The 51,611-nt window shown below is 68.6% G+C and carries 53 protein-coding genes (1 of these 53 only partly in view); 19 read left to right on the top strand and 34 right to left on the bottom strand.

The genetic code is table 11. The features are described from left to right. The 6 genes in view from QM693_RS12265 to QM693_RS12290 are tightly spaced (at most 2 nt apart) and all read right to left on the bottom strand, a layout consistent with a single transcriptional unit that may run on beyond the window. Positions 1-201, bottom strand: partial view of a MaoC/PaaZ C-terminal domain-containing protein gene (locus tag QM693_RS12265; RefSeq protein ID WP_280781515.1) — the beginning only. The gene continues 612 nt to the left of window position 1, outside the view; the window shows 201 of its 813 coding nt (coding positions 1-201); the start codon lies at positions 199-201; its stop codon lies off the left edge, out of view. Between the two features lie 2 nt (positions 202-203). Next, the gene (locus tag QM693_RS12270; protein WP_283352457.1) at positions 204-1,382 is read right to left on the bottom strand and encodes a lipid-transfer protein; all 1,179 of its coding nucleotides are present in this window, start codon (positions 1,380-1,382) and stop codon (positions 204-206) included. Further along, positions 1,379-1,810, bottom strand: a complete 432-nt coding sequence (locus QM693_RS12275) for a MaoC family dehydratase (RefSeq protein WP_283352458.1) — start codon at positions 1,808-1,810, stop codon at positions 1,379-1,381. The genes QM693_RS12270 and QM693_RS12275 overlap by 4 nt, the downstream gene beginning before the upstream one ends. Next, on the bottom strand, positions 1,807-2,919 hold the full coding sequence (locus tag QM693_RS12280; RefSeq protein ID WP_283352459.1) for an acyl-CoA dehydrogenase family protein: 1,113 nt from the start codon (positions 2,917-2,919) through the stop codon (positions 1,807-1,809). Before QM693_RS12280 ends, QM693_RS12275 begins: the two co-directional genes overlap by 4 nt. Next, a complete protein-coding gene (locus QM693_RS12285) occupies positions 2,919-3,857 on the bottom strand; it encodes a bifunctional MaoC family dehydratase N-terminal/OB-fold nucleic acid binding domain-containing protein (RefSeq protein WP_283352460.1) in 939 nt (312 codons plus the stop codon). Before QM693_RS12285 ends, QM693_RS12280 begins: the two co-directional genes overlap by 1 nt. Next, on the bottom strand, positions 3,854-5,020 hold the full coding sequence (locus QM693_RS12290; protein WP_283352461.1) for an acyl-CoA dehydrogenase family protein: 1,167 nt from the start codon (positions 5,018-5,020) through the stop codon (positions 3,854-3,856). The genes QM693_RS12285 and QM693_RS12290 overlap by 4 nt, the downstream gene beginning before the upstream one ends. Positions 5,021-5,159: 139 nt before the next feature. On the opposite strand from QM693_RS12290, the gene QM693_RS12295 reads away from it, so the two are divergent. Beyond that, positions 5,160-5,600, top strand: a complete 441-nt coding sequence (locus QM693_RS12295) for a nuclear transport factor 2 family protein (protein ID WP_283331375.1) — start codon at positions 5,160-5,162, stop codon at positions 5,598-5,600. Here QM693_RS12295 and QM693_RS12300 read toward each other — a convergent pair. From QM693_RS12300 to QM693_RS12310, 3 genes are read right to left on the bottom strand one after another with little or no spacing between them, the layout of a single operon-like run. Then, entirely contained in the window at positions 5,584-6,471 is an 888-nt protein-coding gene (locus QM693_RS12300; protein ID WP_283352462.1) for an LLM class F420-dependent oxidoreductase, read from the bottom strand. The genes QM693_RS12295 and QM693_RS12300 overlap by 17 nt on opposite strands. 13 nt (positions 6,472-6,484) lie before the next feature. Continuing rightward, positions 6,485-8,152, bottom strand: coding sequence for a steroid-22-oyl-CoA synthetase (gene casI, locus QM693_RS12305; protein ID WP_283352500.1), 1,668 nt, complete (start codon positions 8,150-8,152; stop codon positions 6,485-6,487). Positions 8,153-8,178: 26 nt separating this feature from the next. Further along, positions 8,179-9,372, bottom strand: a complete 1,194-nt coding sequence (locus tag QM693_RS12310) for an NADH:flavin oxidoreductase (protein WP_283352463.1) — start codon at positions 9,370-9,372, stop codon at positions 8,179-8,181. A 154-nt stretch (positions 9,373-9,526) separates the two neighbouring features. Between QM693_RS12310 and casG the strand changes: the two genes are divergently transcribed. After that, the gene (casG, locus tag QM693_RS12315; protein WP_283352464.1) at positions 9,527-11,188 is read left to right on the top strand and encodes a steroid-24-oyl-CoA synthetase; all 1,662 of its coding nucleotides are present in this window, start codon (positions 9,527-9,529) and stop codon (positions 11,186-11,188) included. Positions 11,189-11,270: 82 nt separating this feature from the next. Here casG and QM693_RS12320 read toward each other — a convergent pair whose 3' ends face one another. From QM693_RS12320 to QM693_RS12345, 6 genes are all read right to left on the bottom strand, one after another. Then, positions 11,271-12,086: a mycofactocin-coupled SDR family oxidoreductase gene (locus QM693_RS12320; protein WP_283331379.1), complete on the bottom strand. Its 816-nt coding sequence runs from the start codon at positions 12,084-12,086 to the stop codon at positions 11,271-11,273. A 19-nt stretch (positions 12,087-12,105) separates the two neighbouring features. Then, positions 12,106-12,756 (bottom strand): PaaI family thioesterase, encoded by a 651-nt coding sequence (locus QM693_RS12325; RefSeq protein WP_283352465.1) that lies wholly within the window; start codon positions 12,754-12,756, stop codon positions 12,106-12,108. Further along, entirely contained in the window at positions 12,753-13,625 is an 873-nt protein-coding gene (locus QM693_RS12330) for a MaoC/PaaZ C-terminal domain-containing protein (protein WP_283352466.1), read from the bottom strand. The genes QM693_RS12325 and QM693_RS12330 overlap by 4 nt, the downstream gene beginning before the upstream one ends. A gap of 6 nt (positions 13,626-13,631) precedes the next feature. Further along, positions 13,632-15,860 carry an acyl-CoA dehydrogenase family protein gene (locus QM693_RS12335; protein ID WP_283352467.1) on the bottom strand — a complete coding sequence of 743 codons (2,229 nt, stop codon included), beginning with the start codon at positions 15,858-15,860 and terminating at the stop codon, positions 13,632-13,634. Between the two features lie 24 nt (positions 15,861-15,884). Then, positions 15,885-17,048 carry a steroid 3-ketoacyl-CoA thiolase gene (locus QM693_RS12340; RefSeq protein WP_283331383.1) on the bottom strand — a complete coding sequence of 388 codons (1,164 nt, stop codon included), beginning with the start codon at positions 17,046-17,048 and terminating at the stop codon, positions 15,885-15,887. A gap of 182 nt (positions 17,049-17,230) precedes the next feature. After that, positions 17,231-17,842 (bottom strand): TetR/AcrR family transcriptional regulator, encoded by a 612-nt coding sequence (locus tag QM693_RS12345; protein WP_011597920.1) that lies wholly within the window; start codon positions 17,840-17,842, stop codon positions 17,231-17,233. A 184-nt stretch (positions 17,843-18,026) separates the two neighbouring features. On the opposite strand from QM693_RS12345, the gene QM693_RS12350 reads away from it, so the two are divergent. Beyond that, positions 18,027-19,565: an FAD-dependent oxidoreductase gene (locus tag QM693_RS12350; RefSeq protein WP_283352468.1), complete on the top strand. Its 1,539-nt coding sequence runs from the start codon at positions 18,027-18,029 to the stop codon at positions 19,563-19,565. On the opposite strand, the gene hsaA is transcribed toward QM693_RS12350, so the two are convergent. Continuing rightward, positions 19,566-20,732, bottom strand: coding sequence for a 3-hydroxy-9,10-secoandrosta-1,3,5(10)-triene-9,17-dione monooxygenase oxygenase subunit (gene hsaA, locus QM693_RS12355; protein WP_283352469.1), 1,167 nt, complete (start codon positions 20,730-20,732; stop codon positions 19,566-19,568). A 167-nt stretch (positions 20,733-20,899) separates the two neighbouring features. On the opposite strand from hsaA, the gene QM693_RS12360 reads away from it, so the two are divergent. From QM693_RS12360 to QM693_RS12370, 3 genes are read left to right on the top strand one after another with little or no spacing between them, the layout of a single operon-like run. Further along, complete coding sequence (locus tag QM693_RS12360) at positions 20,900-22,063, top strand: 3-ketosteroid-9-alpha-monooxygenase, oxygenase component (RefSeq protein WP_283352470.1); 1,164 nt, start codon at positions 20,900-20,902, stop codon at positions 22,061-22,063. After that, complete coding sequence (locus QM693_RS12365; protein ID WP_283352471.1) at positions 22,041-22,295, top strand: hypothetical protein; 255 nt, start codon at positions 22,041-22,043, stop codon at positions 22,293-22,295. Before QM693_RS12360 ends, QM693_RS12365 begins: the two co-directional genes overlap by 23 nt. Positions 22,296-22,317: 22 nt before the next feature. Further along, complete coding sequence (locus QM693_RS12370; protein WP_283352472.1) at positions 22,318-23,109, top strand: SDR family NAD(P)-dependent oxidoreductase; 792 nt, start codon at positions 22,318-22,320, stop codon at positions 23,107-23,109. Positions 23,110-23,118: 9 nt separating this feature from the next. On the opposite strand, the gene QM693_RS12375 is transcribed toward QM693_RS12370, so the two are convergent. Continuing rightward, positions 23,119-23,904, bottom strand: a complete 786-nt coding sequence (locus QM693_RS12375; RefSeq protein WP_283352473.1) for an SDR family NAD(P)-dependent oxidoreductase — start codon at positions 23,902-23,904, stop codon at positions 23,119-23,121. A gap of 230 nt (positions 23,905-24,134) precedes the next feature. On the opposite strand from QM693_RS12375, the gene QM693_RS12380 reads away from it, so the two are divergent. Then, a complete protein-coding gene (locus QM693_RS12380) occupies positions 24,135-24,950 on the top strand; it encodes an alpha/beta hydrolase (RefSeq protein WP_283352474.1) in 816 nt (271 codons plus the stop codon). A gap of 69 nt (positions 24,951-25,019) precedes the next feature. Then, complete coding sequence (locus QM693_RS12385) at positions 25,020-26,255, top strand: low temperature requirement protein A (RefSeq protein ID WP_283352501.1); 1,236 nt, start codon at positions 25,020-25,022, stop codon at positions 26,253-26,255. Here QM693_RS12385 and QM693_RS12390 read toward each other — a convergent pair. The 12 genes from QM693_RS12390 to QM693_RS12445 all read right to left on the bottom strand — a co-directional run bounded on the left by QM693_RS12390 (position 26,252) and on the right by QM693_RS12445 (position 38,003). Beyond that, positions 26,252-27,094, bottom strand: coding sequence for a DUF427 domain-containing protein (locus QM693_RS12390; RefSeq protein ID WP_283352475.1), 843 nt, complete (start codon positions 27,092-27,094; stop codon positions 26,252-26,254). The two genes, QM693_RS12385 and QM693_RS12390, sit on opposite strands and share 4 nt — an antisense overlap. Before the next feature lie 18 nt (positions 27,095-27,112). Then, positions 27,113-27,712 carry a hypothetical protein gene (locus QM693_RS12395; RefSeq protein WP_283352476.1) on the bottom strand — a complete coding sequence of 200 codons (600 nt, stop codon included), beginning with the start codon at positions 27,710-27,712 and terminating at the stop codon, positions 27,113-27,115. Then, positions 27,712-28,788 carry a PEP/pyruvate-binding domain-containing protein gene (locus QM693_RS12400; RefSeq protein WP_283331392.1) on the bottom strand — a complete coding sequence of 359 codons (1,077 nt, stop codon included), beginning with the start codon at positions 28,786-28,788 and terminating at the stop codon, positions 27,712-27,714. The genes QM693_RS12395 and QM693_RS12400 overlap by 1 nt, the downstream gene beginning before the upstream one ends. 2 nt (positions 28,789-28,790) lie before the next feature. Beyond that, positions 28,791-29,177, bottom strand: a complete 387-nt coding sequence (locus QM693_RS12405; RefSeq protein ID WP_283352477.1) for a hypothetical protein — start codon at positions 29,175-29,177, stop codon at positions 28,791-28,793. A 78-nt stretch (positions 29,178-29,255) separates the two neighbouring features. Next, the gene (locus tag QM693_RS12410; RefSeq protein WP_283352478.1) at positions 29,256-30,410 is read right to left on the bottom strand and encodes an alpha/beta hydrolase family protein; all 1,155 of its coding nucleotides are present in this window, start codon (positions 30,408-30,410) and stop codon (positions 29,256-29,258) included. After that, positions 30,407-31,318 (bottom strand): biphenyl-2,3-diol 1,2-dioxygenase, encoded by a 912-nt coding sequence (bphC, locus tag QM693_RS12415; protein ID WP_283352479.1) that lies wholly within the window; start codon positions 31,316-31,318, stop codon positions 30,407-30,409. The genes QM693_RS12410 and bphC overlap by 4 nt, the downstream gene beginning before the upstream one ends. Positions 31,319-31,406: 88 nt before the next feature. Further along, positions 31,407-32,585: an acyl-CoA dehydrogenase family protein gene (locus QM693_RS12420; RefSeq protein WP_283352480.1), complete on the bottom strand. Its 1,179-nt coding sequence runs from the start codon at positions 32,583-32,585 to the stop codon at positions 31,407-31,409. Between the two features lie 40 nt (positions 32,586-32,625). Further along, on the bottom strand, positions 32,626-33,684 hold the full coding sequence (gene dmpG / locus QM693_RS12425; protein ID WP_280781487.1) for a 4-hydroxy-2-oxovalerate aldolase: 1,059 nt from the start codon (positions 33,682-33,684) through the stop codon (positions 32,626-32,628). Positions 33,685-33,719: 35 nt separating this feature from the next. Continuing rightward, positions 33,720-34,622 (bottom strand): acetaldehyde dehydrogenase (acetylating), encoded by a 903-nt coding sequence (locus tag QM693_RS12430; RefSeq protein WP_283331397.1) that lies wholly within the window; start codon positions 34,620-34,622, stop codon positions 33,720-33,722. Positions 34,623-34,633: 11 nt separating this feature from the next. Beyond that, a complete protein-coding gene (locus QM693_RS12435) occupies positions 34,634-35,419 on the bottom strand; it encodes a 2-keto-4-pentenoate hydratase (protein WP_283352481.1) in 786 nt (261 codons plus the stop codon). Further along, positions 35,419-37,131, bottom strand: coding sequence for an FAD-binding protein (locus tag QM693_RS12440; RefSeq protein ID WP_283352482.1), 1,713 nt, complete (start codon positions 37,129-37,131; stop codon positions 35,419-35,421). Before QM693_RS12440 ends, QM693_RS12435 begins: the two co-directional genes overlap by 1 nt. After that, on the bottom strand, positions 37,128-38,003 hold the full coding sequence (locus QM693_RS12445; RefSeq protein ID WP_283331399.1) for an alpha/beta fold hydrolase: 876 nt from the start codon (positions 38,001-38,003) through the stop codon (positions 37,128-37,130). The genes QM693_RS12440 and QM693_RS12445 overlap by 4 nt, the downstream gene beginning before the upstream one ends. Before the next feature lie 197 nt (positions 38,004-38,200). On the opposite strand from QM693_RS12445, the gene QM693_RS12450 reads away from it, so the two are divergent. After that, a complete protein-coding gene (locus QM693_RS12450) occupies positions 38,201-38,737 on the top strand; it encodes a flavin reductase family protein (protein ID WP_283352483.1) in 537 nt (178 codons plus the stop codon). A gap of 33 nt (positions 38,738-38,770) precedes the next feature. Here QM693_RS12450 and QM693_RS12455 read toward each other — a convergent pair whose 3' ends face one another. After that, the gene (locus QM693_RS12455; protein WP_280781481.1) at positions 38,771-39,664 is read right to left on the bottom strand and encodes an IclR family transcriptional regulator; all 894 of its coding nucleotides are present in this window, start codon (positions 39,662-39,664) and stop codon (positions 38,771-38,773) included. Positions 39,665-39,866: 202 nt separating this feature from the next. On the opposite strand from QM693_RS12455, the gene QM693_RS12460 reads away from it, so the two are divergent. Together QM693_RS12460 and QM693_RS12465 are read left to right on the top strand one after the other, a co-directional pair. Then, entirely contained in the window at positions 39,867-40,763 is an 897-nt protein-coding gene (locus QM693_RS12460; protein ID WP_283352484.1) for a TIGR03619 family F420-dependent LLM class oxidoreductase, read from the top strand. Next, positions 40,760-41,242 carry a nuclear transport factor 2 family protein gene (locus QM693_RS12465; RefSeq protein ID WP_283352485.1) on the top strand — a complete coding sequence of 161 codons (483 nt, stop codon included), beginning with the start codon at positions 40,760-40,762 and terminating at the stop codon, positions 41,240-41,242. The genes QM693_RS12460 and QM693_RS12465 overlap by 4 nt, the downstream gene beginning before the upstream one ends. A gap of 69 nt (positions 41,243-41,311) precedes the next feature. Here QM693_RS12465 and QM693_RS12470 read toward each other — a convergent pair whose 3' ends face one another. Further along, a complete protein-coding gene (locus QM693_RS12470) occupies positions 41,312-42,775 on the bottom strand; it encodes an MFS transporter (protein WP_283352486.1) in 1,464 nt (487 codons plus the stop codon). 244 nt (positions 42,776-43,019) lie between these two features. Here QM693_RS12470 and QM693_RS12475 point away from each other — a divergent pair, with 244 nt between their 5' ends. The 5 genes from QM693_RS12475 to QM693_RS12495 all read left to right on the top strand — a co-directional run bounded on the left by QM693_RS12475 (position 43,020) and on the right by QM693_RS12495 (position 47,206). Further along, entirely contained in the window at positions 43,020-43,955 is a 936-nt protein-coding gene (locus QM693_RS12475) for a 3-oxoacyl-ACP reductase (protein ID WP_283352487.1), read from the top strand. Between the two features lie 25 nt (positions 43,956-43,980). Next, on the top strand, positions 43,981-44,724 hold the full coding sequence (locus tag QM693_RS12480; protein ID WP_280781478.1) for an SDR family NAD(P)-dependent oxidoreductase: 744 nt from the start codon (positions 43,981-43,983) through the stop codon (positions 44,722-44,724). Between the two features lie 23 nt (positions 44,725-44,747). After that, the gene (locus QM693_RS12485; RefSeq protein ID WP_283352488.1) at positions 44,748-45,581 is read left to right on the top strand and encodes a mycofactocin-coupled SDR family oxidoreductase; all 834 of its coding nucleotides are present in this window, start codon (positions 44,748-44,750) and stop codon (positions 45,579-45,581) included. Positions 45,582-45,671: 90 nt separating this feature from the next. Then, positions 45,672-46,211 (top strand): MarR family winged helix-turn-helix transcriptional regulator, encoded by a 540-nt coding sequence (locus tag QM693_RS12490; RefSeq protein WP_283352489.1) that lies wholly within the window; start codon positions 45,672-45,674, stop codon positions 46,209-46,211. 8 nt (positions 46,212-46,219) lie between these two features. After that, on the top strand, positions 46,220-47,206 hold the full coding sequence (locus tag QM693_RS12495; protein WP_283352490.1) for an AraC-like ligand-binding domain-containing protein: 987 nt from the start codon (positions 46,220-46,222) through the stop codon (positions 47,204-47,206). On the opposite strand, the gene QM693_RS12500 is transcribed toward QM693_RS12495, so the two are convergent. Both QM693_RS12500 and QM693_RS12505 read right to left on the bottom strand, forming a co-directional pair. Continuing rightward, positions 47,178-47,780 carry a metallophosphoesterase gene (locus QM693_RS12500; RefSeq protein WP_283352491.1) on the bottom strand — a complete coding sequence of 201 codons (603 nt, stop codon included), beginning with the start codon at positions 47,778-47,780 and terminating at the stop codon, positions 47,178-47,180. The two genes, QM693_RS12495 and QM693_RS12500, sit on opposite strands and share 29 nt — an antisense overlap. Further along, a complete protein-coding gene (locus tag QM693_RS12505; RefSeq protein ID WP_283352492.1) occupies positions 47,777-48,211 on the bottom strand; it encodes a hypothetical protein in 435 nt (144 codons plus the stop codon). Before QM693_RS12505 ends, QM693_RS12500 begins: the two co-directional genes overlap by 4 nt. A gap of 167 nt (positions 48,212-48,378) precedes the next feature. Here QM693_RS12505 and QM693_RS12510 point away from each other — a divergent pair, with 167 nt between their 5' ends. The 3 genes from QM693_RS12510 (at position 48,379) to QM693_RS12520 (ending at position 50,146) form a co-directional block, all read left to right on the top strand. Beyond that, positions 48,379-48,822 carry a hypothetical protein gene (locus tag QM693_RS12510; protein WP_280781471.1) on the top strand — a complete coding sequence of 148 codons (444 nt, stop codon included), beginning with the start codon at positions 48,379-48,381 and terminating at the stop codon, positions 48,820-48,822. A gap of 154 nt (positions 48,823-48,976) precedes the next feature. Next, positions 48,977-49,348 (top strand): hypothetical protein, encoded by a 372-nt coding sequence (locus QM693_RS12515; protein ID WP_280781470.1) that lies wholly within the window; start codon positions 48,977-48,979, stop codon positions 49,346-49,348. Positions 49,349-49,369: 21 nt separating this feature from the next. Beyond that, positions 49,370-50,146: a class I SAM-dependent methyltransferase gene (locus tag QM693_RS12520; protein WP_283352493.1), complete on the top strand. Its 777-nt coding sequence runs from the start codon at positions 49,370-49,372 to the stop codon at positions 50,144-50,146. A gap of 286 nt (positions 50,147-50,432) precedes the next feature. On the opposite strand, the gene QM693_RS12525 is transcribed toward QM693_RS12520, so the two are convergent. After that, positions 50,433-51,266 carry a pentapeptide repeat-containing protein gene (locus tag QM693_RS12525; RefSeq protein WP_283352494.1) on the bottom strand — a complete coding sequence of 278 codons (834 nt, stop codon included), beginning with the start codon at positions 51,264-51,266 and terminating at the stop codon, positions 50,433-50,435. Positions 51,267-51,611: the final 345 nt, after the last annotated feature.

Consider the following 51,611-nt stretch of genomic DNA (forward strand, 5'->3'; position numbering starts at 1 on the left):
GTCCGGCGCCCACTGTGCCAGGGTGAGAGCGAACGTCGGCAGCACCCGCAGACGCTCCTCGAAGACGAGGTCCAGTTCGGTGGCCCGCGCACCCACCGACAGTGCGTACAGGATGGCGTCGCGCTCGTCGTACCTCACGGTGCGGGTGCCGAGGTCGGTCCCTCGCCACGCTCCTGCCGTCGTGCGCTCGGTTGTCGTCATGATCAGTCCTCTCTGCCCAGGATCAGGCCGCTGGTGGGCACGGCGGTGCCCGCGGTCACCAGCACGTTGCCGATGCCGTCCGGTTGGGTGGTCGACGTTCCGCGGATCAGGCGAACCGCCTCGGCGATCCCGTTGACGCCGTGCAGATAGGCCTCGCCGATCTGGCCGCCGTGGGTGTTCGCCGGGAGTCGGCCGCCGACCTCGAGGTTGCCGTCCCGGATGAAGTCCTTCGCCTCGCCCGGGTCGCAGAACCCGAGTTCCTCGAGTTGCGGGAGGACGAGCGGAGTGAAGTGGTCGTAGAGGATCGCCGCCGAGACGTCGTCGGGCGTGAGACCGCTCTGCCGGTAGAGTTGCCTGCCCACGAGGCCCATTTCGGGTATTCCGGTGATGTCGGGCCGGTAGTAACTGGCCATCATGTGCTGGTCCTTGCCCGAGCCCTGCGCGGCGGCCTTGACGATCGCCGGGATGGTGCGGAGGTCCTTCGCGCGTTCGGCAGAGACGACGACGAGGGCCTGACCGCCGTCGGTTTCCTGGCAGCAGTCCAGTAGGTGCAGCGGTTCGGCGATCCACCGCGAATTCTGGTGGTCGTCGAGGGTGATGGGCCGCCCGCGGAACCAGGCGGCGGGGTTGTCGGCGGCGTGCTTGCGTGCGACGACCGCGACCCGGCCGAAGTCCTCACTCGTGGCGCCGTACCGATGCATGTACCGGCGGGCGAACATCGCCACCCACTGGGCGGGCGTCGACAGTCCCTGCGGGGTCAGCCAGGCGTACGCGGCCCGGTCCGCGGTGCTGTCCATCGGGCGGTCGTGCTGCCCGAGTCCGTAACGCACACCGGACCGTTCGTTGAACGCCCGATAGCAGACGACGACGTCCGCGATGCCGGTGGCGACGGCCATCGCCGCCTGCTGAACGGTGGCGCACGCGGCGCCGCCGCCGTAACCGATGCGGGAGAAGAACTTCAGCTCACCGATGCCCGTGTTGCGGGCGACGAGCACCTCCCCGTTCGTCTCCGCGGTGTACGTGGACAGTCCGTCGACCTCGGACGGGTCGATACCCGCGTCGGCGAGTGCGGCGACGATCGCCTCGCACGCCAGTTGCAGTTCGCTTCGTCCCGAGTGCTTGGAGAATTCGGTGGCGCCGATGCCGACGATGGCGGCGGCGCCCGACAGGGGGCTGGTCACAGGTCTCCTCGTGCAGGCCAGGCGACGACGACGGTGCCGGTGGCGTGATCACCGAGGCTGTTCGCGCCGCGGATCTTCACGGTCACGAGGCCGTCGTCCTTCGCGACCACCTCACCGGTCAGGGTCATCGCGTCGCCGGGGTAGTTGGGGGCACCGAGCCGCACCGCGATCCGGCGCAGCGACGCGTGCGGTCCGGCCCAGTCGGTGACGAACCGCCCCACCAGCCCGTTGGTGGTGAGGATGTTCATGAACACGTCCTTCGACCCCCTCTCCACCGCCAGCGCCGGGTCGTGGTGAACGTCCTGGAAGTCGCGGGTGGCGAGGGCGGTGGCGACGATCAGGGTGCGGGTCAGCGGAATCACCAGCTCCGGTAGCCGGTCGCCGATCGTGACGGCGTCGTAGGTCGTGGCGCCGACGGTCGCGGTCATGCGACCACCTCGACCCCGGCCGCCAGCTGCGCGCCCAGACGTGCCAGGTCAGAGCCGGCTCCGCCGAGGGTGGCGGCGAGCTGTTTGCCCCACAGCAGGTGCCGGTGCACCGGGTAGTCGGTGTCGACGCCGATTCCGCCGTGCACGTGCTGGGTGCGGTGGACGACCCGCTGCCCGCCGTCGGTCGCCCACCATTTCGCGACCAGCACAGCGGTTCCCGGATCTTCCCCGCTCGCGAGGAGCCACACGGCCTGCCACAGCGTCACCCGCATGGCCTCGAGGTCGATGTAGCAGTCCGCGAGCTGATGGGTGACGGCCTGAAACGTCGCGAGCGGGCGGCCGAACTGGGTGCGTCCGTTGAGGTAGGTGACGGCCTGACGTACCGCGCCCTCCCCGACGCCCAGTTGCAGGGCGGCGACCGCCAGTTCCGCCCGTTCGATCAGCCACCGCACCGCGCTACCGTCCGCCGGGCCGACCGGTTCCGCGGGCGCCGCGTCGAACGTGACGTTCGCGCAGATCTCGTGGGTGGTCGACTCCGCCTGCTGCGCCGTCACGCCCGCGGCCCCCGGGCGCACCAGGAACAGCGCCGGACCGCTGTCGGTGGCCGCGGAGACGAGGAGGCGTTCGGCCAGGTGCGCCACGGGCACCGCGGCCTTGGCGCCGTGCACCTGCCACCGGCCGTCCACCTCGCGTGCCGTCGTCGCCGGTTCGCCCGCGACGTACGGTCCGAACTCCTCGAGCCCGACCGTGAGGATCAGGCCGCCGTCGGCCGCCGCGGGGACCAGCGCGGCGCATTGGTCCGGCGTCCCGAACTCGGCGATCGCGAGCGCGCCCAGCGCGTGTGGCCACAACGGAACCGGCGCCACGGTCCGGCCCTGCTCCTCGAGCAGGACGTACAGTTCGGCGAGTCCCATGCCGCCGCCGCCGAGGTTCTCGGGCAGGGCGATGCCGAGCAGCCCGGTGGTGGCCAGTTCGCGCCACAGTTCCCGGTCGATCCGGTCGGCGCTCGATTCGACGTCCTTGATCCGCTCGGGTCGCGACGTGGCAGCGAACACGTCCGCGGCCAGTCCGCGCACCGCTTCCTGCTCCTCGCCGAATGTGAAATCCATCAGTGGTCCTCCGATGCAGCGGGCCGGAACGCGGGAAGTGTGAGTTCCGGGTCGGCGTCGATCCAGTCCAGTTCCACGGGCATTCCGATGTGCACGTGACCGGGTTCGACGCCTGTCATGTTGGCGATCAGGCGGGTGCCTTCCTCGAGTTCGATCACCGCGACGATCAGTGGGTAGTCGAAGGCATCGATCTTCGGGTGGTGATTGACGACGAACGTGTAGACGGTGCCCCGCCCCGACGCGTCGACGGTGTCCCACTCGGTGGAGCGGCACTCCCCGCACATCGGCCCGGTCGGGTGCCGCAGCACACCGCAGCTCGTGCACCGCTGAATGACGAGGCGGTGCTCGCGTGCGGCCGCGAACCAGAAGGCGTTGTCGTCGTTGAGAGCGGGCCGCGGGCGAAGCGGGCGCGGGGCCGGACGTTCGGCAGGCCGGAATCGGAGTGTCCGCCACCGCTGGGTGCCGACGATCTCGCCGTCGCCGTTGCGGTACGTCTTGAGGGTGGTGAGGAAATGTCCGGCGCCGATACCGGTCTGCTTCTCCGCGGAGACGGACTCGACCACCTCGGTCGTGCTCACCCGGTCGCCGGGGCGCAGTTCGGCGACGAATTCCTGGTCGGAATCGGTGGCGACGACGGATGTGAATCCCGCCTCGTCGAGTGTGGCGATCAGTTCCGTCCAGACCGGTGACGGGTCGGCGCCGGACATCTTGTCGGCGAATGTGCGCATCGTCCACACCTGCAGCATCTGGGCGGGTGCGACGGCGCCGCCGCGGCCGGTGGCGCGCGCGGCGTCGTCGTCGAGGTAGACCGGGCTCGTGTCGCCCATCGCCTCGGCCCAGTGCCGGATCATGGGCGTGTTCACCGGGTCGGGACCCCAGGTGGCCGGGACGATCGTCCGTCCATCGAAGGCGCGGAGCCGGGTGAGGAGTTCGCTCATTTCACCCTCTTCTCGCGGGCGAGTCCGAGGCCGAGGGTGCCGACCATGTCGCGGAGCACCTCGTTGACGCCGCCGCCGAACGTGTTCACCACGCTTTGACGTGAGATCTGTTCGATCTGGCCGGCGAGGATCGCGCCCGGCGAACCCGGACGCAGCCGTCCGGCGGCACCGAGGATCCCGAGCAGCGTGCGATAGACGTCGACGTGGGTTTCGGTGCCGTACGTCTTGGTGGCGCCGGCGTCGGCCCCCGACAACGCATCCCGCGCGACCGCGGCGGTCATCTTCCAGTTCAGTAGACGCATCGCCTCGAGCTTCGCGTGCGTGCGCGCGAAGTCCATCTGCACCCACGGAGTGTCGAGTGCCCCGTTCTGCCCGGCCCAGTCGAGGACCTGGTGCCACAGGCCGAGCGTGCTGCCGCCGAGCGCGGCGAGCCCGATGCGTTCGTGATTGAGCTGCGCGGTGATCAGCTGCCACCCGCCGTCGACGTCGCCCACGACGTCCTGATCGCCGACCCGGATCCCGCTGTAGTAGGTCGACGTGACCGTCAGCCCGCCCACGGTGTGGATCGGTGACCAGCTGAAGCCTGGATCGTCGGTGGGAACGATGAGGATCGAGATGCCCTTGTGCTTGGGGGCATTCGCATCGGTGCGGCACGCCAGCCACACGTAGTCGGCCGTGTTGGCGCCACTGGTGAAGATCTTGTTGCCGTCGACCACCCACGTGTCCCCGTCGCGCACGGCCCGGGTCTGCAGCGAGGCGAGGTCGGTGCCGGCCTCCGGTTCGGTGTACCCGATGGCGAAGACGATGTCGCCGGCCAGGATGCCGGGAAGGAACCGCGCCTTCTGCTCCTCGGTGCCGTACTTCATCAGGGTGGGGCCGACCGTGTTGACGGTGACGAACGGGAACGGCAACCCGGCGCGTTGCACCTCGTCGAAGAACACGAACTGGTCTTCGATCGACCGTCCCTGCCCGCCGTACTCCACCGGCCAGCCGACACCCAGCCAGCCGTCCTTGCCCAGCAGCCGCACGATGTCGCGGAAATGCTCTCCGCCCACACCCTCCTCACCCGCGGTCCGCCGCGTCTCCTCCGGCAGCAGCGCCGCGAAATAGGCGCGCAACTCCCGCCGGAGTTCCCGCTGCCCGGGCGATTCCCTCACATCCATCGGCGTTCTCCTCAAACCTGTGCGTGGCTGTCGCCACGGGTGTTCTGGACGCTAACCAGCACTCCCACGCCTCGGTGCCGATGTCTCGGTCAGCGGGAGGCGGCTGTCGCCGATGCCGCACGTCCGCTGGAATGGTGGAATGGCCACCGGATTCGCTCTCACCGAACTCACCGCCCGCTATGCGCGGGCCGTCGACCGGCGCGAGGCGGCGACGCTCGCGGCGTTGTTCGACCCCGACGCGACGTTCGTCCTCCCGCCCGCGTTGACGGGCACCGGCGCGGCAACGGAACTCCGCGGCAGCGGCGTGCTCGCGTCCGCCGTCGTGGACGCGGTCTCGCATCTGCAGTCCACCCGGCACGTCGTGCACCAGCAGGTGATCGACGTGGACGGGTCGACGGCGTCGGGCGAGACGTACTGCACGGCACACCACGTCTATGCCGGACGAAACGGATTCCGCGACAACCGGATCGCGTTGCGCTACCACGACCGGTACGTGCTCGGCGACACCGGCTGGCAGTTCTCCCGGCGCGAACTGATCGTCGACTTCAGCGAGGACCTGCCGGTCACCGTGCCGGACTGAGCCCCAACCGCGCCGAGCAGGCGGCCATCTCGTCGATGACCTGGCCGAGGGACTGCGCGTGCCGGGACGCCGACAGCACGAGCCGATTCGCGCCCAGGTCCCGGGACCGGTCGAGTGTGGCCTCGTCCAGCCGCGGCAGCGTGGCACCCAGCACGAGGTCGACGTCGGCGGGATCGCGGCCGGCGTCCGCTGCCGCCGCCCGCATCCGGGAAATCGCCCGGTCCAGGTCGTCGCCGGCCAGGCCGAGCGGCTGGAACCCGTCGCCGAGCCGCCCGGCCCGCCGTGCGGCCGCCGGGCTGTGTCCGCCGATGAAGAGCGGCACTCCCGAATTCCGGTGGGGTTTGGGCCAGCTCTGGGCGCCGCGGAAGGAGAAGTGTTCACCCGCGAAGTCGACCGCGCCGGTACCCGACCACAGCGCCCGCATCACCGCGATCGCCTCGTCGGCGACCGCGCCGCGCCGGTCGAAGTCGCCGCCGCAGGCCTCGATCTCCTCGCGCATCCAGCCGAGACCGAGGCAGATGCGGAGACGCCCCGCGGACAGCCGGTCCAGGGTGGCGAGACGCTTCGCCAGCACCACCGGGTGGTGGTTGGGCAGCACCAGCACTCCCGTCGCGAGTCCCAGGGTCGTCGTGGCGCCGGCGACGAACGACAGCAGTTCCAGCGGGTCCGGCAGGCTGCAGTCGTCAGGCAGGTGCGACTTGCCGGTGGGCGAGTACGGATATTCGCTCGCCGTGTCCGCGATGACGACCGAATGCTCGACGGCGGAGATCTCGTCGAATCCGAGTGATTCGGCGGCCCTCGCGAATTCGAGTATCCATTCGGGCTCGCCCGCCCGTCCCAGCTCGACGGGAACCACCACACCCAGTTTCATGTCACCCTCACCGTCACACGTGCAGGAATCGTTGCCGGCCGTGCGTGTGGAACTCCTGCTCCAGCGCGGCCTTCTCACTGTCGGTCATCTCGTGGTACTCGGGAACACCGCGTCCCACCCACCGGAAGACCGGATCGTCGCAACGCCAGCGCTGTTCCTGCAGCGTTCGTTTGAGCACCTTGTTCGATCCCGTCACCGGCAGGTCCGTCGACACCCGGACGAAGCGCGGTGCGGCCTTCGTGCCCAGGTCGTCCTGGCTACCGAGGAACGCGGCGAACTCCGCCGGATCGAAATCGGTCGGATCCGACACCTCGACGGCCGCCATCACCTGATCGCCCGACCGCGGGTCGGGGACGGCGAACACGCCGGTGGCGACCACTTTCGGGTGGCGGCGCAGAATCCGCTCCACCATCAACGCCGAGGTGTTCTCCCCGTCCACGCGGATCCAGTCGCCCTTCCGGCCGGCGAAGTAGATGAAGCCGGCCTCATCGACGTACCCGAGGTCGCCCGTCCAGTACCAGCCGTGCCGGATGCGGTCCGCGATCGCGCCCTCGTTCTTGTAGTAGCCCTCGAATCGCGACGCGCCGGCCTTGTCGACCATTTCGCCGATCGCCTCGTCCGGGTTGAGCACGCGACCGTGCTGGTCGAGTCGCGCCCGGGCCTTTTCCGCGCGGGTGTCGGGGTCGACGATGACGATGTTCTCGTTCGCGGGTCTGCCGAGCGCGCCCTCGGGGGCGTCGGGGTCGAGCGTCACCGAACCGGCGCCTTCGCTCGAGCCGTACCCTTCGTACAGTTCGGCACCGAACCGGCGGACGAATTCGGTCTTGTCCTCCGGGGACGCCTCGGTCCCGAAACCGCGGACGAGCGTGTTGTCCCGGTCGTCGGGTAGCTCCGGTGTGGCCATCAGGTACGCCAGCGCCTTGCCGACGTAGGTGAAGAACGTGGCGCCGAAGAACCGGACGTCGGGCAGGAATCCGGACGCGGAGAACTTGCGCGGCAGGCAGACGGTGGCGCCGTTGGCGAGTGCGGGCGCCCACAGCGCCATCAGCGCGTTGCCGTGGAACAGCGGCATGCAGCAGTAGTCGACGTCCTCGCGCACGTGCCCGTACTTGACGGTGTTGGCGTACGCCAGCCGGGCGAGCCGGCCCTGGCTGCACCGCACCGCTTTCGACGTGCCGGTGGTGCCGGACGTGAACAGCAGAAGGAACAGCGTCGACGCGTCGATCCCGGGATCCCAGGCCGGACTCTCGACGGCGTGGGACGCGACGCGTTCGGTGTAGGCCGGATCGTCGACCAGCAGAAACCGGTCCTCGGACAGCCCGAGGTCGAGACCGGCGAGCTGTGCCTTCCCCGCGGTGTCCGTGACGATCAGCTGGCAGTCGACGTACCGGATCTCGGCCTCGAGTTCCGCGCCGCGGCGGGTCGGATTGATGCCGACGACGGTGGCGCCGGAGAGCGCGGCGCCGCCCAGCCAGAACAGGAACTCGGGGGTGTTCTCGAGCAGGACTCCGACGTGGAACGGTCCGTCGCGCCGCAGCGAGGACGCGACAGCCCCGCGGGCGGCACTCTCGCGCACCACCTCGTCCCAGGTCCAATCCTGTTCCCTGGTTCGGACTCCCAGCCTGTCGTCGCCCAGCCGGTCGAGCAGCATCCGGGCGATCGTGGTGCGTTCCAACTCCATCTCTCCTGTCGACACGGTATGCACGCTCACGGCATGCGGAGCACGCAGTGGGTGCCACCGTAGATCGCCGTCATGCACTTGTTGCAGTGAACGCACAGACCGGGGTTGTGGGTTTCGTCCGTGATCCGGTTGACGAGGTCGGGTTCCCGCAGGAGTGCCCGTGCGACGGCCACGAACTGAAAGCCTTCCGCCATCGCCAGGTCCATGGTCGCCTTGCCGGTGATGCCGCCGAGCAGGACGAGCGGCATCGTCACGGCGGCCCTGATCTGGCGGGCGTCCTCGAGGAGGTAGGCGTCGCGGTAGGGGTATTCCTTCAGGAAGTGCTTGCCGACCAACCGGATTCCCAGTTTCGTCGGCTGCGGCATGACGGCGGCGAACTCACGGAGCGGCGCGTCGCCCTTGAACAGGTACATCGGATTCAGCAGCGAACTGCCCGCGGTGAGCTCGAGCGCGTCCAGCGAACCGTCCCGTTCGAGCCACCGCGCCACCTGGATGGCCTCGTCCACCCAGAAGCCCCCGGGCACACCGTCGTCCATGTTCAGCTTGGCGAGGATCGCGATCCTGTCCCCCACCGCGTCGCGGACGGCGCGGGCGGTCTCGAGCGCGAACCGGGCGCGGTTCGCCAGGGATCCGCCGTACTCGTCCGTGCGCTTGTTGACCTTCGGGCTGAGAAACGAGCTGATCAGGTAGTTGTGGCCGAAATGGATCTCCACGGCGTCGAACCCCGCCTCCACCGCGCGGCGAGCCGCGTGGGCGTGTGCCTCGACGATCCGGGCGATGTCTGCCGTAGAGGCCGGCTTGGAGAAGTTCTGGGTCGTCATCCGGAACGCGCGGGACGGGCCCAACGCCGGGGATCCGATGTACTTCGCGGCCGCGACCGGTCCCGCGTGGCCGATCTGCGCCGACACTGCGGCACCCTCCGCGTGGATGGCGTCGGTCAGCTTTCGCAGACCCGGCATCGTCTCGTCGGTCCATTGGATCTGGCCGGGCGACGTGCGACCGTCCGCGGCGACCGCGCAGTACGCGACGGTCGTCATGCCCACGCCTCCGGCGGCGGGCTGCCGATGGAATTCGATGAGCTCGTCGGTGACCAGCCCCTTCGGGGTCAGGCCCTCGTACGTCGCTGCCTTGATCACACGATTGCGCAGGGTGATCGGCCCGAGTGTGGCCGGGGCGAGCGGATCGACCTTCACTGTGGGCGGGTCGAGATCTATCGTCATATGAGTTCCTCCAGCTGCGATTCGCTGTCGAACGTAACGGCGCTGGGATGTCGCGGATCGCGGCAGTCTCGCTGAGTGGTAACCACGTCCGGGCGCCCGTCACGGCGTGCCATCTTGTGTCGGTACGAGTGCCCGAGGACGAAAGGTCGCCCCGATGACTGCCCCTACAGATCCACAGTTGCACCTGGATCAGGTGATGTCCCGTCTCACCGGACCCGGTGGCCGGTTCGAACTCGTCGAGGAGCCGGTGCTCGGTACCCGGATGCCGGTGATGAAGAACCGTGGGCGGTCGGTGGGCGAACTCCTCACCACGTCGCTCCGGTGGGGCGACCGCGACTACCTCGTGACCGCCGACTGCCGCATGTCCTACACCGAGCACGCCGCCGCGGTCGCGGCCCTCGCCACGGCGCTGCGCGAGGACTACGGCGTCCGGAAGGGTGACCGGGTGGCGATCCTGGCCGCGAACACCCCCGAGTGGGTGGTCGCGTTCTGGGCCACGCAGGTGCTCGGCGCCATCACCGTCGGGTTGAACGGCTGGTGGGTTCCGCGGGAGGTCGAGTACGGACTGACGCACAGTCGCCCCACTGTGGTGGTCGCCGACGCGAAGCGCGCCGAGACGCTCGCGGCGGTCGGCACCGACCTTCCGGTCCTCACGATGGAGGAGGATCTGCCCGCGCTCTTCGCGCGGTACGCAGGGTTCCCGATGCCGCACACCGACGTCGACGAGGACGATCCCGCCGCCATCCTCTACACCAGCGGCACGAGCGGCAGACCCAAGGGAGCGTTGCACTCTCAGCGCAACATTCTGGCCGTCGTCGACTACCACCGGTTCAGCGATGCCGTGGTCGGCGAGTTCAGTGGACGCCCTGTCGATCCGGCGGTGCCGAGTCCGCTTCGCTACCTCCTGACCTCTCCCCTGTTCCACATCGCGAGCCTGCACAATCTGGTGGTTCCGCGGCTCGCGACGGGCGGTGCGGTCGTCATGCACCAGGGTGGATTCGACGTGGACGCCGTGCTCCGACTCGTCGAGCGGGAACGGGTCACCAATTGGGGAGCGGTGCCCACGATGGCGTCCCGCCTGGTCGAGCACGACGACCTCGACAAGTACGACCTGTCGTCGCTCACGTCGTTCTCGCTGGCGTCCGCACCGTCGTCGGTCGCGTTCAAGGAACGCCTGCGCGAGAAGGTGCCGTTCGCGCGGAACGCCCTCGTGGACAGTTACGGACTCACCGAGTGCAGTACCGCGATCGCCGTCGCCACCGCCCCCGAACTCGAGCAGTTCCCGGGGACTCTGGGACGTCCGATCATCACGGTGAGCATGGAGATCCGCGACCCGTACGGGGAGTGGCTGCCCGACGGCGTGGAGGGTGAAGTGTGTGTGCGCAGCCCGTTCGTGATGCTCGGCTACTGGGAGGACGAGGCCGCCACCGCTGCGGCGATCGCCCCGGGCCGATGGCTCCGGACCGGCGACTACGGACTCGTCGAGAACGGTCGCCTGCGGCTGACCGGACGTCGCTCGGATCTGATACTGCGCGGCGGGGAGAACGTGTATCCCACCGAGATCGAGCAGTGCCTCGACGAACACCCCGATGTGCTCGAGTGCGCGGTGATCGGGTCGCCCCACGAGGATCTGGGTCAGGAGGTGGCGGCTGTCGTGGTGTTGCGACCGGGGGCCGCGGCCACCGAGTCGGAACTGCGCGAGTACGCCGCGGATCGCCTGTCGTATTTCAAGGTCCCGACCCGCTGGCGGATCACCACGGACCTGTTGCCCCGCAACGCGACCGGCAAGATGGTCCGCCGGGACATCACCGTCTGACACCGGCAGCTGAGCGCCGAATGTCACAGTGGTGCAGGCGAACTGCACCACTGTGACTTTCGGCGAACACAGACGGCGAACCTCAGCGAATGAGGTTGCCGAGGTCGACGGGAATCTGCGCCCCGGTGATGTATTTCGCCTCGTCGGAACACACCCAGGCGACGACGGCGGCGACGTCCTCCGGCTGGGTGATGCGGTAGGGCAGTGAGTTCTGGTAGATGGAGCCGAGCGTCGACGCGTACCGGGCGATGAGCGGGTGCAGGTCGCGCACCTTCATGCCGGTGTCCACGCCCGCCGGGTGCACCGTGTTGACGCGGATGCGGTGCTCCCCGAGTTCGTTCGCCATCGTCTTGGCGAGCCCGGTGATGCCGTGCTTGGTGGCGACGTAGTGCCCGGTGAACGGCGTGCCCTTCAGTCCGGACACCGAACTCGTGAAGACGACGGCGCCGCCCTCACCCTGTTCGATCAGATACGGAACCGCCGCCTTCGCGGTGTGGAACGTTCCCGTGAGGTTGACGTCGACCGTCTCCTGCCACTGCTCGGCGGTGATCTCCCACGACAACGCCCCCGAACAGATGCCCGCGTTCGCGATCACGACGTCGAGGCGGCCCAACTGCTCGATGCCGTCGGCGAGGGCGCGCGAGAGTCCGTCGAAGTCGCGCACGTCCGCGGTGGCGGAGACGATCCGCCGGCCGGTGGATTCGACGAGCCGGACCGTCTCGGCCAGGTCGTCCCGGGTGGCGCCGGGATAGGCGGTGGACGCGAATTCGGTGCAGGCATCGATCGCGATGACGTCGGCGCCCTCGGACGCGAACCGGACGGCCTCGGCGCGGCCCTGCCCGCGCGCCGCGCCGGTGACGAAGACGACCTTGTTCTCGAAACGGCCGGGTGACGTCATTGTCTGCTCCTGATCGGGGTCATCGTGGGCGGGGCACGGTCTTGTCGACGAACAGTCCCTCGACCGAGACGCACACCTGGCCGTCCGCGGTCCGGATGTCACCGACGGTGGTGATCTTGCGGCCGTCGACCGACATCAGCTTCCCGGTCAGGGTGAGTGGTTCGAACAGCGGCGTCGGGCGGTGGTAGCGGGTGCTCAACTGTGCTGTCATGCCGGCTTTTCCACCCCAGGCGTTGGCGACGCCGAGGACGTGGTCGAGCAGGAGCGCGGACACGCCGCCGTGGACGTGCCCGGGCGGCCCCTGGTACGGGATGGTCAGTGTGACGGTGCCCCGGACCGATCCGTCGGACAGCCCCTCGAGGACCACGGGCGGTGCAAGCGCGTTCTCGGGTCCGGTGACGGGATCGTGCCGGGTGACGCCCTCCCCGTTCCACATGTCGATCAGCCGCTCGGCGACGGCGGGCGCGTGTTCCTCGAGGTGCCCGGCGATGCTGTTCAGCTCTTCCGCGACGCGGTCGAGGTTGGCGTTGCCGCGATCGGTCCGCAGCAGCGCGTCGACCACGCGCCGGGCGGCCTCGGTCGCCCGGTCGACGGCGGAACCGTCGGGCGGTGACGTCAGCACCGTTCCCGACGGGCTGTTCTCGAACGTGGGGTGCGTACCGACGCTCATCCGCTCACCTCCATCGTCGCCTGGGTCAGCACCGGTTGCCCGTCACGGTCGGGGCACGTCGCGCGCAGGGTCAGCCGGTCGCCGTCGTGCCAGACCGCGGTCTCGACGGTCTCGCCCGGGTACAGCGAGCCCGCGAACCGCACCGCGTAGTGGCGCAGTCGCGTGGGATCGCCGTCCAGCATTCCGTCGACGACGGCCTTGCACACCACACCGTACGACGCGAGCCCGTGCAGGATCGGCCTTTCGAACCCGGCCGCGGCCGCGAATTCGGGGTCCGCGTGCAGCGGGTTGAGGTCGCCGCTGAGCCGGTAGAGCAGGGCCTGCGCCGTCCCGGTGCGCGACACCAGCACCTTGTCGGGTTCGCGGTCCGGCACCGTGGCCACCGACTCGGGTCCCGGGGAGCCGCCGAACCCGCCCTCATCGCGGGCCCAGATCTGCATCCCCGTGGTCCACAGCGGGTTCCCGCCCGAGTCGGTGGCCGTCTGTTGGAGCACGATGACGGCAGCCTTGCCCTTGTCCCACACGTCGGTCACCCGTGAGGACACCCGGGCCTCACCCGACGGAGGAATCGGCGCGTGCACGGTGAGCGACTGTCCGCCGTGAAGGATCTTGCGCAGGTCGATGTCGATGCCGGGCAGGCTCAGCCCGGCAGCCGGTGCGTCGCCGGCCGAGATCCCCTGCCCCGCGACGAGCGCGAACGTCGGCAGCACCTGCAAGTCCTTTTCGTACACCCAGCGCAGTTCCCCGGGGTCCTGTGCGTTCTCGCCGGCACCGAGGCCGAGGTGGTAGAGAATCACGTCGCGCTCGGTCCACGACACGTCGCGTATGGACGGTTCCACGGTCAGCGCGGCCTCCACGTCGATCGCCATGCCAGGTCACGCTTCCTTTCCGGGTTCGGGGTCGCGGGGCAGACCCAGCAGTCGTTCGCCGATGATGTTGAGCTGGACGTTGGTGGTGCCGCCCGCGATCGACATGCACTGCGAGTTCAGGAACATCTGCGTGCCGGACGTGCGGGGCTGGTCGCCGAGCAGGGCGCGCGGTCCGGCCCAGTCCATCGCCACCTCCCACACCTGCTGGATGTGTTCGACACCGAGCAGTTTCGCGACCGACGACTCGGCGCCCGGTTGGCCGCCCGCGATCGATCGCAGGGTGGTGCGCAGCCCCATCAGGCCGCCTGACTGTGCGTCGCAGAGGACCTTGCCGAGTACGGTCAGCTGTTCGTCGTCGATGCCGCCGGGCAGTTCGCCTGCCAGGGTCAGCAGAGCCTCGCCGCCGGAGCCCAGGGAGGAGTCGTGCGACAGCGACACCCGCTCGTTGGCGAGGGTCGTCCGGGCGAGCTTCCAGCCGTCGCCCGGTTCGCCCACCAGGAGTTCGTCCGGGACGAACACGTTGTCGAAGAACACCTCGTTGAACAGGGCCTCGCCGGTGATCTCGCGCAGCGGCCGGATGTCGAGACCGTTGCTGCCCGACATGTCGATCAGGAAGTACGACAGTCCCTTGTGTTTGGGCACCGAGCCGTCCGTGCGGGCGAGGCAGATGCCCCAGTCCGCGTCCCGGGCCATCGACGTCCACACCTTCTGCCCCTGCAGCATCCAGCCGCCGTCCACCTTGGTGGCCCTGGTGGTCAGGCCGGCGAGGTCCGATCCGGCGCCGGGTTCGGAGAACAGCTGGCACCAGACGAGGTCGCCGCGCAATGAGGGGGGCACGAAGCGCTGCAACAGTTCTTCGCTGCCGTGCGCGATGAGCGTGGGCACCACCCAGTTGCCGATGATCATGTCGTGGGGCTTCAGCGCGGCCGCGCGCAGTTCCTCCGCGATCACGAGTTGTTCCACGGCGCCTGCTCCCCTGCCCCACGGTGCGGGCAGGTGCGGTGCGGTGTAGCCCTTCTCGGCCAGGTACGTCCTGCGTTCCGCCTCGCCCATCGCGGCGGCGGGCGCGAGTTCCGCGAGAACGTCGGCGCGGATGCTCTCGGCGTCCGGAGGTAGGTCGATGCCGAGCACCCGGCGGGCGCCGCCCAGGGTCGCGCGGGCAACGCGCCGCCGCCACGATGCGGTGGACCCGAGCAGGATCCGCAGCGATTGCGCTCGGCGCAGGTACAGGTGGGCGTCGTGTTCCCAGGTGTAGCCGATGCCGCCGAGCACCTGGATGCAGTCCTTGGTGACGGAGAACGCAGCGTCGAGTGCGGTGGCCCCGGCGACCGCGGCCGCGAGTGACGCCTCCGCCCCACTGCAGCGGGGCGCAGCCGTCGCGGCCCTGGCACTGCTTCCGGGATTCATCGCACGGGCCGCGTCCCACGCGCACACGCGGGCCTGCTCCGCGACGCTGAGCATGCGGGCCACCCGGTGCTTCACCCCCTGGAACTGGCCGATCGGGCGGCCGAACTGGTGGCGCACCTTGGCGTAGTCGGCGGCGGTGGCCACGGCCCAGTCGGCGACACCCGACGCCTCGGCGGCGAACAAGGTGGCCGCCAGATCGAGGACGCGTTGCGAATCGATCTGTAGCACATCGGCTTCGGCGATCGACAATCCGTTCGCCGCCGCGGTCGCGTTGCGACGCACCACGTCGTGGCTGGGTAGGTCGGTGACGTCGAGCCGGTCGCGGGCGACCACCACGAAGACGGTCTCGTCGCCATCCGTTGCCGCGAGCAGGAACAGGTCGCCCACCTGCCCGCCGAGGACGTACCCGGACTCACCTTCCAGCGTCACCACTCCGCCGTCCCGGACGAGACGCAGCGAACCCGGCTGCAGGGCCACCGCGCCGAGGGTCGAACCGTCGGCCAGCCCGGAGAGCTCACCCGTGCGCCCGGACTCGTGCAGGACGGCACCGAGCAGCACGGTCGGGAGGAAGGGACCGGGCAGCAGGACCCGGCCCAGTTCCTCGGTGACCACTGCCAGTTCCACCAGCCCGCACCCCGCCCCGCCCACGTCCTCGGGCAGGTGGAGTCCCAGTACACCCAGGTCCGCCAACGACTTCCAGAACAGCGGTCGTTGCTCGGTCTTGGCCTCGACGGCCTCCCGGAGCACGGCCGGGGTCACGGTCCGCGTGGCCCAGCCCCGCACCGAGTCGCGCAAGTCGCGCTCTTCTTCGGTCAATCCCATTGTCATGTCGGCCTCGTCGATCGTTCGGGGTCAGATGCGTTCGATGATGGTTGCGGTGGACAGCGCGCCACCGGCGCACATCGTGACCAGCGCGGTGGAGGTGTCGGAGCGCTCCAGTTCGTGCAGGGCGGTCGTGATCAGCCGGGCCCCGGTGGAGCCCACCGGATGTCCGAGTGCGATGGCGCCGCCGTTGACGTTCACCTTCGACATGTCGGCCCCGTGCACCTGCGCCCACGACAGCACGACGGACGCGAACGCCTCGTTGATCTCGACGAGATCGATGTCGCCCAAGGACATTCCGGCGCGTTCGAGGACCATGCGCGTCGACTCGATCGGACCGTCGAGGTGGTAGTACGGGTCGGAGCCGACCATGCCGGACGCGACGATCCTCGCGCGCGGCCGCAATCCGAGTTCGCGGGCACGGCCGCCGTCCATGAGCAGGACGGCGGCGGCGCCGTCGCTGATCTGGGACGAGTTGCCCGCGGTGTGGACGTGGCCGTCGATCACGGGCTTCAGGGCCGACAGGGCCTCCGCCGTCGTCTCGCGCAGTCCCCCGTCCCGGGTGACCACCGCGAGTTCACCGGTGGGTGTGCCGGACTTGTCCACGACGGGAGCGGTGACGGGAACGATCTCGCGGTCGAACCGTCCGTCCGCCCAGGCCTGGGCGGCGCGTCGTTGCGACTCGAGGCCGAACGCGTCGACGTCGCCGCGCCCGAGTCCGCGCAGTTCGGCGATGCGCTGGGCGGACGTGAACTGGTCGCCCATGTCGATCGACCAGTCGTCGGGGTACGGGTTGCCGGTCTCCGGTGTGACGGCCTGGCCGAGGAACACCCGGCTCATCGCCTCGACACCGCATCCGATTCCGGCGGAGATCTGGCCGGACGCGATGAGACCCGCCACGACGTGCACGGCCTGCTGGGACGATCCGCAGGCGCAGTCGAGCGACGTGGCCGCCGTCGCGTACGGCAGTCCCGCGTGCAGCCATGCCTGCCGGGTCACGTTGTTGGACTGCTCACCGGCCTGGGTGACGCATCCGCCGACGATCTGCCCGATGTCCGCCGGGGCGACACCGGCACGTTCGAGGACACCCCGCTGTGCGGCGCCGAGCAGTGCGGCGGGGTGTAGTCCGGACAGTGCCCCGCGCCGGCGCCCGATCGGTGTCCGTGCCGCGTCGACGATGACGGCGTTGCCCATGTTCCGCTCCTTGGGTTCTTCTGGCTCGCGGACGCGTCCGCGGCTCATTTTTGAAATGTATTCTATTTTTGAGGAGACATCAATGCCCTTTGCCGTGCGAAATAGTTCTCCGCGCAGCTCAGAGGCCAGGAATGAATTTCACTTCGATCTCTTCGGCGAGGCCGCCCCACGCCGGCGGGCTGTCAGCGATGCGACAGGTTGACCAGCAGCAGGTCACACGCCCTACGGATGTCGGACTCGGCATCGGGAATCGAGACCCGGCCGTTGAGGCAGGACTGGATGACGCCGAACCACAACTGCACCAGCAGGCGCAGCGCCGTGAGGTCTTCCTCCGTCGGATGTTCGATCCCGGCGGCGTCCAGCATGATCTGCCGGAATGCCCGGTCGACCTTCCCCGCGTCCGGCACGGACGCGACGTTGGCGGTGCTCGTGGACTGGATCATCGCGGTGGACAGTGCGGGCCGCCGCAGCAGGCCGCGGGTGGCGCGGACGAGAACGTTGTACACCGCATCCTGCGGCGATTCGCCGGGGGGCGCGCTCTTCTTGAACCCGACACCCATCCGGTCGATCTGGTCGACCATCACCGCGACGAACAGATGCGTCTTCGACGGAAAATACCGGTACAGCGTCCCGATCGCGACGCCGGCGCGTTTGGCCACCTCGTGCATCTGGACTCGGGCGAGTTCCTTCTCGGTGGCCAGTTCGATCGCGGCTTCGAGCATGCGGACGTGGCGTGCCCGCTGTTCCTCCGAACTCGGTTCGGCAGCGTCCCGCACTTCGGCGATTCTCGGCACCCTCGATCCCCCTTCACTCCGCACACAGCCCCGGATCCGGTGTCGATTCTCGCATTGGATCGGGAAAGCATCGAATTCCGTCCGGTGAGTGGGACCGCACGTGCCGCAGGTCGCCCGGATGCGATTGCGTGAACCCCACGACTGGACCGCCAGTCTCCACAGACCATCAACGGAGGAAACGACGATGCAGGACTGGACAACCGAGTGCGACGTGCTGGTGGTCGGTTCGGGGGGCGGCGCGCTGACCGGCGCCTACACGGCCGCTTCGCAGGGTTTGCACACCCTCGTCCTCGAGAAGACCCCACTGTTCGGCGGCACGTCCGCGTACTCCGGCGCCGCGGTGTGGCTGCCGGGCACCGCCGTGCAGGAGCGCGCCGGCATCGGCGACTCCACGGACAAGGCGCGCACGTACTTGCGCGAAGTGGTGGGCGACGAGGAGATCGACCGTCAGGAGGCGTACGTCGCCACCGCGCCCGAGGTCGTCGACCTTCTCGAACGCGATCCCCACATCGAGTTCGAGTGGCGCGCGTTCCCCGACTACTACAAGGCCCCCGGCCGGATGGACTACGGTCGCGCGATCAACCCGCTCGACCTGCCGGGCGACGAGGTCGGGGACCTGCGCGAGGTCATCCGGCCCGAGGCCGACGTCGACCGGGCCGGGAAACCGCATCCGGAGGGAACGCTGAACGGTGGCCGCGCCCTGATCGGCCGCCTTCTCATGGCTCTGCACGGCACCGGGCACGCGGAAATGCGCACCGAGACCGCCGCGCGCTCGCTGATCGTCGAGGACGGCCGGGTCGTCGGCGTCGAGGCGACGAACGCCGCCGGTGAGACCGTCCGGATCCGGGCGGCCCGCGGCGTGCTGCTCGCGGCAGGCGGGATCGAGGGCAACGCGGCCCTGCGCACCGAGAACCGAACGCCGGGCAAGGCGGACTGGAGCATGGGCCCGCGCGGCGCGAACACCGGCGACCTCCTGCGGGCGGCGGTGGAGATCGGTGCCGACACCGCACTCCTCGACGAGGCGTGGTGGTGCCCCGGGGTCGAACTTCCGGACGGCTCCGGCGCTTTCATGGTGGGCGTGCGCGGCGGCATTCTCGTCGACGCGTCCGGAGAGCGGTACCTCAACGAGTCGCTGCCGTACGACCAGTTCGGTCGAGCGATGATCGAGCACGGAAGCCGCAGTTCGTATCTCGTGTTCGACTCGAAGGAGGGCGGGCCCGTGTTGCCTGCCATCTCCATTCCGAACATCTCCGCAGAGAAGCATCACGCGGCCGGAACCTGGGTCTCGGCCGACACGATCGAGGAACTCGCGGAGAAGATCGGCGTCCCCGCAGACGCTCTGCGCCGCACCGTCGAACAGTTCAACGACTTCGCCAAGCACGGCGTCGACGAGGCCTTCCACCGGGGAGAGGACCCGTACGACAACTTCTTCTGCCCTCCGGGCACGGGTGCGGACGCGCCCCCGAACCCGGCACTGAGCCCGGTGTCGCAGGGCCCGTTCCACGCGGCCCGCATCGTGCTCAGCGATCTCGGCACCAAGGGCGGGGTCCGGACCGACGCCGACGCCCGCGTCCTGCGCGCCGACGGCACGCCCATCGACGGACTGTATGCGGCGGGCAACACCAGCGCATCGCTCAGCGGCCGGTTCTATCCCGGTCCCGGAGTGCCGCTCGGCACCGCGATGGTCTTCTCCTACCGGGCAGTTCAGCACATGCGGAGCTGACTACACGAGGTTATCCTCCACCGGGAGCCCGAACGCGCCCCTGCCGAACAGGGCGAGGGCGCGTTCGGGCTCGTTGGCCACGTGCACGCTGCCCGCGTGGGCGTCGCGCCACGACCGTTCGATCGCGTTGCCGCGCGACAGCGAACTCCCGCCGGCCGTCTTGAACAGCAGGTCGATCGCGTCGAGGGCTCGCTCGGTCGCGCGAACCTGATCGCGGCGCACCCGCAGGCGCAGACCCATGGGGAGTTCCTCCCCGGCCTCGGCCAGTTCCCACAGTTCACGCACGTTGCGATCCATCTGCAGTATCGCGGCGTCGATCTCGGACGACGCCCGGGCCACCGCGACCTGGGCGAACTGGTCGTCGACGAATCTTCCGCCACCGAGGCTGAGCCGCACGCGTTCCCGCATGAACGTCAGATAGCGTTCGTAGCACCCCGCGACGATGCCGACCCCGGGCGCCGCGACGGCGGTCGTGAAGAGCGTGGCGAACGGCAGCCGGTACAGCGGTCCCCGGTTCACCTTCTGTCCGGGTCCGCGCAGTTGCGCCGTCTCGTAGTTCCTCTTGATCCGGTAGTCGGGAACGAACACGTCCTCGGCACTGATCTCGTTGCTGGCCGTGCCGCGCATCCCCACCACGTCCCACACGTCGTGGATGCGGTAGTCCGACCGCGGCACCAGCGCGGTCATGAAATCGACCGGGCGGCCCGCAGTCCCGACCACCATCGCGCCGAGCAGCGCCCACGACGCGTGCTCGCAGCCCGAGGAGAAATGCCAGTCCCCCGTCAGCCGGTAACCGCCCTCGACCGGAACGAGCCGCCCGACGGGTGCGTAGGCGGACGACACGAGCACCGAATCGTCGTGGCCCCACACGTCCCGCTGCGCCCGGTCGTCGAACAGCGCCAGGTGCCACGGGTGCACCCCGAGCACGGACGCCAGCCAGCCCGTCGAACCGCACACACCGGACACTGCGCGCACCACTTCGTAGAAGTGCACCGGATCGCCTTCCGTGCCGCCGTACCGCTTGGGCTGCAGCATCTTGAACAATCCGGCGTCGCCGAGCTCACGGATCACCTGTTCGGACACCCGCCGCGACTCGTCGACCTTGTCCGCGCGTTCCGCGATCATCGGCAGCAGGCCGCGGACCGATCTCAGGACCTCGTTCGTCATCTGTCGGAGGGTAGGGCGATCACACCCACGCGTGGATGTGCGTCTCGCTCAACGGGAAACACCTCCCCACAGCCCGGTCCCGTCCAGTGAGACCACGCGATGCGCGCCGTCCACGCTGACTTAGCGTGCAGGGCACCGCACAAGCCCAGGAGAGGACGGGACGCATCGTGACCACCCAACAGTCCGAGACAGTCGAGGTACGCGAAATCGACGCGGGCGCAGCGCCCACCCGATTCGCCCGTGGATGGCACTGCATCGGATTGTCCGAGGCATTCCGGGACGGCAAGCCCCATTCCGTCGAAGCGTTCGGGACCAAGCTCGTCGTCTTCACCGACGGTGCGGGTGATCTCGCCGTGCTCGACGGCTACTGCCGGCACATGGGCGGCGACCTCAGCCAGGGCACGGTCAAGGGCGACGAGGTGGCGTGCCCGTTCCACGACTGGCGGTGGGGAAGCGACGGCCGGTGCAAGAAGATTCCGTACGCGCGCCGGGTTCCGCCGCTCGCCCGGACCCGGTCGTGGCACGCACTCGACCAGGACGGGATGCTGTTCGTGTGGAACGATCCGGAGGGCAATCCGCCGCCCGCGGACGTCGCGATTCCCCGCATCGACGGCGCGCTCGACGACGAGTGGACGGACTGGGTCTGGTACCGGACCACGGTCGACACCCACTGCCGCGAGGTGGTCGACAACATCGTCGACATGGCGCACTTCTTCTACGTGCACTACTCGTTCCCCACCTACTTCAAGAACGTCTTCGAGGGCCACGTCGCCAGCCAGTTCATGCGCGGCCAGGCCCGCGACGACATGCGCCCGCACGCGTCGGGTCAGCCCCGCATGCTCGGAAGCCGCTCGGATGCGACGTATTTCGGTCCGTCGTTCATGGTCGACGACCTGACGTACCGCTACGAGACACACGACGTCGACTCCGTGCTGATCAACTGCCACTACCCCGTCAGTGCCGACAAGTTCGTGCTGCAGTACGGCATCATCGTCAAGAAGTCGAAGGAACTCGAAGGTGACGCGGCCACCGAGATGGCGAAGAATTTCGGCACGTTCATCGCGAAGGGTTTCGAGCAGGACATCGAGATCTGGAAGAACAAGACCCGCATCGAGAATCCGCTCCTGTGCGAGGAGGACGGCCCGGTCTACCAGCTGCGACGCTGGTACGAGCAGTTCTACGTCGACGTCGACGCGGTGACCCCGCAGATGACCGAGCGGTTCGAGTTCGAACTCGACACCACCAGCCCCGTGGAGTCGTGGAAGCGGGAAGTCGAAGAGAACCTCGCACGAAAGGCGCGTGAAGCCGATGCAACCGCTGCAGTGCACTGAGTGCGGCGCGAGCGTCCTGGTCCGGAAGAACAGCTGGGAACACACTTCCGTTCAGTGGGACGACGCGGCCCGCGCCCGGTGCCGCGAGATCGGCAGCGCCGGACCGGGGCGCCCCGGCGCTCCCCGGAAAGGATGCGCGGCGCTGACCGCGTCGATCACCCGAGCCGCGGAGGCGGGCGTCGTCCCGGTGCGCGACCCCGACCCCGTCCCGACCCCCACCGTCGCCCACTGAACGATTTTCGGAAGGACACAACATGATCGACACCGAGCACTACGGTCCGTGGGCCGTGATCGCGGGCGGCTCCGAGGGTGTGGGCGCGAGTTTCGCCGAGGAACTGGGCCGCGCGGGGATCAACCTCGCGCTGATCGCCCGTAAGCCCGGGCCACTCGAGGAGACCGCGGCCAAGGTCCGCGCCCACGGCGTCCTGGTGCGCACACTCGCGCTCGATCTCCTTGATCCGGACGCCCTCGACCGGATCCGCACGGCCACCGACGACGTCGAGGTCGGGTTGCTGATCTTCAACGCCGGAGCCAACAGTTACGGACACGAGTTCGTCAGCGGAGACCTCACCGGCTTCCAGCGCGTCATCGACCTAACCATCACCTCGCAGCTGCACCTTTCGCAGCATTTCGCCGCGAGGATGAAGGACCGCGGCCACGGTGGCATCGTGCTGGTCGGTTCGCTGGCCGGGTACCTGGGTTCGGAAGACCAGAGCATCTACGCCGCATCCAAGGCGTTCGGCCGGATCTTCGCGGAAAGCCTCTGGCTCGAACTCGCGCCGTTCAGCGTCCACGTGGTCGAACTGGTCCTCGGCGTCACTCGCACGCCGGCGATGGTCCGGGCGGGCCTGAACTTCGATCTTCCCGGAATGAACGTCGCCGAACCCGAAGACGTTGCCTGTGAGGGGCTCGCGCACATCGCCGACGGGCCGGTCTGGGTGGCGGGCGGCAACTACGACGCGGCGCGCAAACGCAGTGGTTTCCCCCGCGACGCACTCGTGCGCGGGGCAGCCGAGGGTATGCGGAACCTTCTGGGCCGCCGGTAGCCGCGGACGTCAGAGGGTGGTGACGAGTCCGCCGTCGATCACGAAATCGGAGCCCGTCACATTGCCCGCCCGGTCGCTCGCGAGGAAGACGACGAGATCCGCCACCTCGTCCGGGCGGGTGAACCGGCCCGTGACCGCCTGCTCCGCGACACGCTCCGCCACTGCCTCCGGGTCACCGCCTGCGGCGCGCGCCACCGTGGCGGCGACCCCGTCGTCGCCGAGCCAGAGGGCGGTCGACACCGGGCCGGGGCTGACGGTGTTCATCCGAATACCCAACGGTCCCACCTCTTTCGACAGAGCCTTCGAGAAGTTGGTGAGCGCGGCCTTGGACGCGCAGTAGTCGATGACGGTGGGGTCGGGCAGGAAACTGTTGACCGAACTCGTGGTCACAATGCTTCCCCTGCCCGCCGCGATCATCGTGGGCAGGGCGGCGCGGATCGTCCGCACCGCCGACATCAGGTTGAGATTCATCGTCGTGATCCAGTCTTCGTCGGTCACGTCGAGGAAACCGGTCAGTCTGGGGTGGGCGGCGCCGACGTTGTTGACGACGATGCCGAGACTGCCCCGAGCAGTGGCGGCGGCGACGAGTTCGCCCGGACCGGTGGGGGTCGACAGGTCGACGTGCACCGCCTCCACCGTTCCGCCGCGGACGAGTTCTTCCAGTTCGGGGCTGGGCGAACGCGCCCCCGCCACCACGAACGCGCCTTCCGCGGCGAGCGCGCGGGTGATGGCGAGCCCGATTCCCTTGCTGGCTCCGGTGACCACGGCGACGGTGCCACGTAAGGCGAGATCCACGGGGTTCCTCCTGACGACGGCGGAGCGTGCACAGACGAGCGGAACGTCCCCCTCCGATCACGCTAGCCGAAATGGTGCCGACCGCGCTGCGGGCGAGTAATCTCAGCGACGAAGGGCCAGGCCACGGCGTTGCTCTCGTACGGCGATGCCTGTCGTCACGCGACTACACTTGGCGCGCAGGCCCCTTCACCCCTAACCACTGTGTTCTTTCCTGACTCGGGAGACGAGTGATGCGACTTCTTCGACTTCGAACCGCCGTTGCCGCGTGCGCGATCGCGGCTGCCGGCACGCTGACCGTGGGGGCCGGACCGGCCCTCGCCCAGGATCTGCCGACGGTGGTGCTGGTCCACGGCGCGTTCGCCGACACGACCAGCTGGGATGCGGTGGCCGCGGAACTGCGCGGCCGAGGGTACGAAGTCGTGGTCCCGGACAACCCGTTGCGCGGACCGGCCTACGACTCCGCCGCCATCGAGAAGGTGCTCGCGGACATCCCGGGACCGGTGGTGCTCGTCGGTCACTCGTACGGCGGCGCGGTCATCACCAATGTGCATTCGCCGAATGTCGAGGCCCTCGTCTACGTGGCGGCCTTCGCCCCGGCGCAGGGCGAGCCGGTCATGCTGAACCTCGACCCGATCCGGTTCCCGGGCAGCCAGCTGCTCCCGCCGGTGCTGCAGGTGAAGGTCGTCGAGAACGATCCCACCGGAATCGCCGGGAGAAACCTCGACGGGTATATCGATCCCGGCCGCTTCCACGAGGTGTTCGCCCAGGACGTCCCGGACGCCACCGTCGCCGGGATGATCGCGCACCAGAAGTCGGCTGCGCTCGTCGCGAACCTCGAGCCGACCGTCGATCCGTCGTGGGCGTCGACACCCAGCTGGGCCATGGTCGCTCAGAACGATCGCGTGATTCCGGCGGCTGCGGAGCGGTTCATGGCCACGCGCGCGGGAGCCCGGATCACGGAAGTTTCTGCGTCGCACGCCGTCCTGGTGTCCCAGCCCGGCGCGGTCGCGGACCTCGTGGTGCAGGCAGACCAGGGAACTCCGTAGCGGGCCGCCGTGAACACGCCCGGACAACCGGCACCGAACAGCAGGAACCTCGCCCACCGTGTCCAGAAGATGGTCGGGCGTGATCCGCACGAGGAACACCGTGCGGCAACGCCGCTGGAGCTGCTGTTCGACCTGACGTTCGTCGTCGCGTTCGGCGTCGCGGGCGATCAGTTCGCGCACCTCGTTGCCGAAGGACACGTCGCCGCCGGGCTGGCGGGATTCGCGTTCGCGATGTTCTCGATCATCTGGGCGTGGATCAACTTCTCCTGGTTCGCGTCGGCCTACGACACCGACGACTGGATCTACCGGGTCACCACCATGATCCAGATGATCGGCGTCGTCATCCTGGCGCTGGGCATGCCTCCGATGTTCGCGTCCATCGACCGCGGAGTCGAACTCGACAATTCCGTGATGGTGTCCGGGTACATCGTCATGCGCATCGCCATGGTGTTCCAATGGCTGCGCGCCGCCAAACACGACCCCGAGCACCGTTCCGCGTCACTGACGTATGCCACGATGCTCGTCCTCGCGCAGATCGGCTGGGTCGCACTGGTGATCGCGCCCCTCACCGTCGAGTACGCGTTCGGCCTCGGCGCGATCCTCATCCTCGTCGAGCTGACCAGCCCCGTCATCGCCGAACGGTACAAGGGCGGAACACCCTGGCACGCACACCACATCGTCGAGCGTCACGGGCTGCTCGTCATCATCACCCTCGGCGAGGGCGTGATCGGCACCGTGGCATCGCTGTCCGCCGTGGTCGAACACCAGGGCTGGACACTCGATGCGATACTCGTCGCGGTCGCCGGCATCGGACTCACGTTCGGACTGTGGTGGGTGTACTACACCCTGCCGTCGGCCGAGGTGCTCGCGGTGTATCGCAGCCGGTCGTTCGTCTGGGGCTACAGCCACATCGCGCTCTTCGCGTCGCTGGCCGCGGTGGGGGCCGGACTACACGTGGCGGCGTATTACATCGAACACGCCTCCCATATCGGCGCGACGGCGACGGTGCTCTCCGTCGCCGCACCCGTCGCGATCTTCCTCGCGGGTGTCTACGCGCTGTATACGTATCTGCTGCGGGTGCCCGACCCGTTCCACATCCTGCTCCTCGTCCTGACCGCGGCCACGATCGCGCTCGCACTGGTGCTGGCGGCGCAAGGCGTGTCGATGGCGTGGTGCCTGATCGTGGTGATGCTGGCACCGGTCGTCACGGTCGTCGGATACGAATTGCTCGGACACGCGCACGAGGCCCGTGCGCTCGAGATCGTCCTCGGGCGCGCAGACACCGGCACCCGCGAGGAGTACTAGGTCCAGGGGGTCACCGGCCGAGGCCGGGCCACACCGTCGACGACCAGATCGAGCCGCTCGTCGAAGAACGCCACGAGTCCCCGAACTTCCGACGCGTCGACGAGGGGCTCGTCGTATCGCCACGCGATGTCGTGAAGCACTCCGCCTGTGGTGACCGCGGACCGGTAGGCGGCCTCGCCCTTGTAGGCGCAGTACGACGTCGTCGCACTCGGTTGCAGTTCCGCGACGACGTCGCCGGGCGGCAGATAGTAGCGGACCGGCAGCAGTGTTTCGAACAGCATTTTCGCCCGCCGCGTGTCGGCGAGGAGGGTGTCGCCCAGCATCACCCGGATGTGGCGGGACGTGCGGCGAACGTCGATGCGCTGGAACGGGTCGTGCGGATGACCGACGATCTCGTCGTCCTCCTCGAGCCAACGGTCGAAGCCGTCGAAATCGAGAACCACGTACCCGGTCAGATCCTCGGCGCCGGGCCGGAACCCCAGGGCATACCCTGTGCCGGCGGTACGGAGCACGACGGGTTCGCCCGCCGTGCTGTGCACCGAGAACGGCACCCGCGGATCGAGGACCCGCAGCGTCGTCACGTCCGGCAGGGCGAACCCGACGTCACCGGCTCCCTCCGCCGGCACCGAATCCGTTGGCTCCGGCGCCAACTCCGCGTCGATGTCCTCCGACGGCACCGCGTACGTGGGAACGACGCGCCGCGGTTCCCAGACCAGGACCGCACGGTCACTGTCGACCACCGTGGTCCCGTTCAGCACCGCACGGATCCGCTTCGCCGTCGGCTCGTAGCGAAGCTCGCGCAACTGACGTCCGATGCTGTCTCGCAGTCGCAGGCCCATGAGTCGAGACTAGGCCTGTCATCGGGCCAGGCCGAGGGAAGCGACGAGGTCCTCGTGGAACTCGAACCAGACGCGGTGGCAGGAGTCGCGGTCGGTTGCCGTGATCCAGCCCGGATCGGTACCCGCTCGCTCGACGGCGCCGGCGAACCGATGGTGATAGCCGGCGAACCGGTCCATGCCCGCGACCAGGCGCGCCTCGAGTTCGCCCAGGTCGTGCGCCGCGGTCGCCAGGCGGGTGATCGTCTCGTCGAGGGTCATGGTCGCCTCGCCGAGGCCCATCTCGGCCAGCTGCCAGGCGGTGCACGCGTCCGCCACGGCGACGTTGTGCGGCAGGAAGTCCTGGTGCACCTGCACCACCACGGCGCGGGTGCCGCACCGGTCGAGCTCGGCGGCGAGCAGTCGCTCGCCGTGCACCTTCCCGGTTTCGGTCAGGGACCAGCCGCCGTCCCCGGCAAAGTCGGTGTGGGTGACCCACCCACGGGCCTCGGCATCGAGCAGGTGCTCGGCTGCCAGTCCTGCAAGCAGCGCGAACCGGGCAGCGATGCGCGCGGTCTCCGCGTAGCCCAGGATCCGCACGGCGTGCAGCACCAGGATGTCCGTCGGTGTGCGGTGCGACATCACATCCTCCCCGCGGCGCCGACGTGCCCGTGGGTGCCGTCGACGCGGACCCGTCGGCCCTCGGTCAGGGTGGTCATGGCCCCCGCCGCTGCCAGGACTGCCGGGATGCCGAATTCGCGGGCCACGATCGCGGCGTGGGCGAGCATCCCGCCCGTCTCGGTGACCACCGCGCACGCGCGGGCCAGCAGCGGCGTCCACGCCGGCGAGGTCGTTCGGCAAACCAGCACGTCGCCCGAACGAAAGCGGGCGAAGTCGTCCAGGCTGCCGATGATCCGCGCAGGCCCGGCAGCGGTGCCCGGGCTGGCTGCGACGCCTGTCAGCAGCATCTCCCCCGGCATTGCTCGCACCGGCAGCGCGGCGGAGGACGCGGTCGTGATCGGGCGGGCCTGCAGGACCCAGATGTCGTCGCCGGCGATCGCCCACTCGATGTCCTGCGGGCACCCGAACAGGCTCTCGACGTCGCGTCCCAGCGCCGCGAGGGCCAGAGCCTGGGCAGTGGTCAGCAGTTGCCCGCCCCGGTGCCGGGCGACCTGCACGTGCACACCGTCGACCAGGTACGCCTCCGGAGTGACGGTCCCGGCCACGACTGCCTCGCCGAGGCCCCGCGCAGCCTCGATCACCACCTGCTCGGCCCCGGTGACCGGGTGCCGGGTGAACATGACTCCGGCCGTCGCGGGTTGCACCATCACCTGCACGATCACCCCGGCCGACGCCGGAGCTTCCCGATCGGTGCGAGCCGCGTAGGCGACGGCTTCGGGTGAGGAGCACGACGCGGCGCTGCGATGCACCGCTTCGATCACCTCGGCGGTGGTGGTGACCCCGAGCGTCGTGGCCAATTGTCCGGCGAACGAAGACTCGGCGCCGTCCTCCGCGAGGGCGGACGAGCGCACCGCGAACGGACCCGGACCGAGACGGTGCAGTCCGGCCTCGATCGCCCGCTCCCAACCCGGGTCGCCGAGCGGGTCGGGTATCACGAATCCCGCGGGCACCCGGAATCCGGCACGCAGCAGCAGGCCGAGGTTGCGGGCCTTGGCACCGCAACGCTCGGACGCGTCCGGCAGGGGCACGATCGGCACGTTCAGGCCTCCGCGTCGCGGTCGCCGGCCCGGGCAAGGACCCGGTTCAGGCGCTGCTGGGCAGCCTGCGCCGAACCCAGGCCGAGCGCCTGCGCGATCTGCGGCCAGGTCATCCCACCGGCACGGGCAGCGAACAGCAGGCCGGACTCGATCTGATCGAGCTCGACCCGAGCCGACGACAGCAGCCGCAGCCCGGCCGCGAGCACCGCCGGGTCCGTGCCCTGTGCGTCCCGGCCGGCCCACGCCGCGAACCTGACGAGGTCGGTGTCCGAACGTGGCTGCCCGGGATGCTCCCAGGGACGCCGCTCGAGCCGCGCGGCACCGGCCTCGTTCAGCGTCGTGCGTGCCTGATCGAGCTCGGCGGCGTGTGTCTGGTCGTCGGTGGTCACCCGACCAGCTCACGCCATCAACAGTCCGTTGTCAACATTCTGTTGATAGTCGTGTCGTCGGGCGAGGTCCCGGCATCCTCAGCCGGCGAGGATCCCGGCGACGAACTCCTGCGCGTCCTTCTGCGACGCGCCGATCGTCCCGCGATGGTCCGCACCCTCGTACGGCCGATACGTCAGTTCGTTCCCGTTCTCCTGCAACGTCTTCACCATCAGATCCGTCGACGGTTTGCTCACCACCAGGTCGCCGGAACTCTGCGTGACCAGCGTCGGGACCTGCACGTGGACCCGCGACGGCTCCTGGCGGGCCAGGTACTCGGTGAGCGGTCCCAGGTCGGCGTCGGGACGGAAGACCTGACCGGCGGGCACGGGCGGCACCTTCCGGATGTCGTCGATGCACCCGGTCCGCGCCACCGTCAGCAGCGGTTGCGCCCGCTCCGTCAGCAACGTCGACGGGTCGATGGCCGGATCCGCGGCCTGGGCTCCAAGGAGGATCAGCGGGAGGAACGCCTCGGCCGCTTCGATACCCGGAACACCCGAACGGAAGTACTGCGGCGTCTGGTCGAGCCCGTTGCCCGGCGCGATCGCCACCGCACCACCGAGGTGCAGTTCCGGCGCGCGCTCCCCGCCCTGCGCGGCGGTGAACAACGCCGCCTGCCCACCCTGGCTGTGGCCGATCACGAACCACGTCGAGCCGACCGCCGGATCCATCGCACGGGCGGCGCGGACGATGTCCACGACGGCGTTCGTCTCCGTGTCACCGTTGACGTACGGGTGGATGCCCGGCGTGCCCAGACCCTGGTAGTCCGTGCTCACCACCGCATATCCCTTGGCGACCCAGTCGTCGAGGGACGCGTTCACCCCGGAGAGATAGCCGTGGGCGGGGCCGCCGGCGAAATCCGCGGACGGGGCGCACGCGTCCGCGACGCCGGTCGTGCCGTGCGCCCAGCTGATCACCGGATATCCACCCTCGGGTGCCGGCGTGCGAGGAATCGACACGGCGCCCGACACCACGACGGGGTCGCCGTTGCCGTCCTGCGACGCGTAGGTGATCACCTCGTTCCGTCCGGCGCTCGGCAGGGCCGGACCGTCCGCGACGGCGCGGGAGGACAGCAGCTGTCCCGGCCGGAGCGCAGCCGGATCCGTCGCCGTCTCGGAAGTCGCCGTGGAACAGCCACTTCCGCCGAGGAGGACGAGCGCGGCCACCGCGCCGATCCGGGCGCGCGACAACGTCATGAGAACGCCGCCAGCGGCTCGGAACCCGACCAGTCGTGACCCCAGTAGCTGTCCGCCGTGATCTCCTCCGCGGTGTAGTGCGTCTCGTCGACGAGCGTGCCCTCCGTGCCGAACTCGAGGTCCCAGCCGCCGGGGGCACGCACGTAGAACGACACCATGCGGTCGTTGGTGTGGCGGCCGAGGGTCGACGAGATGGAGAAGCCCAGCTTGCCGAGCCGGTCGAGTGCCTGCCCGACGGCGTCGAGCGTGTCGACCTCCGTCATCAGATGCACCATCCCGGGTTCGCCGCTGTGCGGCGCAGGGCACAACGCGAGGGTGTGATGGCGCTGATTGACACCCATGAACCGCACCCGGCGGGCCGGTCCCGGGGCGTCGGCCGGTCCGAGCCGGATCGCCCCGCGCGGCAGGAAGCCCAGCACCTCGGTGTAGAACGTGTAGGCCTCCTCGAACGCCGGCGTCGGGAGGACCACGTGCCCCAGACCCTGTGCGCCGGTGACGAACCGGCCGCCGTGCGGGGTGACGACCGGACTGTGGTCGAGGACGGGCCCGAAGAACACCTCCACCCGTGTGCCGGACGGATCGTCGAACGCGATCACCTGCTCTGCGTCGCGGTGGCGCGACTCCTCCTCGGACAGGACGTCGACCGTGACACCCGACTTCTCCACCTGCTCCCGCACCCGCTGGAGGGCGAACTGGTCGCGCACCTCCCACCCCACCGCGAGTGCCGTGTCCGTGTCGCCCGGGAGGACGATCAGCCGCGACCGCCGCTCGTCGACGCGCAGGTACAGGCCGTCGGGCTCGGGGCCGGCACCCTCGGCCATGCCCAGCCCGTCCACCACCAGCTCACGCCAGCGTGGCACGTCCTTCGTCTGGATCCTGAGGTAGCCGAGCCCGCGAATGTCGGTCATGTGAAAGTCCTTTCCTGGAGGCGACTCCGCCGCCCGTGCGCCTTTCTGGTAGCAGGGACTACCAGAAAGGCGCACGGGCGCGGAGCGCCTAGATCATGGAGCGGTGGATGCCCTGAGGTTCCCCGCCGAGCTGGGTCAGAGCCGAGGAGTGGAAGATCGACCCCGGCACGTGGATGGCGTGGGAGAGGCCGGCGTGGGCGTCCCGCCAGAAGCGCTGCAGGGGTGTCTTCAGTTGGAGCGCACCGCCACCGGAGCGTGCGAAGATCTCGTCCACGGCACGCACCGCCCGCCACGCGGCGGCCGTCTGCGTGCGCCGGCCGATGGAGCGGAGTTCGAACGAGACGTCCTGGCCCTTCTCGGTCATGTCCCAGAACCGGTCGACCGTCTCGAGGATCGCCGCGCGCGACGCCGCGATCTCCGCCGCCGCCTCGCCGATCGCGAACAGCACGTACGGGTCGTCCTTGATCGCGGTACCCGACACGGTGACACGTTCACGCTGCGCATTCAGGTGGCAGGCCAGCGCGCCCTCGGCGATGCCGATCAGCGACGACGTGATGCCGAGCGGGAAGATGCACGAGAACGGGAAGTTGTAGAGCGTCTGGGTGCGGCCGAACTCCTTCGGCGCGGACCCGTCGAAGACCTTGTCGGCCTGCAGGGTCCGGTGCTGCGGGATGAACGCGTCCTTGACGATCAGGTCCTTGGACCCGGTGCCGCGCAGTCCGACGACGTTCCAGCTGTCCTGGTCGATGTCGTAGTCCGGGCGTGGCAGCAGCACGTGCAGGATCTGCGGCGGCATCACCCGGTTGCCGTCCCGGTCGCCGACCGCGGCGCCGATCATGATCCACCCGCAGTGGTCGGTGCCCGAGGAGAACGACCACCGGCCGTTGAGGACGTAGCCGCCGTCGGTGGGCACGGCCACACCCATCGGCGCATACGGCGAGGCCATCCACATGTCGGAGTCCTCGCCCCACACCTCGTCCTGGGCCGTGCGGTCGAAGAACGCGAGTTCCCACGGGTGGACGCCGACGATGCCGCTGACCCAGCCCGCGGCCCCGTCGATGGCGCCGATGCCCATCGCGGTCTCCGCGAACTCGCGCGGATGCGATTCGTAGCCGCCGTACTCCTTGGGCTGCAGCATCCGCATCACGCCGGAGTCGCGCAACCGTTTCGCGGAGGTGTCGGACAGGCGCATCAGCTTGTCGCCCTCGGCGCCTTCCGCTCGGATCTCGTCCGCGTACTGTTCGATCCTGTCAAGAACCTGGCCCATGATGATCTCGGCTTTCTGGTGTCGGTACCCGGCGAAACGCCTAGGCGGACTTCTTCTCGGCGACTGCGGAACCCGCGGACTCCCGGTCTGCGAGACCGAGGGCGATCTCGATCAGCTGGTCCTCCTGACCCCCGACCAGCTTGCGTCGGCCGGCCTCGATGAGGATCTCCGCACCGGACACGCCGTACCGGCGGGCGTGGGAGTCGGCGTGCTTGAGGAAGCTGGAGTAGACACCCGCGTAGCCCATCGTCAGCGACAGCCGGTCGAGCAGGCAGTCGCCGTCCATGATCGGCCGGACGACGTCCTCGGCCGCGTCGATGATCTTCAGCGTGTCGATGCCGGTGCGGATTCCGAGCTTCTCGGTGACGGCGGCGAACGCCTCGACCGGGGTGTTGCCCGCGCCCGCACCGAAGCGCCGGGTGGAGCCGTCGATCTGGAGGGCGCCGGACTCGACGGCGAGCACCGAGTTGGCGACACCGAGCCCGAGGTTCTCGTGCCCGTGGAAGCCGACCTGCGCGTCGTCGCCGAGTTCGGCCACCAGGGCGGACACCCGGTCGCTGACGGCGTTCAGGATCAGCGCCCCGGCCGAGTCCACCACGTACACGCACTGGCAGCCGGCGTCGGCCATGATCCGGGCCTGCTTCGCGAGAACCTCCGGCGGCTGGCTGTGCGACATCATCAGGAAGCCGACGGTCTCCAGCCCGAGTTCGCGGGCGAGACCGAAATGCTGCACGGAGATGTCGGCTTCGGTGCAGTGCGTGGCGATGCGGCAGATGCTTGCGCCGTTGTCCGCAGCCTCCCGGATGTCGGACTGGACGCCCAGTCCGGGGAGCATGAGGAACGCGATCCTGGCCCGCTCCGCCGTCTCCACCGCGGCCTTGATCAGTTCCTGCTCCGGGGTGTGGCTGAAGCCGTAGTTGAACGAGGAACCGCCGAGTCCGTCGCCGTGGGTGACCTCGATGACCGGGACCCCGGCGGCGTCGAGCGCCCCGACGATCGAGCGGACGTGGTCGACGGTGAACTGGTGTCGCTTGGCGTGGGATCCGTCGCGCAGGGACGAGTCCGTCACCCGGATGTCGAGATCGGCACTGTAAGGCATCGGTATTCCTTCGAAGAGTGAATGGGGCGGACGCGTCAGACGCTCGCGCCGAGGATCTGCGTCGCGAAGCTCTCGCCGACCTTGGTGGCGGCGGCGGTCATGATGTCGAGGTTGCCGGAATAGGGCGGCAGGAAGTCGCCCGCTCCCTCTACCTCGAGGAAGATGCCGACCCGGGCGAGGCCACCGCTGATCGGCGTCGGGTCGTCGAATTGCGGTTCGGCGCGCAGTCGGTAGCCGGGGACGTACGCCTGCACGGACGCTGCGACGTCGTGGATGGACGCGGTGATCGCGTCCCGGTCGGCGTCGGCGGGAATGGAGCAGAACACGGTGTCCTTCATGAACATCGGCGGTTCGGCCGGGTTCAGGATGATGATCGCCTTGCCCTTCTTCGCCCCGCCGATCGTCTCGATGCCCCGGCTCGTGGTGATCGTGAATTCGTCGATGTTCGCGCGGGTGCCCGGGCCTGCGGACGGCGACGCCACGCTGGCGACGATCTCGGCGTACGCCACCTCGGCGATCCGGGAGACGGCGTACACCATCGGGATGGTTGCCTGGCCGCCGCACGTGATGAGGTTGACGTTCGGCGCCGTCCGGTGCTCGCCCATGTTCACGGCGGGCACGACGGCGGGTCCGAGCGCGGCGGGGGTGAGGTCGACGGCCTGGATGCCGAGTTCCCGGTAGCGGGGGGCGTTCGCCCGGTGCACGTAGGCGGACGTGGCCTCGAAGACGATGTCGGGACGCTCGTCCTGGGCGAGCAGCCAGTCGACACCCTCGGCGCTGGCGATCACACCCCGGTCCGTGGCGCGCTTCAGTCCCTCACTGTCCGGGTCGACGCCGATCATCCAGCGGGGCTCGATGATCTCCGAGCGGAGGAGCTTGTACAGGAGGTCGGTGCCGATGTTGCCGGATCCGACGATCGCGGCGAGAGCCTTGGTCACAGTTGTCGCCTTTACTTGAATTCTACTGATACAGAACCGATGTCACTGAAATCGGCGCGGAACACGTCACCGGGCCGGGCGTCGATCGCGCGGGTGCACGAGCCGGGCAGGATGACGTGCCCGGCCTCGAGTCGCACTCCGAAGCTCGCGACCTTCCGGGCCAGCCACGCCACGGCCTTCGTGGGATTGCCGAGCACCGCCGACGCCTCGCCCCGCGCGATCTCCTCCTCGCCCTGGAACAGCACGGCGGAGATCCCGCCGATGTCGACGTTCGCCGGTTCCACCCGTCCGGCGCCGAGGATCATGCCCGCCGAGGACGCGTTGTCGGCGATCGTGTCGGCGAGCCCGATCTTCCAGTCGGTGATGCGGGAGTCGATCAGTTCGATGCTGGGAACGATGTATTCGGTAGCCGCCAGCACGTCCTCTTCGGTGCATCCCTCCCCCGGCAGGGTCTCGCCGAGGACGTACCCGATCTCCACCTCGATGCGCGGGTAGCAGAATCGAGCAGTGTCGATCGGCGTCCCCTCGGCGTACACCATGCTCGACAGCAGATGTCCGTAGTCGGGTTCGTCGACGCCCATCATCTTCTGCATGACCTCGGACGACAGCCCGACCTTGTGGCCGTACACCGTCTCCCCCGCCTCCAGCCGCGCGCGGATGTTGATCAGCGCGATCTCGTAGGCGTCGACGACGTCGATGCCTGGGAATACGGTGGTCAACGGGTCGATCGGCGCGCGGTCCTGTTCGGCGTTCCGCAGGAGGTGGGCGGCGGACAGTCGCTGCGCATCGCTCAGCATCACGCCACCTCTCCCGCACGTGAGTGCTGTCGCGTGGTCCGGGACGCCTCGCCACTCACGTCGGCGACGTGCAGCGCGGCGATGTAGCCGAACACCATGGCGGGACCGATGGTCGCGCCCGCACCGGCGTATTCGTTGCCCATCACCGACGCCGACGTGTTGCCGGTGGCGTACAGGCCGTCGATGACGGAACCGTCCTCGCGGAGCACCCGCGCGTCGGCGTCGGTGACGAGTCCGCCCTTGGTCCCCAGGTCGCCGGCCTCGCACCGGATCGCGTAGAACGGTCCCTCGACGATCTCGTCGAGGCACGGGTTCTTCATCGTCGGGTCGCCGTAGTACCGGTCGTACGCGCTGTCGCCGCGGCCGAAGTCCTCGTCCTTGCCGGTGCGGGCGAAGCCGTTGAACCGGTCGATGGTCGCGACCAGGGTGTCGGCCTTGACGCCGATCGCGTCGGCGAGGTCGCGCAGCGTGTCCGCCTTGTGCACGACCCCGGAGTCGTAGAACCCCTGCGGGAACGGCACACCCGGCAGCACCTGCGCGAACGGGTACCGCGACTTCGCCTTGCCGTCCATCACGAACCACGCCGGGACGTGACCGCCGTCGAGTTGGTCGTGGACGAAGTTCACGTACGGCGACGACTCGTTGGTGAAGCGTTCGCCGCGGCCGTTGACGATCACCGACGGCGGAATGCACCGTTCCGAGACGAGCGGGATCACGGCGCCCATCGGGTGGAGCACCGACGGCATCCACCAGGCGTCGTCCATGAGGTCGACTGCCGCGCCGAGCTTCTGGCCGGCGACGATGCCGTCGCCGGTGTTCTCCCGGGCGCCGGCACTGACGTCCGGGACGCCGTGCTTGGGTAGATACTTCGCGCGCATGTCCTGGTTGTGGTCGAATCCGCCGGTCGCGAGCAGCACGCCGTGGCGGGCGCCGATCCGGACCGTGTGCCCGTCGCGTTCGGCGAGAACACCGACGACCGCTCCGGTGCCGTCGACGATCAGTTCCGTCATCGACGTCTTCAGCCACAGCGGCACCCCGGCATCCTTGAGGACCATCCGCATCCGCGCCACGAGTGCGCGGCCGCCGGTGGCCATGTGGCGTCGGCGGATCACGTTGGACGCCACCCGCCACGCCGCGACCAGTGATGCCTTGCGGCCCTTCCAGGTGCGCTTGACCATGGCGAGGTCGTGGTAGTCCTTGGACGTGACCCACAGTCCCAGCGGACCCTTCATGCTGTTCGGCCGCTGATACTGCTCGTCCTCCTTCAGCGCCCGGGTGTCGAACGGCGTGCATTCGATGGTGCGTCCGAGCGGACGGCCGCCGTCATACTCCGGGTGGTAGTCGGAGTAGCCCTTCACCCAGTACAGCTTCATGTGCGGGCTGCGGTCGAGCAGGTCCATCAGCTCGGGGCCCTTGTCGACGAACGCGTCGAGACGGTCGGCGGGAACCGTGCCCTCGGTGATGATGTCGAGGTAGCGGCGGATCGATTCCCGCGAGTCGACCACACCCTTCTCCCGCAGTGTCGGGGCGTTGGGAATCCAGATGCCGCCCCCGGAGATGGCGGTGGATCCGCCGAACGTGGCGCCCTTGTCGATGACGAGAGTGTCGATTCCCCGGTCGGCCGCGGTGATCGCCGCGGCCATGCCGCCGCCACCGCTGCCGACGACGAGGAAATCGACTGTGGTGTCGAAGTTTTCTTCGGTGCCGCTCATCGTCCGGTGCCGTCCTTGCGGAGGAGGAAGGCGAGGACGGCACTCTCGAACGCCGTCTTCTGCTCGATCATTGCCCAGTGCCCGCAGTTCGGGAACACGTGCAGTTCCGCCCGGGGAATCGACCGCATCGGGATGATCGCCATGTCCAGCGGGCTGACTCGGTCGTCGCGACCCCACGTGAGCAGTGTCTGCGCCTTCACCTTGTGCAGCTGAGCCCAGTACGGCGTCGCATCGGACTCGAGTGCGGCCCGGGCGCCGGCCTCGAACGCCGCCCTGCTGTACATCTTGCGGGCGCTGGCGAGGGTCTCGGGGTCGGTTGCCTGCGTCCAGCGTTCCTCGATCAGTTCCTCGGTGACCATCGCGGGGTCGAACACCATCGAGTGCAGCCACGCGATCAGTCGTTCCCGGGTGGGGTCGTCCGTGAACTCCATCAGGAGGTTGATGCCCTCACCGGGGCCGGGGCTGAAGAGGTTCCTGCCGATGCCGCCGATGGTGATCAGCTTGCCGACCCGGTCGGGGTGCGCGATGGCGAACTGGGTGGCGACGATGCCGCCCATCGAGTTTCCGAGCATTGCCACCTCGTCCAGTCCGAGCCCGTCGAGGAAGCGGAGTACCGCGTCGCCTGCGGTGAGCATCGGATGACCGCCGAAGTCGTCGCTGACCCCGAATCCCGGGAACTCCAGGACGAAGGTGCGGAAGTGCTCGGCGAAGACGCCGAGGTTGCCGCGGAAGTTGCGCCACCCCGTCACGCCGGGGCCGGAGCCGTGCAGCAGCAGAAGAGGCGGGCCGTCGCCGGCCTCATGGTAGCGAAGCACGCCGAGGTCGGTCTTCAGCTCCTTCAGGGTGCCCTCGTAACTCGAGTCAGTCGTCATGGTCGGTCACGTTGCCAGCGCGCTCCAGGCTCGGACAGAAGCGATCCCGGTCAGCGAGACATCGCCCTGTGCGCGCAGGCATCGGCCGGGGATTTCCACTGACCGAGACGGCATCTCGTGACGGTTCTGGGCCGTCCCTAGCCTCGGGGAAGATCGTCGAACGGGTCGGCGACGGAAGAGCAATCGGAGGCGGTCTGATGGCAATCGAACCGGCCGGCACCCAGCCCGGGACCCGCTCGGACGCACCGTCACCGGACGAGATGCGCCGTGCCCTCGGCCAATTCGCCAGCGGAGTGACGGTGGTGACCGGCCTCGACACGGAGGGTCCGGTGGGTTTCACGTGTCAGTCGTTCGCGTCGGTGTCCCTGGAGCCGCCGCTGATCCTGTTCTGCGCCGATCACCGCGGGCGAGCATGGCCGCGCATCCGGCGGTCGGGGCGTTTCACGATCAACGTGCTGCGCGAGGACCAGACGGACCTCTGTGTCCGGTTCGGCTCGAGCCGGGGCACCAAGTTCGACGGGCTCGCCTGGGAGCCGTCGCGGTGGTCGACGCCGTCGCTGCCGGGGGTCCTCGTCCGCGTGCACGCGGACGTGCAGTCGGTGCACACCGCCGGCGACCACGACGTCGTGATCGGACGCGTCCTGGAACTCGACTCGGTGTGCGAGGAGCGTCCGATGGTGTTCTTCCGGGGCGGTTTCGGCATCGACGCCGCTCCGCGGCCCGTGCGCGCGTAACGAGTCCAGCGACTCGTCACACGCGCACGGGCGCTACAGCCATTGCCCGGACTGCACCGCGAGGAGCTGGTCCAGCGTCTCGGTCGACCACGAGCTGTCCGGGATCTCCGGGGTCCGGCGGCCGCGACGGGGTGTTCCCAGTTCGGGGTGGAGCGTCCGGGTGACTTCCCGGGCGGCGTCGACGACGAGCGGGGCGACACGCTCGAGTTGGACGGTGCGCGTGTCGCCGCACAGCGAGATGCCGGCCACCGGCCCGTCGGCGCTGCGGACCGCGACACCGACGCAGCCGATTCCGCGCACCGCCTCGCCCCGCTCGAACGCGAGGCCGCGGCGCTGCCGGATCCGGTTGAGCTCCTGGTGCAGTGTGGACAGTTCGGTGATCGTGCGGTCCGTGCTCCGGTTGAGCCGCGGCCCGTACATGCTGTCGACCTGCTCCGGGTCCACCCACGCCAGCATCGCCTTGCCGCCCGCCGTCGTGTAGGCGGGCACGCGCCCACCCACCCGCGACGGCAGGCTCGCGGCCATCCGTCCGCCCACCTTGTCCAGGTACACGCTCTCCGCACCGTCCAGCACGGCCAGGTGCACCACCATTCCGGTCTGCATGTGCAGGTCGTGCAGCAGCGGGGCCGCCGCGGCCCGGACCTGGCTGTGCCCGTTGTCGCCGCCGCCGAGCCCCATCGCGCGCCGTCCGAGGCAGTAGCCGAAGCTGGCGTGGTCGACCCAGTCGAGGCGAACCAGCTGATCGAGGATGCGGTGCACCGTGGACCGCGGCAGCCGGGTGCGGCACGCGACCTCCTCGAGGGTCAGGCGCGACGTGCGGCCGTCGAAGGCGTCGAGGATCAGCGTCATCCGCTCGACCATCGACGGTGGCAGATCCTTCTTCGCAGCGGGTACCGACAGTGCATCATCCGAATCGACGACAGTCATCGACGCCTCCAAATATCCTGGTCACACGCATACGCCCGACAAAAATTGAAATGAATTCTTAAAATGTACCAGCCGTGCCCGCCGCGGGGAAGAAATCGGACAATCGCCGCGCCCGGTCAGCGGGAACGCCCGCGCGACCCCCGGGGCACCTCCACTACAACGGTGACGACAGACCGACCCCCGACAGCGGAGCAACCACCTGATGCACATAGGAATCGCGCCACCCATCGTCATCGCGCACCCCGCCGTCCGCGCGGACTGGGAACTCGGCGCCGGCATCGCGGAGTTGACCGCGATCGCCCGCACCGCCGACCGCCTCGGCTACCACCACCTCACCTGCAGCGAGCACGTCGCCGTCCCCACCGACGTCGCGGTCGAGCGCGGCGGCACCTACTGGGACCCGCTCGCGACCCTCGGGTTCCTGGCCGCCCAGACCACCGGCATCCGCCTCGCCACCCAGGTCCTGGTACTCGGCTATCACCACCCCCTCGAGATCGCGAAGCGTTACGGCACGCTCGACGTCGTCAGCGGCGGCCGACTCGTCCTCGGGCTGGGCGTGGGCAGCCTGCGCGAGGAATTCGACCTGCTCGGCGCCCATTTCGACGACCGGGGCGCCCGCGCCGACGACGCCCTCGCGGCGCTCCGTGCGTCGCTGTCACAACCTCGGCCCGAGTACCACGGCACGTTCTACGACTTCGACGGCGTCGTCGTCGAACCGCACGCCGTCCAGCCGCGGGTTCCGCTGTGGATCGGGGGACGGACTCTGCGATCCCTGCGCCGCGCGGTGACGCTCGGCGACGGGTGGGTGCCGTTCGGCCTGTCGCTCGACGAGTTGTGCACGCTGCTCGCCGGAGTCGACCTCCCCGAGGGTTTCGAGGTGGTCCTCAGCGCCGGCGCGCCCCTCGATCCGATCGGCTCCCGCGACACCGTGACCCGCGCCCTCGAACGACGACGCGACGCCGGCACCACCGTCGTCAGCGCCACCCTCGCGTCCACGAGCGCAGCCCACTACTGCGAGCAACTGGAGGCCCTCCGGCAGCTGGGCGACGAACTCGGCCTCTCCTTCCGCACCGCAACCGAAGACAGGATCCGTCCATGACCGGCACCGAAGAACTCGTCCGCGCACTCGCCGAACGCGTCACCGCGCTCGAAGACAAGCTCGCCATCCTCGAGCTGATGACCGCCTACGGTCCCGCCATCGACAGCGGTTCGGCCGACGCGGTCGCACGCCTGTGGACCGAGGACGGTGTGTACGACGTCGACACCGGGGTGATGCGCGGGCATGCGGCCATCACGGCGATGGTGCAGTCGCAGGCGCACCAGGGCTGGATCGGCGGCGGCTGCGCGCACATGCTCGAGCCCGGGCACGTGCGCGTCGACGGTGACACCGCGGTGGCCACGTGCAAGTCGCAGCTGATCATTCACGACGACGACGGATTCCGCGTCCACCGGATCACCGCCAACCGGTGGGAGCTCGCCAAGATCGACGGCGAGTGGAAGGTGACCCGGCGCGTCAATCGGCTGCTCGACGGTCGCGACGAGGCGCGCACCCTGCTGGCGGCTGGGGTGCGCGCCTGAACACTTGGACTGCCACACCGACACGAGGCCCGCAGATGCTGCGGGCCTCGTGGTCGGGCAAGGAAACTGTCAGGCGACCATCTCCGACTTCGGCGACGCCACGTCGACCGGACGCTCGATCTTGTTGCGGATGAGGAGAAGTCCCATCACCGAGGCCAGCAGTCCGGCGACGGCGAGTGTGAAGAAGGCGTAGACGAAGCCCCTCTCCGAGTACTGCGCGGCGCGGCCCACCAGCACGACACCGGGGATCGCGACGATGGCGATCATCACCTGACTGCCGATCGCACTACCCAGCGAGCCGGAGAGGTTCAGCATCCCGCCTGCAATTCCCTGCGTCTGCGCGGGCACGGTGCGCATGATGAGGTTCGGCAGCGTCGCCGATGCGGAACCGAGCCCGAGGCCGATCACCAACTGCCCGAACATCATCTGGACCGTCGAGTCGTGCAGGGTGGCGAGCAGGAACGATCCGAGCGCGAGGGACGCGCCGCCGAACACCAGAACCGGTGCCGGGCCGATGCGGCGGGTGAAGTATCCGCCGACCGGGCCCGCGATCATCGACACGACGCCCGTGGGGACGGTGTAGATGGCGACGGCGAGTGCGGTGACTCCGAATCCGTAACCGAGACCGAGGTCGGGATCGGTCATCACGAACATCGGGATGAGCATCGAATGGCTGACCAGGACGAACTGGACGAAACCGCTGGCGGCCAATGTTTTCGCGACGGGTCCGTGCTTCAGCATCTGCAGGTCGATGAGCGGTTCCTTCGGCGTGCGTTCGTAGAGCAGCCAGCCGGCGAGGATGGCGAGTCCGCCGCCAACGCACAGCAATGTCTGCGGGGCCGTGTACCCCCACGCGGTGGCCTTGCCGATACCGAACAGCAGCACGAATGCGCCGAGGCCGAGGATGGCCGCGCCGAACACGTCCAGCTTCGATCGCGTCCGCAGCGTGGTCTCGGGAACGAAGATCGCGACCGCGATTCCGACGACCGCCACGTGGAGGAGTTGCGCCCAGAACACGCCGGTGTAGCCGAAGTGGTCGATGAGGTAACCGCCGATGATCGGGCCGAGGATGGTGCTGGCGCCCATTCCGGTGGCGACGAATCCCACGGCCACGGGAATGATCGACGGGGGCAGAATGTCTCGGATCAACCCGTAGGCGAGCACGAGGATCGCCATGCCCGCACCCTGCAAGCCGCGGCCCACGAGGAAGAGTTCGAAGTTGGGGGCCAGCGCGCCGAGTAGTGAACCGGCGCCGAACACCGCGGCGGACACGAGCATCATCCGCTTCTTGCCGTAGATGTCGCCGAGTTTGCCGACGAGCGGAGTCGAGGCGGCAAGCATCAGGGTGACGATCGTGATCACCCAGCCGACGTTCGCGGTGCCGAAGTGTTTCGCGATCTCCGGCAGCGCCGGGGTGACGAAGTTGTAGGCGAGCGGGATGACTTCGACCAGAAGGATGATCAAGGCCAGCAGGGCGAACGCCTTCCCGCGTGAGAGCGGTGCGCGCTCCGCCTCACCTGGGGACAGGGGCATGTTATGCATATGTGGCTCCGGGGGATTCGAGAGGATCAGCACGCCCAACCTGGCATGCCGCCCAGTGACGTCGACCACAGTTCCCACTCACCGAGACCTGCCCGCAGCCGGTGTCGTCGATGCCGAATCGGCAGGGAAAGTAGAAAACATTCCCCCATTGAATCGTGCCTATGTAGTGACTGATCAGTAGTTCGTGCGATACAACTAGAATGAAATCTAATTCTTCTCGCAATCAGGAGTTCCCATGACGGAATCACTCAGCCTCGCCGGACGCACCGCCGTCGTCACCGGCGCGGGCGCAGGCCTCGGCCGGGCCGAAGCCCTCGCACTCGCCGCCGCAGGCGCGGCAGTCGTCGTCAACGACATGGGCGACGGCGCACACGCGGTGGCCGCGGAGATCGCGGCAGCAGGCGGCCGCGCCACCGCCGTGACCGGCGACGTCTCCGACTGGTCGCTGGGCGAACGCCTCGTGCACGAGGCCGTCCGCACATTCGGATCGATGGATATCCTCGTCAACAACGCCGGAATCCTGCGCGACAAGATGATTTTCAACCTCTCCGAATCCGACTGGGACGACGTCATCCGCGTCCATCTCAAGGGGCACGCCGCCACGTCGCGGGCCGCGGCCGTGCACTGGCGCGAGGCGAGCAAGACCGCCGGAGGCCCCGTGTACGGGCGGGTCGTCAACACATCGTCCGAGGCGTTCCTGTTCGGATCGGCGGGCCAGCCCAACTACTCGGCCGCGAAGGCCGGGATCACCGCGCTCACACTGTCGACGGCACAGGGCCTCTCGCGTTACGGGGTGCGCGCCAACGCGATCTGCCCGCGCGCCAGGACGGCCATGACCGCCGACGCGTTCGGCGAGAACACGGCCGACGCGGGACCCGACCCCCTGTCCCCCGACCGGGTCGCCACGCTCGTCCACTACCTGTCCTCCCCCGCCTCCGACGAGATCAACGGGCAGGTGTTCGTCGTGTACGGCAAGATGGTCGCGCTGATGGCAGCGCCGAAGGTCGAGAACCGCTTCGACGCAGCAGGTTCCGCCTTCTCACCCGAGGAGCTCGAGGAGCTTCTCACACCCTATTTCGCCGGCCGCGGACCGCACGAGAACTATGCCGCGTTCAGCGTCGCCGAACTGGAGAAGGTCGCGCTGGCGACCGGCGACACCGCCGGTGTCTGAGCCACACCCGCAGAAGGAGCACACGATGAGGCTGCACGGAAAGACGGCGATCGTGACTGGCGGCGCCGGAGGCATCGGCCGCGCCGTGACGACGGTGTTCGTCCGCGAGGGCGCCAACGTCCTGTTCGTCGACATCGACGACGAACGCGGCAAGGATCTCGAGCAGGAACTGGGATCGTCCGCTCGCTTTCTGAACGCCGACATCTCCCGGCGCGAGTCCGCCGAGCAGATCCGGGACGCCGCCGTCGCCGCGTTCGGATCCGTGGACGTGCTGGTCAACAACGCCCACGCCTCCCGGCAGGCACTGCTGATCGACCACACCCAGGAGATGTTCGATCTCTCGTTCCGGACCGGGTTCTATCCGGTCGTGCACCTCATGCAGGCCTGCTACGAGCAGTTGAAGGCGGCGAAGGGTTCGGTGATCAACTTCGCGTCCGGGTCCGGGCTCGACGGCATGCCCACCCAGACGTCGTACGCCGCGGCGAAGGAAGCGATCCGCGGCGTCAGCCGGGTGGCGGCCAACGAGTGGGCGGCCGACCAGATCCGGGTGAACGTGATCTGCCCGTTCGCCGCGACCGAGGGCGTCCTCGCCTGGCAGGAACGATTCCCCGACCGCGCCGCCGCGTCCGTGGCGAAGGTTCCGCTCCAGCGGATCGGCGATCCCGAGACCGACATCGCGCCCGTCGCGGTGTTCCTCGCGTCCGAAGATTCGCGGTACATGACCGGACAGACACTGATGGCGGACGGCGGCAGCATCAAGCTGCGCTGATCCGCCCGGACAGGAGGACGACGATGGAAGACTTCGAGGGCCGGGTCGCCCTGATCACCGGCGGTGCCCGCGGTCAGGGCCGCAGCCACGCGGTCGCACTGGCGGAACGCGGAGCAGACATAGTTCTGTGCGACCGCTGCGAGGACAGCCCGGCCGTGAACTATCCCCTGGCCACTGCCGCCGATCTCGACGAAACCGCGGAACTGGTGCGCGCCACCGGTCACCGGTGCATCACCGCCGAGGCGGACACCGCGGACCAGGCGGCGATGGACGCATTGGTCGCGGAGGCGGAGTCCGAGTTCGGGAGAATCGACGTCGCGGTCGCGAATGCCGGCGTCTCGGTGGCCGCCCCGGTGCAGTCGCTCACGCAGGAACAGTGGTCGGAGGCGATCGGTTCCAACCTCACCGGCGTCTTCAACACCGTGGGAGCGGTGGCGCCCGGCATGATCCGGCGGGGATACGGCCGGATCGTCACCATCTCGTCGATGCTCGGCCGGGCCGGCAACACCAACATGGCAGCGTACGCGGCGTCGAAGTGGGGCGTCATCGGGCTCACCAAGAGCGCGGCGCTCGACCTCGCCCCGCACGGCATCACGGTGAATGCGATTGCGCCGGGCAACATCTCGACACCGATGATTCACAACGACGCCCTCTACCGGATGATGCGTCCCGACCTCGACGCGCCCGCAGCGGAGGACGTGGAACCGGTGTTCCGCAGCCTCCACGCCCAGCCTGTGGCGTGGCTGGACGCCGCCGAGATCACCCGGGTCGTACTCTTCCTCGCCGCCGAGGGCAGCGCGCACATCAGCGGCATCGTCCTGCCCGTCGACGCGGGCAATGCCGCGCGCGGCCTGTGAGTACTTATTAACCGCCCGACGTTGATAAGTACTCACGGGCGCTAATGGTCAAGGCTTTGATTACACCCGTTCGGCCGCTAACCTGTGCTCATGCCCGAGGAGACGACCGACCAGAGCAACCTGGACTTCCTGTCCTTCGTGGACTTCGCGGTGGGCAAGACCGTCGACGAACTGCCAGAGGTCGATCCGGTGTCCATGCGGCTGGTTCTCGCGCTGCACCGCGTGACCAGTGCCCTCGTCTACGACCTCGAGTCGACGGTCCACCGGCCCAGCGGGTGGAGCTGGCCTGGGTTCCGGGTGCTGTTCGTGTTGTGGCTCGCCGGACCGTGCGAGGCCAAGCGGGTGGCCTCACTGTCGGGGATGAGCAGGTCTGCCGTGTCGGCGCTGGTGAAAACGCTCGAGCGCGACGGCCTCGTGACACGGCGACCGTCCGCAGGCGACCGCCGGGCGGTCGACCTCGAGCTGACCGACGCCGGGCACGACGCCATCGTCAGCACGTACTCGGCGCACAACAAGCGCGAGCAGACGTGGACCGAGACGCTGACACCGTCGGAACGGCTCGTCCTGATCGGGTTGCTGGAGAAGCTTGCGTCGGGCACCGCCGCCCGCGAAGCCGTCAAACGCAGTTGAGGTAGACGATGGTCGTGAGCAGTCTTATCCGTCCGGGGGAACAGCGCCTCGTCTCGTTCGACGAGTTCCGAGAGTCGGTGAGCGACGCGTTCGTCCCCCTCGAGATGACGTCGGCAGACCACGACGACTTCCGTGGCGTCGTGCGCGGCGCGACGGTCGGTGCGATCCGGATCAGCGAGGTCACGGCCGCCCCGCACGTTATTCGGCGAACGCCCCGGACCATCCGCGCCGCCAACCCCGATTACTTCAAACTCGGACTGCAGGTGCGCGGGAACAGCGTCCTGAGCCAGGACGGCCGCGAAACCGCGCTCACCCCCGGCGACTTCGCGATCTACGACACGACCCGGCCGTATCAGCTGTCGTTCGACGACCGCTTCCGGATGCTGGTCGTGATGTTCCCCCGGCACCTCCTCCGCGTTCCGCCCGACGGCATCGCCCAGCTCACCGCACGCCGTGTGCCCGGCAGGCAGGGGCTCGGTGCCGTCGTCACCCCACTGTTGCGCGGGCTCGGCGAGCAGATCGCCGACGCCTCCCCCACCGTCGCGGTGCACCTCGGCGATGCCGTCCTCGATCTGGTCGCGGCCGCGTTCGCGGAGCAACTTCACCTCGCCGGCGGGGTGCTCCCGCAGTCGCGCGGGGACGCACTGCGCGCCAAGGTGACCGCCTTCCTCGACGAGCGGCTCGCCGACCGGGAACTGGATCTGCACTCGATCGCCGCCGCGCATCACATCTCGGTGCGGCACCTGCAGAAGATGTTCGAAGCCGACGGCGACACGGTCAGCGGATGGATTCGACGCCGTCGCCTCGAGCAGTGCCGACGCGATCTCGCCGATCCCCGTTACCGCGACCTACCCGTCTCGGCCATCGGTGCCCGCTGGGGTTTCGCCGACGCCGCCCACTTCTCCCGGCTGTTCAAGAACGCGCACGGATCGACACCCGGCCGATACCGCGCCGACGCCACACCGGTCACCGAGTCGACGCGTCCGACCCGATGATCTCCGCGATCTCGTCGACGTGCACGGGCCTGCGCCAACTGTCCCAGCCCACGTGGATCTGCCGCGGGTGCACGGACGGGTCGAGCACGCAGTCCTGGTGAGTGTGCCCGTGCAGCAACCACTCTCCCTCGTCCTGCAGCCGGTACTTCACGCCCCGGTCCTCCGCGGTGTGGTCGCCGACGTACGGGAAATGGGAGAGCAGCACGGTCTCGCTCGCGAGCTTCCGCCGCGCGAACAACTGCACCGACGCAAACGTCTCCAGGAACACCCGTTGCCGGACGTGACTGTTGCGGTTCGCCATCGGGTGGCACGAGTCGTGATTGCCGGGGATCAGATGCAGTTCGACGTTCCGCGTCCGCGCGAACTCGCCCAGTGCGCGCAGCGCCCAGTCCTCGGCGGCCTTACCACCGACGGTGATGTCGCCGAGTATCCAGAGTTGATCGCCGCTCCCGACGGCGGTGCCGAGCGCGTCGAGAATGGATTCGTCGTGCGCGTCGATCTCCGCCTCGAAGCCCCGGATCTCCACCAGCCGTGCGTGACGAAGGTGCAGGTCGGACGTGAACCACACGCTCATGCCAGGAACCGCGACCGCAGTTCCGCGAAGAACGCCGCCGACAACCGCTCGAAGTCGTCGGCGCTCACACGGATCCGGCCGCCGATCTCGAGCTTCAGAACGGACTGGCCGGAGACATACTTCAGGACGCTGATACCCCGCAGGACGCCGTCGTTGTTCATCAACGAGTCGGCAATGATCTCGACTTCGTTGAGCGGGTTCCCGTCCTTGCCCGTCACCGCCCGGATCCGATGGACGAAGTAGCGGTCCAGCACCAGGACCATGTTGTCGAAGAACAGTGGCTCGAAGTCCTCGAGTGCGGCGAAGACCTTCTTGCCCGTGACCTCGCCCGCAATCGCCCCCGTCAGCGACGTGTACGCGGCGACCTGCTCCGCGACGGACGCCTCGGCGTAATCGATTTCTTCCTTCGTGTAGTTCTTCCGTCCGAGCACTTCGCCGTCTCCTTCGATGCACCGGGTGTCGGATCGACACGCCGAACTCCCAGACCAGCAGTGTTCCACCTTCCACATCCCAGCAGATGAGGGTTCGAGGTGCGATACTCCCGGGTGCCCCATGCCTCGTATCACCCGGCAACCGAGAAGTCCGGAAGGATGCACCGATGAAGGTCACGATTGCACGAACCGTAGGTATCGCCGCCGCTGTCGCCGGCGCGGGTCTCCTCGCCGCCCCCACCGCGTCCGCGGCACCCGAAGACGTCACGGTCGACATCGGCGTCGACGGGAACGCGGTCATCATGGACGTCCGGTACGACGTGTCCGGGGCAGTGGTGTGCGTGATGAACATCGTCCCCGTCGACGGAACCGTGCCTGCCGCCACCGTGGGCCCGACCGTCGTGATGGGCGGAGACGACGGCGAACTGCGGGCCACCGTCGACCCCGGCGAGTACGCGGTGCAATGGTCCTGCTCGAGCGTGCCGTCTTTCGAGCAGTGGGGAAGCGTCCCGCCGCTGAACAACGGCACCGTCGAACCCACCGTCGTCACCGTGACCGAGACGTCGGGGCCGGGCGGCGGAGGCTCGTCCGGCAGTCCGTTCGGCAGCTGACGGACCGTGCGTACGTGAGCGGCAAAGCGTGTTCGAGCACTCTTTCGCACTCACGTACGCGGGAATGGCGAACTTCTTGGACCGGCGCGTAACGAAACCGCTGCGATTGGGGATTGACAGTACGGAATCCCGCAACGGACAGGAACCCTCCGCCATGGCTACCGTCACGCACATCGATATCGCTCGCGCCCGCCGCTCCCGTCGGGTTCTCTTCATCGGCAACCCCACGCGGTACAAAGAGGTGTCCCACTGGGCGATGGTCAAGCAGTGGATGGTGGTCCACGGACTCGAGCCCGTCCGGAAGATCGACGGCCCCGCGCTCTGCGCGATCGTCACCGAGGACGTCCTCGACGGAATCGGCTCACCCCAGGACGCACTGAGCGTTCAGCACGCCCGTGAGCAGGGCATACCGGTGATCAGCGTCCACGACAGCACCCAGATCTGGCAGGCCACGGCCCGCGTCCGCGCGTCCATCGCGCGATCCGGCGGCAGTGCACACCCGAGCCCGCACCACCAGGGCGCCTGAGGTCGGCCGGGGTCGGCCGTCATGGTCGATTGGGACGGCGAAGGCTACGCCGATGTCGGCGCCCTCCAGCGCGCCGTCGCGGAGAAGTCGATCGCGGACCTCGCCCTCGCGGGCAGTGAACGGGTGCTCGACGTGGGATGCGGCGACGGATTCGTCACGCTCCGGATCGCCGAACGGCTCCCCGGCGGCTCGGTGGTCGGAGTGGACGCGTCGCCGCGGATGATCGCGAAGGCCCAATCCAGAGCACTGCCGGACGGCACCCGCGCCGAGTTCCGTACGGCCGATGCACGCGCCCTCCCGTTCGATGGCGCGTTCGACGTCGCGGTGTCGTTCAACGCCCTGCACTGGGTCCCCGACCTGCAGGTGGCACTGGCCGGAATCGCCCGCAGTGTCGTGGACGGCGGGCGTGTGATCATCCAGATGGTGTGCGCGAGCCTGCGGACCAGTGTCGAAGACGTTTTGATGGCCGTGGCGGCACGCCCGCGATGGGCCGAGTTCTTCACCGACTTCACGGCGCCGTTCATCCACATCGAACCGCAGAAGTTCCGCGACGTCGCGAAGGCAGCAGGACTCGGCACCACCGACCTCGTCGTCCGCGACGTCGAATGGGATTTCGGTTCCCGGGAGGAATTCGCGCGGTGGTGCACCGTCGGATCCACCGACTGGACCACGCACCTCGACGACGCAGCCGTGCCGGAGTTCATGGACGACGTTGTGCGCGAATATGAGCAGATCTCCGGCCGCCCCGGGCTGTTCCTGTTCACCCAGATGCGGGCGGAACTCGTCCGAACGTCCTGACAGCAGGGTGGGCCGCGGTCCTCTAGGTCGACACTTCCTCGGCCAGCGCCCGGTGCTGTGGCGCTTGTTTGAACTTGTCGCGCCATTACCGCCTAGACGGTGCTCATGCCGCCCCGCAGATCACAAATTGCGTCAAACAGGTAGCGGAGAGTTGTGTGCCGTCGAAGCATGAAACATGTCGACAATACTCGGCGTATCCACCAATGTCCTCGTACAGAGTTCGGTGCGCCGGTACGGGTCTCTTCAATACGACACTCGAGAGTTCAAGCTCGATGATTTGTGTCGTTCACCCCGTGCTCGTCGAACTCGTGCCCGCCAGGCACGTTCCGTTGAGTTGGGCACCAGTCAAGTCGGCGCCGCTAAGGTCTGCGCCGCTCAGATTCGCTTCGGTCAGATTCGCATAGCGCAGATCTGCGCCACGAAGATCGGCGCATTCGAAGTCCGCCCCGCGCGCGTAGATTCCCGTGCACTTCGCATTCATGAGGATAGCTCGATTCAGCATCCCGTTCTCGAGATCTGCTCCCGACAGGACTGCGCCGGACAGATCCGCCCCCGATAAGGTGATTCCCGCAAGGTGCGCCTGGTAGAGATCGATCGAAGCCAGGCAACTGTCGGAGAGATCCGTATCGAGATGACGCCAGACATCCTCGGCATCAGCACCCACCGACTGCAACCACCAGTCGGCGCGGCGAGAAATCGCCTCGATTATCGCTTTTCGCAATTCACGTTCGCGAGCACTGAGTCCGACGGATCCATCTTTTACGCCCATACGCAGATAAGCTCGCAGCAGGTCGACCGAAGTCTGCGCGTCCGCGCCCTGATCGGCGCGGACCCACTCGTCTGCGAGCGCCGCCAGACCGTACGCTCCCGCCAAGCGAACCGCAGATGATTCGTGGCCGAGTTGCGCGGCATGCGTAGTGTATCTATCGCGTCGGTCGCGCTCACGTTCGGCGTTTTCATTCGCTTCGAACTGCTGCCGCTCAACCTCGCGCGCCGACCGGAAGTGCTCGTGGTCGAGCTTCCTGGTTAGCCACCCGCTCAGAAACGTGATGACGGCAGCGAGTGCGACTGCCGAACCGGCCAGCAGCGTGGCCGTCGGTTGCGTGAGCCCATCGAACATTCGTTCCCCCTCGGCCCGTGCTGATGATTCAGCCTCCAACACCTGCGTCGACAATGTGGGTCAGAGGGTTCCACCTACCTACGACACGATCGACACGACCCGTGGTCAGAACTGCCGCGCTCCGGTTGGCCCCAGACGCGGTCTACTGCACACGCACGGCGGACGAGTCTCGTGAGGTGCGTACGTCGCAAGAAGTTCGACTGGGTCTTTCGACACTACTGAGCTGCCGCCCCAACGTGAAGGAGCAGCACTTCATCACGTGCCCCCAGTCGGACTCGAACCGACACTGGGCGGATTTTAAGTCCGTCCGATGGGCGAGCTGAGACGAGCCGGAGCGCGGCGACC

It is taken from the genome of Rhodococcus sp. IEGM 1305, assembly GCF_030058635.1.
GTDB classification, from domain to species: Bacteria; Actinomycetota; Actinomycetes; order Mycobacteriales; family Mycobacteriaceae; genus Rhodococcus_F; species Rhodococcus_F opacus_D.

Bases quoted from the DNA above. Each gene is read 5' to 3' on its own strand.
- QM693_RS12370 (WP_283352472.1), top strand. From the start codon at position 22,318: ATGATCGACACCGAGCACTACGGTCCGTGGGCCGTGATCGCGGGCGGC.
- QM693_RS12450 (WP_283352483.1), top strand. From the start codon at position 38,201: ATGGCAATCGAACCGGCCGGCACCCAGCCCGGGACCCGCTCGGACGCA.
- QM693_RS12455 (WP_280781481.1), bottom strand. From the start codon at position 39,664: ATGACTGTCGTCGATTCGGATGATGCACTGTCGGTACCCGCTGCGAAG.
- QM693_RS12350 (WP_283352468.1), top strand. From the start codon at position 18,027: ATGCAGGACTGGACAACCGAGTGCGACGTGCTGGTGGTCGGTTCGGGG.
- QM693_RS12295 (WP_283331375.1), top strand. From the start codon at position 5,160: ATGGCCACCGGATTCGCTCTCACCGAACTCACCGCCCGCTATGCGCGG.
- QM693_RS12525 (WP_283352494.1), bottom strand. From the start codon at position 51,266: ATGTTCGATGGGCTCACGCAACCGACGGCCACGCTGCTGGCCGGTTCG.
- QM693_RS12470 (WP_283352486.1), bottom strand. From the start codon at position 42,775: ATGCCCCTGTCCCCAGGTGAGGCGGAGCGCGCACCGCTCTCACGCGGG.
- QM693_RS12510 (WP_280781471.1), top strand. From the start codon at position 48,379: ATGAAGGTCACGATTGCACGAACCGTAGGTATCGCCGCCGCTGTCGCC.
- QM693_RS12495 (WP_283352490.1), top strand. From the start codon at position 46,220: ATGGTCGTGAGCAGTCTTATCCGTCCGGGGGAACAGCGCCTCGTCTCG.
- QM693_RS12490 (WP_283352489.1), top strand. From the start codon at position 45,672: ATGCCCGAGGAGACGACCGACCAGAGCAACCTGGACTTCCTGTCCTTC.
- QM693_RS12275 (WP_283352458.1), bottom strand. From the start codon at position 1,810: ATGACCGCGACCGTCGGCGCCACGACCTACGACGCCGTCACGATCGGC.
- QM693_RS12440 (WP_283352482.1), bottom strand. From the start codon at position 37,131: ATGAGCGGCACCGAAGAAAACTTCGACACCACAGTCGATTTCCTCGTC.
- QM693_RS12410 (WP_283352478.1), bottom strand. From the start codon at position 30,410: ATGACGTTGTCGCGCGCCCGGATCGGCGCGGTGGCCGCGCTCGTCCTC.
- QM693_RS12340 (WP_283331383.1), bottom strand. From the start codon at position 17,048: ATGGGCAACGCCGTCATCGTCGACGCGGCACGGACACCGATCGGGCGC.
- QM693_RS12420 (WP_283352480.1), bottom strand. From the start codon at position 32,585: ATGGGCCAGGTTCTTGACAGGATCGAACAGTACGCGGACGAGATCCGA.
- dmpG (WP_280781487.1), bottom strand. From the start codon at position 33,684: ATGCCTTACAGTGCCGATCTCGACATCCGGGTGACGGACTCGTCCCTG.
- QM693_RS12520 (WP_283352493.1), top strand. From the start codon at position 49,370: ATGGTCGATTGGGACGGCGAAGGCTACGCCGATGTCGGCGCCCTCCAG.
- bphC (WP_283352479.1), bottom strand. From the start codon at position 31,318: ATGACCGACATTCGCGGGCTCGGCTACCTCAGGATCCAGACGAAGGAC.
- casG (WP_283352464.1), top strand. From the start codon at position 9,527: ATGACTGCCCCTACAGATCCACAGTTGCACCTGGATCAGGTGATGTCC.
- QM693_RS12280 (WP_283352459.1), bottom strand. From the start codon at position 2,919: ATGGATTTCACATTCGGCGAGGAGCAGGAAGCGGTGCGCGGACTGGCC.
- QM693_RS12380 (WP_283352474.1), top strand. From the start codon at position 24,135: ATGCGACTTCTTCGACTTCGAACCGCCGTTGCCGCGTGCGCGATCGCG.
- QM693_RS12385 (WP_283352501.1), top strand. From the start codon at position 25,020: ATGGTCGGGCGTGATCCGCACGAGGAACACCGTGCGGCAACGCCGCTG.
- QM693_RS12310 (WP_283352463.1), bottom strand. From the start codon at position 9,372: ATGACGATAGATCTCGACCCGCCCACAGTGAAGGTCGATCCGCTCGCC.
- QM693_RS12365 (WP_283352471.1), top strand. From the start codon at position 22,041: ATGCAACCGCTGCAGTGCACTGAGTGCGGCGCGAGCGTCCTGGTCCGG.
- QM693_RS12445 (WP_283331399.1), bottom strand. From the start codon at position 38,003: ATGACGACTGACTCGAGTTACGAGGGCACCCTGAAGGAGCTGAAGACC.
- QM693_RS12395 (WP_283352476.1), bottom strand. From the start codon at position 27,712: ATGTCGCACCGCACACCGACGGACATCCTGGTGCTGCACGCCGTGCGG.
- QM693_RS12330 (WP_283352466.1), bottom strand. From the start codon at position 13,625: ATGGCGATCGACGTGGAGGCCGCGCTGACCGTGGAACCGTCCATACGC.
- QM693_RS12460 (WP_283352484.1), top strand. From the start codon at position 39,867: ATGCACATAGGAATCGCGCCACCCATCGTCATCGCGCACCCCGCCGTC.
- QM693_RS12325 (WP_283352465.1), bottom strand. From the start codon at position 12,756: ATGAGCGTCGGTACGCACCCCACGTTCGAGAACAGCCCGTCGGGAACG.
- QM693_RS12480 (WP_280781478.1), top strand. From the start codon at position 43,981: ATGAGGCTGCACGGAAAGACGGCGATCGTGACTGGCGGCGCCGGAGGC.
- QM693_RS12515 (WP_280781470.1), top strand. From the start codon at position 48,977: ATGGCTACCGTCACGCACATCGATATCGCTCGCGCCCGCCGCTCCCGT.
- QM693_RS12475 (WP_283352487.1), top strand. From the start codon at position 43,020: ATGACGGAATCACTCAGCCTCGCCGGACGCACCGCCGTCGTCACCGGC.
- QM693_RS12485 (WP_283352488.1), top strand. From the start codon at position 44,748: ATGGAAGACTTCGAGGGCCGGGTCGCCCTGATCACCGGCGGTGCCCGC.
- QM693_RS12300 (WP_283352462.1), bottom strand. From the start codon at position 6,471: ATGAAACTGGGTGTGGTGGTTCCCGTCGAGCTGGGACGGGCGGGCGAG.
- casI (WP_283352500.1), bottom strand. From the start codon at position 8,152: ATGGAGTTGGAACGCACCACGATCGCCCGGATGCTGCTCGACCGGCTG.
- QM693_RS12500 (WP_283352491.1), bottom strand. From the start codon at position 47,780: ATGAGCGTGTGGTTCACGTCCGACCTGCACCTTCGTCACGCACGGCTG.
- QM693_RS12390 (WP_283352475.1), bottom strand. From the start codon at position 27,094: ATGGGCCTGCGACTGCGAGACAGCATCGGACGTCAGTTGCGCGAGCTT.
- QM693_RS12290 (WP_283352461.1), bottom strand. From the start codon at position 5,020: ATGGATGTGAGGGAATCGCCCGGGCAGCGGGAACTCCGGCGGGAGTTG.
- QM693_RS12335 (WP_283352467.1), bottom strand. From the start codon at position 15,860: ATGACAATGGGATTGACCGAAGAAGAGCGCGACTTGCGCGACTCGGTG.
- QM693_RS12435 (WP_283352481.1), bottom strand. From the start codon at position 35,419: ATGCTGAGCGATGCGCAGCGACTGTCCGCCGCCCACCTCCTGCGGAAC.
- QM693_RS12285 (WP_283352460.1), bottom strand. From the start codon at position 3,857: ATGAGCGAACTCCTCACCCGGCTCCGCGCCTTCGATGGACGGACGATC.
- hsaA (WP_283352469.1), bottom strand. From the start codon at position 20,732: ATGACGAACGAGGTCCTGAGATCGGTCCGCGGCCTGCTGCCGATGATC.
- QM693_RS12465 (WP_283352485.1), top strand. From the start codon at position 40,760: ATGACCGGCACCGAAGAACTCGTCCGCGCACTCGCCGAACGCGTCACC.
- QM693_RS12320 (WP_283331379.1), bottom strand. From the start codon at position 12,086: ATGACGTCACCCGGCCGTTTCGAGAACAAGGTCGTCTTCGTCACCGGC.